The sequence below is a fragment of the Streptomyces sp. NPDC059785 genome (assembly GCF_042732375.1).
In the GTDB taxonomy this organism is placed as follows: domain Bacteria; phylum Actinomycetota; class Actinomycetes; order Streptomycetales; family Streptomycetaceae; genus Streptomyces.
In genome coordinates this window covers 57,672-112,979 of sequence record NZ_JBHWHV010000028.1, presented here as the reverse complement: position 1 = coordinate 112,979, position 55,308 = coordinate 57,672, and the positions used below count along the sequence as shown (strand labels likewise).

The 55,308-nt window shown below is 72.1% G+C and carries 54 protein-coding genes and 1 tRNA gene (1 of these 55 cut by a window edge); 31 read left to right on the top strand and 24 right to left on the bottom strand.

The window, feature by feature from the left end:
• Window positions 1-71 precede the first annotated feature (71 nt).
• Window positions 72-653: a TMEM165/GDT1 family protein gene (locus ACFV6E_RS22115; RefSeq protein WP_385463837.1), complete on the bottom strand. Its 582-nt coding sequence runs from the start codon at window positions 651-653 to the stop codon at window positions 72-74.
• 627 nt (window positions 654-1,280) lie between these two features.
• On the opposite strand from ACFV6E_RS22115, the gene ACFV6E_RS22110 reads away from it, so the two are divergent.
• The 4 genes from ACFV6E_RS22110 (at window position 1,281) to ACFV6E_RS22095 (ending at window position 6,665) form a co-directional block, all read left to right on the top strand.
• Complete coding sequence (locus ACFV6E_RS22110; RefSeq protein ID WP_385163812.1) at window positions 1,281-1,925, top strand: HNH endonuclease family protein; 645 nt, start codon at window positions 1,281-1,283, stop codon at window positions 1,923-1,925.
• 127 nt (window positions 1,926-2,052) lie between these two features.
• Window positions 2,053-3,792: an alkaline phosphatase D family protein gene (locus tag ACFV6E_RS22105; protein WP_385463835.1), complete on the top strand. Its 1,740-nt coding sequence runs from the start codon at window positions 2,053-2,055 to the stop codon at window positions 3,790-3,792.
• A gap of 266 nt (window positions 3,793-4,058) precedes the next feature.
• Window positions 4,059-6,122 (top strand): FAD/NAD(P)-binding protein, encoded by a 2,064-nt coding sequence (locus ACFV6E_RS22100; RefSeq protein ID WP_385463832.1) that lies wholly within the window; start codon window positions 4,059-4,061, stop codon window positions 6,120-6,122.
• A gap of 84 nt (window positions 6,123-6,206) precedes the next feature.
• Complete coding sequence (locus tag ACFV6E_RS22095) at window positions 6,207-6,665, top strand: DoxX family protein (RefSeq protein ID WP_385463829.1); 459 nt, start codon at window positions 6,207-6,209, stop codon at window positions 6,663-6,665.
• 116 nt (window positions 6,666-6,781) lie between these two features.
• Here ACFV6E_RS22095 and ACFV6E_RS22090 read toward each other — a convergent pair whose 3' ends face one another.
• The gene (locus ACFV6E_RS22090) at window positions 6,782-7,417 is read right to left on the bottom strand and encodes a superoxide dismutase family protein (protein WP_385463826.1); all 636 of its coding nucleotides are present in this window, start codon (window positions 7,415-7,417) and stop codon (window positions 6,782-6,784) included.
• Window positions 7,418-7,662: 245 nt separating this feature from the next.
• Between ACFV6E_RS22090 and ACFV6E_RS22085 the strand changes: the two genes are divergently transcribed.
• Window positions 7,663-8,289, top strand: coding sequence for a DedA family protein (locus tag ACFV6E_RS22085; RefSeq protein ID WP_385163826.1), 627 nt, complete (start codon window positions 7,663-7,665; stop codon window positions 8,287-8,289).
• Window positions 8,290-8,425: 136 nt separating this feature from the next.
• On the opposite strand, the gene ACFV6E_RS22080 is transcribed toward ACFV6E_RS22085, so the two are convergent.
• Window positions 8,426-8,704, bottom strand: coding sequence for a DUF2277 domain-containing protein (locus ACFV6E_RS22080; RefSeq protein WP_385163829.1), 279 nt, complete (start codon window positions 8,702-8,704; stop codon window positions 8,426-8,428).
• Between the two features lie 99 nt (window positions 8,705-8,803).
• Here ACFV6E_RS22080 and ACFV6E_RS22075 point away from each other — a divergent pair, with 99 nt between their 5' ends.
• The 3 genes from ACFV6E_RS22075 (at window position 8,804) to ACFV6E_RS22065 (ending at window position 11,054) form a co-directional block, all read left to right on the top strand.
• Complete coding sequence (locus tag ACFV6E_RS22075) at window positions 8,804-9,631, top strand: MBL fold metallo-hydrolase (RefSeq protein WP_385163832.1); 828 nt, start codon at window positions 8,804-8,806, stop codon at window positions 9,629-9,631.
• Complete coding sequence (locus tag ACFV6E_RS22070; RefSeq protein WP_385463823.1) at window positions 9,628-10,572, top strand: ketopantoate reductase family protein; 945 nt, start codon at window positions 9,628-9,630, stop codon at window positions 10,570-10,572. Before ACFV6E_RS22075 ends, ACFV6E_RS22070 begins: the two co-directional genes overlap by 4 nt.
• A gap of 134 nt (window positions 10,573-10,706) precedes the next feature.
• Complete coding sequence (locus tag ACFV6E_RS22065) at window positions 10,707-11,054, top strand: hypothetical protein (RefSeq protein ID WP_385163838.1); 348 nt, start codon at window positions 10,707-10,709, stop codon at window positions 11,052-11,054.
• A gap of 193 nt (window positions 11,055-11,247) precedes the next feature.
• Here the strand turns inward: ACFV6E_RS22065 and ACFV6E_RS22060 are convergent, their stop codons facing one another.
• Both ACFV6E_RS22060 and ACFV6E_RS22055 read right to left on the bottom strand, forming a co-directional pair.
• Window positions 11,248-11,670 carry a GNAT family N-acetyltransferase gene (locus ACFV6E_RS22060; protein WP_385463820.1) on the bottom strand — a complete coding sequence of 141 codons (423 nt, stop codon included), beginning with the start codon at window positions 11,668-11,670 and terminating at the stop codon, window positions 11,248-11,250.
• A 172-nt stretch (window positions 11,671-11,842) separates the two neighbouring features.
• Window positions 11,843-11,917, bottom strand: a tRNA-Val gene (locus ACFV6E_RS22055).
• A gap of 243 nt (window positions 11,918-12,160) precedes the next feature.
• On the opposite strand from ACFV6E_RS22055, the gene ACFV6E_RS22050 reads away from it, so the two are divergent.
• From ACFV6E_RS22050 to ACFV6E_RS22035, 4 genes are all read left to right on the top strand, one after another.
• Entirely contained in the window at window positions 12,161-12,970 is an 810-nt protein-coding gene (locus ACFV6E_RS22050; protein ID WP_385463817.1) for a DUF4097 family beta strand repeat-containing protein, read from the top strand.
• Window positions 12,971-13,089: 119 nt separating this feature from the next.
• The gene (locus ACFV6E_RS22045) at window positions 13,090-14,499 is read left to right on the top strand and encodes a hypothetical protein (protein ID WP_385463814.1); all 1,410 of its coding nucleotides are present in this window, start codon (window positions 13,090-13,092) and stop codon (window positions 14,497-14,499) included.
• Window positions 14,500-14,619: 120 nt separating this feature from the next.
• The gene (locus ACFV6E_RS22040; protein ID WP_385163849.1) at window positions 14,620-15,282 is read left to right on the top strand and encodes a DUF4383 domain-containing protein; all 663 of its coding nucleotides are present in this window, start codon (window positions 14,620-14,622) and stop codon (window positions 15,280-15,282) included.
• Window positions 15,283-15,291: 9 nt separating this feature from the next.
• Complete coding sequence (locus tag ACFV6E_RS22035) at window positions 15,292-15,513, top strand: zinc ribbon domain-containing protein (protein ID WP_385463811.1); 222 nt, start codon at window positions 15,292-15,294, stop codon at window positions 15,511-15,513.
• Between the two features lie 14 nt (window positions 15,514-15,527).
• Here ACFV6E_RS22035 and ACFV6E_RS22030 read toward each other — a convergent pair whose 3' ends face one another.
• The 3 genes from ACFV6E_RS22030 to ACFV6E_RS22020 all read right to left on the bottom strand — a co-directional run bounded on the left by ACFV6E_RS22030 (window position 15,528) and on the right by ACFV6E_RS22020 (window position 20,810).
• Window positions 15,528-16,352, bottom strand: coding sequence for an HAD family hydrolase (locus ACFV6E_RS22030; RefSeq protein ID WP_385463808.1), 825 nt, complete (start codon window positions 16,350-16,352; stop codon window positions 15,528-15,530).
• Window positions 16,349-18,979: a phosphoribosyltransferase gene (locus tag ACFV6E_RS22025; protein WP_385463805.1), complete on the bottom strand. Its 2,631-nt coding sequence runs from the start codon at window positions 18,977-18,979 to the stop codon at window positions 16,349-16,351. The genes ACFV6E_RS22030 and ACFV6E_RS22025 overlap by 4 nt, the downstream gene beginning before the upstream one ends.
• Before the next feature lie 655 nt (window positions 18,980-19,634).
• Entirely contained in the window at window positions 19,635-20,810 is a 1,176-nt protein-coding gene (locus ACFV6E_RS22020; protein WP_385163859.1) for an HpcH/HpaI aldolase/citrate lyase family protein, read from the bottom strand.
• A gap of 188 nt (window positions 20,811-20,998) precedes the next feature.
• On the opposite strand from ACFV6E_RS22020, the gene ACFV6E_RS22015 reads away from it, so the two are divergent.
• Window positions 20,999-21,892: a TerD family protein gene (locus ACFV6E_RS22015; protein ID WP_385163862.1), complete on the top strand. Its 894-nt coding sequence runs from the start codon at window positions 20,999-21,001 to the stop codon at window positions 21,890-21,892.
• 55 nt (window positions 21,893-21,947) lie between these two features.
• Here the strand turns inward: ACFV6E_RS22015 and ACFV6E_RS22010 are convergent, their stop codons facing one another.
• From ACFV6E_RS22010 to ACFV6E_RS21985, 6 genes are all read right to left on the bottom strand, one after another.
• Window positions 21,948-22,685 (bottom strand): Tellurium resistance, encoded by a 738-nt coding sequence (locus ACFV6E_RS22010; protein ID WP_385163864.1) that lies wholly within the window; start codon window positions 22,683-22,685, stop codon window positions 21,948-21,950.
• 210 nt (window positions 22,686-22,895) lie between these two features.
• Window positions 22,896-24,038, bottom strand: a complete 1,143-nt coding sequence (locus ACFV6E_RS22005; protein ID WP_385463803.1) for a DUF475 domain-containing protein — start codon at window positions 24,036-24,038, stop codon at window positions 22,896-22,898.
• A 160-nt stretch (window positions 24,039-24,198) separates the two neighbouring features.
• On the bottom strand, window positions 24,199-24,774 hold the full coding sequence (locus ACFV6E_RS22000) for a TerD family protein (RefSeq protein WP_385163869.1): 576 nt from the start codon (window positions 24,772-24,774) through the stop codon (window positions 24,199-24,201).
• Window positions 24,775-24,931: 157 nt separating this feature from the next.
• On the bottom strand, window positions 24,932-25,507 hold the full coding sequence (locus tag ACFV6E_RS21995) for a calcium homeostasis/redox stress adaptation protein (protein ID WP_385163872.1): 576 nt from the start codon (window positions 25,505-25,507) through the stop codon (window positions 24,932-24,934).
• A 113-nt stretch (window positions 25,508-25,620) separates the two neighbouring features.
• Entirely contained in the window at window positions 25,621-26,079 is a 459-nt protein-coding gene (locus tag ACFV6E_RS21990) for a peroxiredoxin (protein WP_385163875.1), read from the bottom strand.
• Window positions 26,080-26,264: 185 nt separating this feature from the next.
• Window positions 26,265-26,702, bottom strand: a complete 438-nt coding sequence (locus ACFV6E_RS21985; RefSeq protein WP_385163878.1) for a DUF3052 domain-containing protein — start codon at window positions 26,700-26,702, stop codon at window positions 26,265-26,267.
• Between the two features lie 499 nt (window positions 26,703-27,201).
• Between ACFV6E_RS21985 and aceE the strand changes: the two genes are divergently transcribed.
• Window positions 27,202-29,949 carry a pyruvate dehydrogenase (acetyl-transferring), homodimeric type gene (aceE, locus tag ACFV6E_RS21980; protein ID WP_385163881.1) on the top strand — a complete coding sequence of 916 codons (2,748 nt, stop codon included), beginning with the start codon at window positions 27,202-27,204 and terminating at the stop codon, window positions 29,947-29,949.
• A gap of 172 nt (window positions 29,950-30,121) precedes the next feature.
• On the opposite strand, the gene ACFV6E_RS21975 is transcribed toward aceE, so the two are convergent.
• Window positions 30,122-30,430, bottom strand: a complete 309-nt coding sequence (locus ACFV6E_RS21975) for a small hydrophobic protein (protein WP_385163883.1) — start codon at window positions 30,428-30,430, stop codon at window positions 30,122-30,124.
• 77 nt (window positions 30,431-30,507) lie between these two features.
• Window positions 30,508-32,127 (bottom strand): MFS transporter, encoded by a 1,620-nt coding sequence (locus ACFV6E_RS21970; protein ID WP_385163886.1) that lies wholly within the window; start codon window positions 32,125-32,127, stop codon window positions 30,508-30,510.
• 119 nt (window positions 32,128-32,246) lie between these two features.
• Here ACFV6E_RS21970 and ACFV6E_RS21965 point away from each other — a divergent pair, with 119 nt between their 5' ends.
• The 3 genes from ACFV6E_RS21965 to ACFV6E_RS21955 all read left to right on the top strand — a co-directional run bounded on the left by ACFV6E_RS21965 (window position 32,247) and on the right by ACFV6E_RS21955 (window position 35,307).
• A complete protein-coding gene (locus ACFV6E_RS21965) occupies window positions 32,247-32,918 on the top strand; it encodes a TetR family transcriptional regulator (protein WP_385163889.1) in 672 nt (223 codons plus the stop codon).
• A gap of 253 nt (window positions 32,919-33,171) precedes the next feature.
• Window positions 33,172-34,380 carry an alpha/beta hydrolase gene (locus tag ACFV6E_RS21960; protein ID WP_385163891.1) on the top strand — a complete coding sequence of 403 codons (1,209 nt, stop codon included), beginning with the start codon at window positions 33,172-33,174 and terminating at the stop codon, window positions 34,378-34,380.
• 66 nt (window positions 34,381-34,446) lie between these two features.
• Entirely contained in the window at window positions 34,447-35,307 is an 861-nt protein-coding gene (locus ACFV6E_RS21955; protein ID WP_385463846.1) for a DUF4429 domain-containing protein, read from the top strand.
• 58 nt (window positions 35,308-35,365) lie between these two features.
• On the opposite strand, the gene ACFV6E_RS21950 is transcribed toward ACFV6E_RS21955, so the two are convergent.
• Together ACFV6E_RS21950 and ACFV6E_RS21945 are read right to left on the bottom strand one after the other, a co-directional pair.
• A complete protein-coding gene (locus ACFV6E_RS21950) occupies window positions 35,366-36,382 on the bottom strand; it encodes an aldo/keto reductase (RefSeq protein WP_385163895.1) in 1,017 nt (338 codons plus the stop codon).
• Window positions 36,379-36,861 carry a MerR family transcriptional regulator gene (locus ACFV6E_RS21945; RefSeq protein WP_385463800.1) on the bottom strand — a complete coding sequence of 161 codons (483 nt, stop codon included), beginning with the start codon at window positions 36,859-36,861 and terminating at the stop codon, window positions 36,379-36,381. Before ACFV6E_RS21945 ends, ACFV6E_RS21950 begins: the two co-directional genes overlap by 4 nt.
• A 96-nt stretch (window positions 36,862-36,957) precedes the next feature.
• Here ACFV6E_RS21945 and ACFV6E_RS21940 point away from each other — a divergent pair, with 96 nt between their 5' ends.
• On the top strand, window positions 36,958-37,428 hold the full coding sequence (locus ACFV6E_RS21940; RefSeq protein ID WP_385163901.1) for a GNAT family N-acetyltransferase: 471 nt from the start codon (window positions 36,958-36,960) through the stop codon (window positions 37,426-37,428).
• A 51-nt stretch (window positions 37,429-37,479) separates the two neighbouring features.
• Window positions 37,480-38,301, top strand: a complete 822-nt coding sequence (locus ACFV6E_RS21935; RefSeq protein WP_385463797.1) for a serine hydrolase domain-containing protein — start codon at window positions 37,480-37,482, stop codon at window positions 38,299-38,301.
• 55 nt (window positions 38,302-38,356) lie between these two features.
• On the opposite strand, the gene ACFV6E_RS21930 is transcribed toward ACFV6E_RS21935, so the two are convergent.
• Window positions 38,357-39,013, bottom strand: a complete 657-nt coding sequence (locus tag ACFV6E_RS21930) for a pirin family protein (RefSeq protein ID WP_385163907.1) — start codon at window positions 39,011-39,013, stop codon at window positions 38,357-38,359.
• An 82-nt stretch (window positions 39,014-39,095) separates the two neighbouring features.
• Between ACFV6E_RS21930 and ACFV6E_RS21925 the strand changes: the two genes are divergently transcribed.
• The 5 genes from ACFV6E_RS21925 to ACFV6E_RS21905 all read left to right on the top strand — a co-directional run bounded on the left by ACFV6E_RS21925 (window position 39,096) and on the right by ACFV6E_RS21905 (window position 44,053).
• Window positions 39,096-40,301: a PucR family transcriptional regulator gene (locus tag ACFV6E_RS21925; RefSeq protein ID WP_385163910.1), complete on the top strand. Its 1,206-nt coding sequence runs from the start codon at window positions 39,096-39,098 to the stop codon at window positions 40,299-40,301.
• Window positions 40,302-40,390: 89 nt separating this feature from the next.
• Window positions 40,391-41,308: an ACP S-malonyltransferase gene (locus tag ACFV6E_RS21920; RefSeq protein WP_385463794.1), complete on the top strand. Its 918-nt coding sequence runs from the start codon at window positions 40,391-40,393 to the stop codon at window positions 41,306-41,308.
• Window positions 41,309-41,322: 14 nt separating this feature from the next.
• On the top strand, window positions 41,323-42,354 hold the full coding sequence (locus tag ACFV6E_RS21915; RefSeq protein ID WP_385163916.1) for a ketoacyl-ACP synthase III: 1,032 nt from the start codon (window positions 41,323-41,325) through the stop codon (window positions 42,352-42,354).
• Window positions 42,355-42,426: 72 nt separating this feature from the next.
• A complete protein-coding gene (locus ACFV6E_RS21910) occupies window positions 42,427-42,675 on the top strand; it encodes an acyl carrier protein (protein ID WP_028800941.1) in 249 nt (82 codons plus the stop codon).
• Between the two features lie 106 nt (window positions 42,676-42,781).
• Complete coding sequence (locus ACFV6E_RS21905; protein WP_385463791.1) at window positions 42,782-44,053, top strand: beta-ketoacyl-[acyl-carrier-protein] synthase family protein; 1,272 nt, start codon at window positions 42,782-42,784, stop codon at window positions 44,051-44,053.
• A 92-nt stretch (window positions 44,054-44,145) separates the two neighbouring features.
• Here ACFV6E_RS21905 and ACFV6E_RS21900 read toward each other — a convergent pair whose 3' ends face one another.
• Window positions 44,146-44,640 (bottom strand): DUF3145 domain-containing protein, encoded by a 495-nt coding sequence (locus tag ACFV6E_RS21900; protein ID WP_385163925.1) that lies wholly within the window; start codon window positions 44,638-44,640, stop codon window positions 44,146-44,148.
• Between the two features lie 203 nt (window positions 44,641-44,843).
• On the opposite strand from ACFV6E_RS21900, the gene ACFV6E_RS21895 reads away from it, so the two are divergent.
• Window positions 44,844-45,734 (top strand): SGNH/GDSL hydrolase family protein, encoded by an 891-nt coding sequence (locus ACFV6E_RS21895; RefSeq protein ID WP_385463788.1) that lies wholly within the window; start codon window positions 44,844-44,846, stop codon window positions 45,732-45,734.
• 48 nt (window positions 45,735-45,782) lie between these two features.
• Window positions 45,783-46,766, top strand: coding sequence for an aldose epimerase family protein (locus ACFV6E_RS21890; protein WP_385463785.1), 984 nt, complete (start codon window positions 45,783-45,785; stop codon window positions 46,764-46,766).
• A gap of 108 nt (window positions 46,767-46,874) precedes the next feature.
• On the opposite strand, the gene ACFV6E_RS21885 is transcribed toward ACFV6E_RS21890, so the two are convergent.
• Complete coding sequence (locus tag ACFV6E_RS21885; RefSeq protein WP_385463782.1) at window positions 46,875-49,337, bottom strand: glycoside hydrolase family 3 protein; 2,463 nt, start codon at window positions 49,335-49,337, stop codon at window positions 46,875-46,877.
• Between the two features lie 102 nt (window positions 49,338-49,439).
• Here ACFV6E_RS21885 and ACFV6E_RS21880 point away from each other — a divergent pair, with 102 nt between their 5' ends.
• On the top strand, window positions 49,440-50,018 hold the full coding sequence (locus tag ACFV6E_RS21880; RefSeq protein WP_385463780.1) for a TetR/AcrR family transcriptional regulator: 579 nt from the start codon (window positions 49,440-49,442) through the stop codon (window positions 50,016-50,018).
• Here the strand turns inward: ACFV6E_RS21880 and ACFV6E_RS21875 are convergent.
• Window positions 49,993-50,511: an ATP-binding protein gene (locus ACFV6E_RS21875; RefSeq protein WP_385163968.1), complete on the bottom strand. Its 519-nt coding sequence runs from the start codon at window positions 50,509-50,511 to the stop codon at window positions 49,993-49,995. The genes ACFV6E_RS21880 and ACFV6E_RS21875 overlap by 26 nt on opposite strands.
• A gap of 142 nt (window positions 50,512-50,653) precedes the next feature.
• On the opposite strand from ACFV6E_RS21875, the gene ACFV6E_RS21870 reads away from it, so the two are divergent.
• From ACFV6E_RS21870 to ACFV6E_RS21855, 4 genes are all read left to right on the top strand, one after another.
• Window positions 50,654-51,568, top strand: a complete 915-nt coding sequence (locus tag ACFV6E_RS21870) for a Scr1 family TA system antitoxin-like transcriptional regulator (RefSeq protein WP_385163972.1) — start codon at window positions 50,654-50,656, stop codon at window positions 51,566-51,568.
• Window positions 51,525-51,662, top strand: coding sequence for a DUF397 domain-containing protein (locus ACFV6E_RS21865; protein WP_385463778.1), 138 nt, complete (start codon window positions 51,525-51,527; stop codon window positions 51,660-51,662). Before ACFV6E_RS21870 ends, ACFV6E_RS21865 begins: the two co-directional genes overlap by 44 nt.
• 174 nt (window positions 51,663-51,836) lie before the next feature.
• Window positions 51,837-52,211, top strand: coding sequence for a DUF433 domain-containing protein (locus ACFV6E_RS21860; protein ID WP_385463775.1), 375 nt, complete (start codon window positions 51,837-51,839; stop codon window positions 52,209-52,211).
• Window positions 52,212-52,468: 257 nt separating this feature from the next.
• Entirely contained in the window at window positions 52,469-53,734 is a 1,266-nt protein-coding gene (locus ACFV6E_RS21855) for a pyroglutamyl peptidase (protein ID WP_385463772.1), read from the top strand.
• On the opposite strand, the gene ACFV6E_RS21850 is transcribed toward ACFV6E_RS21855, so the two are convergent.
• Both ACFV6E_RS21850 and ACFV6E_RS21845 read right to left on the bottom strand, forming a co-directional pair.
• Entirely contained in the window at window positions 53,731-54,564 is an 834-nt protein-coding gene (locus tag ACFV6E_RS21850; RefSeq protein ID WP_385163944.1) for an EI24 domain-containing protein, read from the bottom strand. The two genes, ACFV6E_RS21855 and ACFV6E_RS21850, sit on opposite strands and share 4 nt — an antisense overlap.
• A gap of 40 nt (window positions 54,565-54,604) precedes the next feature.
• Window positions 54,605-55,308, bottom strand: partial view of a hypothetical protein gene (locus tag ACFV6E_RS21845; protein ID WP_385163947.1) — the 3' portion only. The gene runs 160 nt beyond the window's last position; the window shows 704 of its 864 coding nt (coding positions 161-864); its start codon lies off the right edge, out of view; the stop codon is at window positions 54,605-54,607.

Here is a 55,308-nt window from a genome sequence, read left to right as displayed (position 1 = left end):
GCCGATACTTCCGGTGCCCACGGCACCCACAGCACCCACAGCCGTCCGGCCGGCGCTCCCGGTGCCGGGATTCACCCCGCCACCGCCTCGTACAGGCTCCACACGCCCAGCGCCAGCATCAGCAGCGCGGCGATCTTGGTGATGAGTGCGAGCGGCACCCGCTTCATCAGCGCCTTGCCGCCGACGATGCCGAGCCCGGCGACCGCCCACAGCGCGAGGACGGCGCCCAGCGCGACGGAGAACGGGTCGTCGTAACGGGCGGCGAGGTTGGCCGTCATGATCTGGGTGAGATCGCCGAACTCGGCGACCAGGATGAGCATGAAGCCCGCACCCGAGACCTTCCAGAAGCTCTGGTTCCCGGGCTTGCGGATCTCCTCCTCGTCCTCGTCCTTCTTCATCAGCAGCACCGCGGCGCCGCCGAGGAAGAGGACACCCGTGATCGCGTGCACGATCTGCTGCGGCAGCAGGGTCAGGACGCTGCCCGCCGCGACGGCGAGCGCCACGTGGACGGCGAAGGCGGCGGCGACACCGGCGAAGACGTACGAGGCGCGGTAGCGCGTGCCGAGCACGAGTCCGGCGAGCGCGGTCTTGTCCGGCAGCTCGGCAAGGAAGACGACGCCGAAGACGAGCGCCGTCACACTGATGCTGATCATGTTCCTCAATCGGTCGGGGCCGCCCCGCCCGAGAGTGCGATTACTGCGTTCGCTGTTCGCTGCGCTGCGACACCTCGGCGGAGCAGCACACGTGGTCACCCGTACGTGACGCACGGGTCTGCCCGTACGAGATGCACGGGCTCGCCCGTACGCGGTGTACGGGCGGTGCACTGCTGCCGAAGGTCTCGCTGGCCGACCTCTGACCGAGGTCCGCCTCCGGGCGCCGGCTCAGACGAGCTGAGCAGTATGTCGACGGTCCGGCGAAGAGCTACTCCCCTTCTGCGCGGTCCATCGTACGCGACGCCCGCGAGGGGCCCGTAGAGCCGCAGGGCCGGGCCGTAGGGCCGTAGGGCCGGGCCGTAGGGCCGTAGGGCCGGGCCGTAGGGCCGTAGGTCCCACCGGCCCCGCCACCCCCGCCGGTCCGCGACCCCCGTCCGTCTCGCCGGTCCGCGACCCCGGTCCCGCCGGTCCGCGCCCCGTCACCCACAAGGCTCCCGTCCCGTCGCACCCCTTGATTTGTCATGCGCGCGTCATTAACTTCTCACCGGACGCACATCCCCTGGAAACACGCCGCCGCAAGCATGTGCCCCGCTCGCCCCAACGGCCCCCCACCTCAAGGGAGTTCGCATGCCAAAGGTCTACGCGCGTCGACGGCTGAGCATACTCGCCGCCCTCACCGGCCTGATAGCCATGGCCGGCATCTTCAACGGCCCGACCGCCTCCGCCGCGCTGCCGACCCCGGTCAGCGCCGCAACCGCCCGCACCTACCTGGCCTCCCTCACCGTGGCGACCGAGAACCGCACCGGCTACGACCGAGACCTGTTCCCGCACTGGATCACCATCAGCGGGACCTGCAACACCCGCGAGACGGTCCTGAAGCGGGACGGCACGAACGTCGTGACCAGCTCGGCCTGCGCCGCCACCAGCGGCACCTGGTACTCGGTCTACGACGGCGCCACCTGGACCGCCGCCTCCGACCTCGACATCGACCACCTCGTCCCGCTGGCCGAGGCCTGGGACTCCGGCGCGAGCGGGTGGACCACCGCGCAGCGCCAGGCGTTCGCCAACGACCTCACCCGGCCGCAGCTCATCGCCGTCACGGACAACGTGAACCAGTCCAAGAGCGACCAGGACCCCGCCGAGTGGATGCCCCCGCTCAGCTCCTACGCCTGCACGTACGTCCGTGCCTGGGTGCAGGTCAAGTACTACTACGACCTCTCGGTCGACAGCGCGGAGAAGTCCAAGCTGTCCTCGGTGCTCAGCGGCTGCTGACCGCCCCACGGCACGAACCGGCAGGTAGCACCAGGTAACACCAGGTAACACCAGGTAGTTCGCCGGAACCTCGCCAACGGCCTCCGTCGTTCCGTACCGTACGGGGCGACGGAGGAGGGTGATCGCCGTGGCGGTGCTGCGTCTGGGACCGGTGCTCAGGTATGTCGACGGCTCGTCCGCGACCGTATGGGTCGAGACGAGCCGTCCGTGCACCGTCGAGGTGCGGTGCGCCGGGACTACGGAGAGTGCCGGGAGTACGGAGGGTGCCGGGAGTACGGAGGGTGCCGGGAGTACGGAGGGTGCCGGAAGCGCGGAAGGCGCCGCCGATGAGGCAGGCGCCGGGGGTGAGGCCCGTACCTTTCAGATCGCCGGGCACCACTACGCCATGGTTCCGGTCACCGGGCTGACCCCGGGCACGGCCTCCGCGTACGAGGTGCTGCTCGACGGCACGCACGTCTGGCCGCTGCCGGACTCGCCCTTCCCGCCCCCGGAGATCCGCACCCCGGACGGGGGCGCCGTCCGGATCGCCTTCGGCTCCTGCCGCTGGGCCGCCCCGCCCAAGGACGAGAAGGACCCGGTGGGCCCGGACGCCCTGGACACCCTCGCGGCCCGCCTCGCCGCCGCCCCCGCCGCCGAGCGCCCCGACGTGCTGCTGCTCCTCGGCGACCAGGTGTACGCGGACGAGACCTCCGAGAACACCCGCCGCTGGATCGCCGCCCGCCGCGGCCTCGACGAGCTCCCGGGCAACCAGGTAGCGGACTACGAGGAGTACACCCACCTCTACCGCGAGTCGTGGCTCGACCCCGAGATCCGCTGGCTGCTCTCCACGGTCCCGAGCTGCATGATCTTCGACGACCACGACATCATCGACGACTGGAACACCAGCGCCTCCTGGCTCGCCGACATCCGCGCCACGCCCTGGTGGCGCGAGCGCCTGCTCGGCGGCCTGATGTCGTACTGGGTCCACCAGCACCTCGGCAACCTCTCCCCGGCCGAGCTCGCCGCCGACCCCCTCTACGCCGCCGTCCGCGAGACCCCCGACGGCACCGACGTACTGCGCGCCTACGCCGCCCAGTCCGACGCCGACCCCGCCTCGGTCCGCTGGAGCTACCGCCGCGACTTCGGCCGGGTCCGGGTGGTCATGGTCGACAGCCGCGCGGCCCGCGTCCTCGACGAGGACAAGCGCTCGATGCTCGACCCCGGCGAGGCCGAGTGGCTGCGCGAGCAGGTGCGCGACGACCCCGGGTCCTACGACCACCTGCTCATCGGCACCTCGCTGCCCTGGCTGCTGCCCCATCTCGTGCACGACGCCGAGACCTGGGACGCCGGGCTGTGCCGGGGCGAGCGGGGACCGCGCTGGGCCCGCTTCGGGGAGAAGCTGCGCCGGGGCGCCGACCTGGAGCACTGGGCGGCGTTCCCGGAGTCGTTCGAGGCGCTGGGGCGGCTGATCGCCGAGGCGGGGTCGGGACCGCAGGCACCCGCGACGGTGTGCGTACTGTCCGGCGACGTGCACCACGCGTACGTCGCCGAGGCCGCCTGGCCCGACGGCACCGGCCCCGACGCCCGCGTCCTCCAGCTCACCTGCTCGCCCGTCCACAACTCCATCCCGCTGTCGATGCGGATCGGCTTCCGCTTCGGCTGGAGCGGGACGGGGCGCGCCATCGGGCGCCGGCTGGTGCGGCACGGGCGGCTCGCCCACCCCTCGGTGGAGTGGCGCAGGACGGGCGGCCCGTGGTTCGGCAACCAGCTGATGACGCTGACGCTGCGCGGCCGCGAAGCGGTCCTCCGCCTCGATCAGGCCCGTGCGGCACGGGGCGCCGGAGCCCGGCTGACGACGGTGCGGGAGTCCGTACTCACCCCCGAGTAGGACAATCGCCCTGCGCAGACGGGCAGTTGAGGGCGCGGCGATGGGTGGTTGAGGGCGTGTTGGGGGTGTGTCGGAGGGCTTGTCCGTGATGCGCGTGAGCCGCCCCACACCGGTGCGGAGGTTTCGCAGACGGGACCGGGGCGGGTGCCGCGCGACGGCATGATGAGCCGGACCGTCCGCTTCCAGCGGGCGGTCCGCCGCCCAGCGCCCGCGGCGCGCCGCCCCGCGCCTGCCGCCCGGCGCCCCTCTGCCCGGGAGTCACCCACTTGTCCTCAAGCCCAGCCGACCGCGTTCCCGCCGCCGTCGCCCTGATCGGCGCCGGTCCCCGCGGCACCAGCGTCCTGGAGCGCCTGTGCGCCTCCGCCACCGGACTGCTGCCGCCGGGGACGCACCTCACGGTCCATGTGATCGACCCGTCGCCGCCGGGGCCCGGCCGCGTCTGGCGGACCGCGCAGCCGTCCGAGCTGCTGATGAACACGGTGGCCTCGCAGGTGACCCTCTTCACCGACGAGAGCGTGGACTGTGCGGGTCCGGTACGCCCGGGGCCCAGCCTGCACACGTGGGCGGCCTCCGCCGAGGGCGGCGGGACCGGCCCTGACGACTATCCGACCCGGGCGCAGTACGGCCGCTATCTGGAGTGGGTCTTCGGCGAGGTGGTGCGCTCGACACCGGCGTCGTTACGCGTCGAGGTGCACGCGGCTCGGGCGGTCCGGCTGGAGGACGGAACCGGCGGGCCGGGTGAGCCGGACCGGCCCGGTGGGCCGGGCGGGCCGAGTGAGGCGAGTGGGCCGAGTGAGGCGAGTGGGCCGGGCGGGCCGAGTGAGCCGGGCGGGCCGGGTGGGCCGGGTGGGCCGGGCCGGCTTCAGTCCGTGACGCTGTCCAACGGCCGCGTCCTGACCGGCCTGTCCGCCGTCGTGCTCGCCCAGGGGCATCTGCCCGCGGTCGCCGACCCCGCGTGGCAGCCCCTCACCGCGTACGCCGCCCGGCACGGCCTGCGGCACGTCCCGCCCGCCAACCCGGCCGACGTCGACCTCTCTTCCGTCGCTCCCGGCGAGCCGGTCCTGCTGCGCGGTCTCGGCCTCAACTTCTTCGACCACCTGGCACTGCTGACGACGGCCCGCGGCGGCCGTTTCGTCCGTACCGGCCGGGGCCTGCGCTATCTGCCCTCGGGCCGCGAGCCGCGCCTGTACGCCGGCTCCCGGCGGGGCGTCCCGTACCAGGCGCGCGGCGACAACGCGAAGGGCCCGTACGGGCGTCACGTCCCGCGCGTCCTCACCGACGGGGTGATCGCCCGCTTCCGCGAGCGCGCGGACGCGGGGGACGCGCCCGACTTCCTGCGCGAGATATGGCCGCTGATCGCGAAGGAGGTCGAGACGGTCTACTACACGGGGCTGTGCGGCCGAAACGCGGACCCGGCGGACGTACGGGAGCGGTTTCTCGCCGCTGCGCACGCGAGCCCCGAAGAAGCCGCCCTGCTGGACGAGTTGGGCGTGCCGCGGGCCGAGCGCTGGTGCTGGGACCGGATCGCGCGCCCGTACGCGGGGCAGTCCTTCGGCGGGCCCGGCGACTGGCGCGACTGGCTCCTGCGCCACCTGCGCGAGGACGCCGCGCAGGCCGCCCTCGGCAATGTGGCGGGCCCGCTGAAGGCCGCCCTCGACGTCCTGCGCGACCTGCGCAACGAGCTGCGGCGGATCGTGGACCACGGCGGCCTGACCGGTGTCTCGCGCCGCGACCACCTCGACCGCTGGTACACGCCGCTCAACGCCTTTCTGTCCATCGGCCCGCCCCGGCGGCGCATAGAGGAGACCGCCGCGCTGATCGAGGCGGGCGTCCTCGGCATCGTGGGCCCGCGCATGCAGGTGCGTACCGAGGACGGGGTCGAGGGCGGGGTCGGGGTCGGGGCCTGGATCGCGCACTCCCCCGACGTACCCGGCTCCGCCGTACGCGCGACGACGCTGATCGAGGCGCGGCTGCCGGAACCGGACCTGCGCAGGACCGCCGACGAACTCCTCGCCGGGCTGCTGCGCACGGGCCAGTGCCGCCCCCACGCCGTCGACGGTTACGAAACCGGAGGGCTGGACGTGACACCGCGCCCCTATCGTCTGGTCGACCGCGCGGGCCGGGCCCACCCCCGGCGGTTCGCGTTCGGGGTGCCGACGGAGGGCGTGCACTGGGTGACGGCGGCCGGTGCCAGACCAGGCGTGGATTCGGTCACGCTTTCGGACGCCGACGCGGTGGCGCGGGCGGTTCTACGTGCGACATCGCCCGTCACGACCCCGCAAGCGGAAGCGGAACGGTGGCTTAATGTTGAACTTGCAAGCATAGATTAGGTCCACCTAACCTTGGTCACTCACTTCGTTCCCCCCGAGACCGGTCCGTCACAGGACCGGTCCCAGACCGAAGGAGTCCCCCACATGACCGGCCGCCTCAACAGCGCCCAGCCCTATGCTCTCGGCCTGTTCCGCATCGTCGTCGGCCTGCTCTTCGCCTGCCACGGCGCCGCCTCGCTCTTCGACGTGCTCGGCGGCGCGGCGGGCGGCGGCAGCGTCCCGACCGGCTCCTGGCCCGGCTGGTACGCGGCGGTGATCCAGCTCGTCGGCGGTGTCCTGGTCCTGGCGGGCCTCGGCACCCGGGCCGCGGCGTTCGTCTCGTCGGGCTCCATGGCGTACGCGTACTTCGACGTGCACCAGCCCAACGCCCTGTGGCCGCTGGAGAACGGCGGCGAACTCTCCGCCCTCTTCTGCTGGTCGATGCTGCTGCTCGTCTTCACCGGCTCGGGCGCGTTCGGCCTCGACCGGCTCTTCGCGGCCCGCACGGCCCCGGCCGCCGGGGCCGAGCCCGCCTCCTCGGAGCAGGCGCGCGTCACGGCCTGACCGGCTGAGCATCGACGAACGGTGCCCGCCCCCACGGCGTGGGCGGGCACCGTTCGTCGTGCGCCGCCGGCGGCCGACCGGCCCGTCAGCCCGTACGGTCAGCCCGTACGGGTCGGTCAGCCCGTGCGGTCGCCTCTGTGCTTGCCGAACGGGACCGTGAAGCAGGCCACGCGCGCTCCGCTCGTGCCGGGCTCGTCGTGCAGCACGACGGAGCGGGCCCCGCCGGGCCTGAAGCCCCAGTCGTGCCGGGCCCCGGTCCCGGCCGCGCCCCGCCGGTCGGCGGTGAAGTCGAGCCAGACCTCGTTGTGCGGGTTGGCGTAGTCGGGATTCTTGGACGGCTGGACCGGATCCACGCGGTGCTGGTAGTGCCCGCCCGCGTCGTCCGGGTCCGCGCCGCACGGCTTCTGGTGCACGTGGGCGCCGTAGGTGTGCCCGGGCCATAGACCCGACACCCGCAGCCGTACGGCCGTACCTTCCCCGTCGTGGTGCCGGCCGACCGCGATCCGGGCGGACACCGGCACGAGGCCCTTGTCGTACGTCACCGCGGCCGGCGCGTGCTGGGCGTGGTGGCCGCCGCCCGCCGGGGCGAAGCGTCCCGTGCTCTCGGTCCAGTAGCCGTCGGTCGCCGCGGGGGCGTGTGCGGCGCCCGGGACCCCGCCCGCCGGACCGTGCGCGGCGGCCGGGACCGCTCCGCCGCCCGTCGCCAGTACCGCCGCCGCAGCCAGGGCGCCGGTGAGTATGCCTGCCGCCATCGTCAGTCCTGCTTTCGCTCTCGTGCCCTCACATCTCGCTTACGTCTCGTTCGTACGGCAAGTCCGTGGCGTGCGCCGTGTCGGCGGGGCAGCCGGGTGAACATCCTGTGGCGAACACCTGAGCCCCCAGTGGAACTCCTGTCGCGGTCCGGGCGTACGCTGTATGGCTGTTACCGGCCGCCCTGCCGCTCCTCCCGACTTCGCGGCGTGGTCGTGCCGACGGGGGAGTCCAGGGGAGTTTTTCGGTGCTTGAGAGTGTGGGGACGCTGACCGGCAGTCCATGGATCTACGCCGTGGTGGCCCTGTCCGTCCTGCTCGACGTCTTCCTGCCGGTGCTGCCGAGCGGCGTGCTGGTCATCACCGCGGCCACCGCGGCGGCGGCCGGTACGGCGACGGGGGCGGCGGCAGGGGCGGCCGTCCCGCGGAACGTGCCCGACATCCTCGCGCTCACCCTCTGCGCGGCCACCGCGTCCGTCCTGGGCGACCTGGTGGCGTACCGGCTGGCCTGGAGCGGCGGCGAGCGCCTGGACCGCGCCATCGCCCGGTCCCGCCGGCTGACCCGGGCGCAGGAACGTCTCGGCGCGGCCCTCTCCCGAGGGGGCGGCGCCCTCGTCGTGGTCGCCCGCTTCGCCCCGGCCGGCCGCTCGGTCGTCTCCCTGGGCGCGGGCGCGGCGCGCCGCCGGGTCCGGGAGTTCCTCCCCTGGTCGATCCTCGCGGGCGTCGCCTGGGCCGCGTACAGCGTCGCCCTCGGCTACTTCGGCGGCCAGTGGCTGGGCGCGACGTGGCTGGCCACGGGGGTGTCCTTCGCGGCCCTGTTCGGGGCGGGCGCGGGGGCGGCGTTCCTGATGCGGCGACCGGCGGTGCAGGACTGAGGACGGCGGCGGGCGCGGCGGTGCATGACTGAGGGCGCCGGGCGCGGCGGTGCAGGAGTGAGGACGGCGGGCGCGGCGGTGCAGGAGTGAGGACGGCGGGCGCGGGGGTCCGGACCGCGGTCCGGGGCTTGACCCGTCACGCCTGGCCGCGTACGCCTCCCGCCCCGCCTGGTACGCCTCCCGCCCCGCCTCGTACGCCTCCCGCTGCGCCCCGGACCTCCAGCCCCTCCAGGAGTTCCGCGGTCGCGGCGGCGATCGTCTCGACGGCGCGGTCGAAGACCTCGCGGTTGTGGGCGGCCGGGGCGCGGAAGCCGGAGACCTTGCGGACGTACTGGAGCGCGGCGGCGCGGATCTCGTCCTCGGTGGCCTCCTCCGGGAGCGCGGGCGGGCGGAGGGTCTTGATGCTGCGGCACATGCGTCCAGTGTCGCGCGCGCCAGGCGGCCGGGCGGCACCGTTGCAGCGATACGTGCCGGAACGGGAATAGCCCCGCGCCCGCGCCGGATTGTGCAGTGCATGACGGTGCAGAGCACGACCACAGTGGAGATCACCTACGTCGGCGGCCCCACGGCCGTCCTCGCGCTCGGGGGCGTCCGGCTGCTGACCGACCCGACGTTCGACGCCCCCGGCGAGTACCCCATCGGCTCGCGGGCGCTGGTCAAGACGACGGGCCCGGCGCTCGCGGCGGCGGACATCGGGGCCGTCGACGCCGTACTGCTCTCGCACGACCAGCACCCGGACAACCTCGACACGTCCGGGCGCGCGTATCTGGCCGAGGTGCCCCTGACCCTGTCGACCGCATCGGCGCACGACCGCGTCGGCGGGTCCGTACGGACCCTGCCGTCCTGGCAGCACGTCGAACTGCCGCGCCCCGGCGGCGGGTTGCTGGGCGTCACCGCCGTGCCCGCGCAGCACGGACCGGACGGTTCGGAGCCGTTCGTGGGCGAGGTGACCGGCTTCGTCCTGTCCGGCGAGGGCCTGCCCAAGGTGTACGTGAGCGGGGACAACGCCTCGCTGGACGTGGTGCGGGAGATCGCGGAGCGGGAGGGGCCGTTCGACGTGGCGGTGCTGTTCGCGGGCGCGGCCCGTACGCCGCTGGTGCCGGACGCCACGCTCACCCTGACCAGCGAGGCCGCCGCGCGGGCGGCGGAGATCCTGGGCGCGCGGCACGTCGTACCGCTGCACTTCGAACACTGGGGCCACTTCACGCAGGACGGCGCCACGCTGACGGCGGCCTTCGCGGCGGCCGGGCTCACCGACCGCCTGCACCTGCTGAAGCCGGGGGCGTCGGTACGCCTGGAGGGCGGCGAGGACGGCAGGACCGAGGGGGGTGACCGGGCATGACGGGTGAGCGGCCGGCGGAACGGCGGCTCACCGTGGCCGTGCTGGGTCCGGGCGGCGTCGGCGGGCTGCTGGCGGGGCTGCTCGCGCGAGCCGGGCACCGGGTGATCTGCCTGGCCGGGGAGGACACCGTACGGGTCCTGCGCGCGGAAGGCGTACGGGTGCGCAGCGCCGAGTTCGGCGACTTCACCGCGCCGGTCGAGGCGGACGGGGAACTGCGCGGAGAGACGTATGCCGATACCGGTCTCGACGCCTGCTTGATCGCCGTGAAGCACACGGCGCTGGAGGCGGCCCTGGACCGCGTACCGCCAAGGGCCCTGGGGGACGGTCTGGTGGTGCCGTTCCTGAACGGCGTCGAGCACCCGGCGCTCCTGCGCGCCCGCTACGGCTCCGCCCGGGTGGCGCCGGCCGTCATACGCGTCGAGTCGACCCGCGTCGCGCCGGGGGTGATCGAGCACGGCAGCCCGTTCGCGGAGACCGAGCTGACCGGCGCGACGGTGCCGCGCGAACGGCTCGACGCGCTGGCCGCGGCGCTCACGGCGGCGGGGCCCGAGACGGAGGTACGGGAGGACGAGGCGGCGACGCTGTGGGCGAAGATGTCGTTCCTCGCGCCGTTCGCCCTGCTGACGACGCGTTACGGGGTGCCGCTCGGCGACATCCGCACGCGCCACCGCGAGGAGCTGACGGCCCTGGTCGAGGAGACGGCGGCGGTCAGCCGGGCGAGCGGCGGACCGGCCGACCCCGGGCACGCCCTCGCCCGGTACGACGCATTCCCGCCCGGCACCAAGTCCTCGATGCAGCGGGACGCGGAGGCGGGCCGCCCGCTGGAACTGGACGCGATCGGACACGGCCTGCTGCGCGCGGCGGACCGGCACGGGGTCCCGGTACCGGTGGCGAAGGAACTGGTGGGACACCTGAGCGGGACGGGGGGAACGGGGGCGTGAACCGGGCGGCGGAACGCAAAGCGGAACCTGGTGTGCGGCAGCCGTCGACGTGCCGACCACCCCTCGGGACGAAGGCGCGAGGAAGTGGCCGAAGGAACTCGCATCTAAAAATCGAACAGGCGTAGCATTGCCGCGTGGCTGCGACCTACGACTTCCCGAGTGACCTCCTGGCCGGCCAGGAGGAGCTGCATCAGGTCCGGGCGGAGCTCCTGGCCCTGTTCAAGCGGCTCCCCTGGTCGGTGGAGCCCCTGGACGGCTTCAGCGACGGCAACGGCTGGCGCAAGGTGGAACGCCCCGCGTCCCCGGGCTGGACCCCCGACGAGCAGGCCGAAGTGGAGAAGCTCCGCCGCCGCGAGCGCGAACTCGCCGTCTTCGTGACCTGCCACCGCTTCTGGGACGAAATAACGACCCCGGAGAAGGTCGACGCCAGAAGCGCCCTGAAACACACGAACGAGACCGGCCCCCCGCCTCCGGCTCCCTGAACGACCGCCCCTTCGGCACCCTGAACAACCGGAGCCTGGAGAACCGGAACCCGGAACCCGGAACCCGGAGCCCGAGGAGCCGAAGCCTGAAAACCGGAGCCCGGAGAACCGGAACGCACGCACAAGTGGCCGGACCCGCCGCACCCCCGCCCGCGGGCCCGCCACCGTGCCGCACGGACGTCGCCCCCGAGGCTCAGGCCTCGGGGGCGACGTAACACACCGCGTCGCACACGGCGTCGGCGCTGAAACCGTTCCCGTAGTGATGCGGGGCGCGCCCGATCTCCCGCCAGCCGAGCCGCTCGTAGAGCCGCATGGCGGCCGCGTCCTTGGTCATGACGTCCAGAACGAGCCGCAGCCCCCGCTCGCGGCCGAAGCTCATGGCAACCCGGGTGAGCCGCTCACCGAGGGCCTGCCGCCGCGCCCCTTCGACCACGAACAGCCGCGCCAGCACGCCGACTTGCCCCTCCCGCTCGCCGCTCTGCCGCATCCACAGGGACACCGCGTCCTCACCACGGGGCCGCATGACCGCCACGTGCCCCACTATCTCCCCGTCGAGCTCCCCCACCCACGAGGCGATCACGTCATCGGAACGCAACCACGCCTCAGGCCGGGCCACCCCCTCGACCGGATACCCATCAGTCCCATGCACCGCGACCAACGCCGCCACGGCACCCCCGAGATCCCCGTCCCCAAAACCCCGAACAACGACAGACGTCACGCACGACTCCTCTTCAGCGCAGCCAGCACGACAAAGACCCCCGGCCGTGATCGGCTGGGGGCCTTTCTCCTGGTGGGCGCGGACGGTTTCGAACCGCCGACATCCGCCTTGTAAGGGCGGCGCTCTACCGCTGAGCTACGCGCCCAGGACGAGTCGACAGCCTACATTGCCCGAGGGTGTGTCCTGCAAACCCGTATGCGGGGGACTCGGCGGGGGTTATCCCCACCCTTGATCCGGTAGTGGACCGGATCCTGCTCCGGGGCGTGGGTTCGTACGGTCGGAGAGCGTCGAAAGGGTGCCGTCGTCCGTAAGGCACCGAGGAGGCGTCGACCGGGTGTGCGTCGGCGGGAGCCGGCAGCCACCGCCGTTCACCTCAGGGGGCAAACTTATGGCTCGCAGCGTTCGACATGTACGTACTCGGCACGCCCGGCACGCTCGGTGGGGTCGACCCGTGGCCGGCTTCGCTGTCGCTGCCGGTCTCGTCGTCACCGTCTCGGCCTGCGGTGCCGACGCCGGGGACGACACCAAGCCGGACCACCGTTCCTTCGCCCTCCAGGGCCGCACCCTCACCGTCGACTCCGACGACTCCGCGCTCGAGCTGGTCACAGCCGACTCGAGCGATGCGAAGAAGGTCCAGGTCACCCGGTGGTTCCAGGGGAGCGTGGCCATCGGGGCCGACCCCGAGGTCTCCTGGAAGATGCGGGACGACCGGCTCGTACTGCGGATGAAGTGCACCGGGGTCATCGCCGACTGCTCCGCCAAGTACCGGATCGTGGTGCCCCGCGACATCGCCGTCACCGTGCGGGACGGTGACGGACGAGTCACCGCCCGCGGCTTCGAGCAGGCCCTCGACATCCGTACCTCCGACGGCGCCGTCCACGTGACCGACTCCTCGGGTCCGCTGACCCTGCACAGCGCCGACGGCCAGGTCACCGCCCGCGGCATCGACTCCCGCGAGGTGCGCGCCACCACCCAGGACGGCGCCGTCCGGCTCGCCCTCGGCTCAGTACCCGACCTGGTGGAGTCCTCCTCCCAGGACGGCTCCGTGACCGTCGAACTGCCCAAGGCCCAGTACCGGGTGAAGACCAGGACCAGCGACGGCGCCGTGCACGTCTCCGTGCCCCGCGACGACTCCAGCCCCCACGTCGTCTCCGTCCGCACCAGTGACGGGTCGGTCACACTGCGAACAGCGAACTGAACGGCCCGTGTGTTCGTCCTCTACGGGTGGGAGAATGACACCGGGAAGGGCGAATGACAGCACGGGAGAGGAATGTGACGGCGACACCCTCGCGGCCGAACACGCCAGACACGCCGTACATGCCGGACACTCCGTCCACGCCGGTCACGCCGTTCGCGTCACCGGCGTCCCGGGCTTCCCGGGCCCCTTCAGCGACTTTCCGCGCCGCACGTGACGCCGTAAGCCTCCTGGCTCTTCCGCTCGTCGCCGCTCTCGTGCTGCCCGCCGCCTTCGCCGGCGGCGGCACCCGGCGGTGGTTCGGCGGACGTGCCGAGAGCCAGCGGGCCGCGGCGCAGGAGGCCAAGGACGCCGCCGCTGCCGCCTTCTACGAGCTCGACACCGCCCAGCGCGACCTGCGGATCTCGATAGAGACCATCACCGCCGTCGACGACTCCCCCGCCGCCCGCCGGACCGTCGCCGACTTCGAGGCGCTGGGCCGGCGCATCGACGAGGTCAGCCGTCAGTACATCGACGCCGTCGACGCCCACGACCTCGACCGGGACGACCTCGAGGCGTCCGCGGCCGGCCGCGCCCGCTCCGAACTGGCCGCCGCCAAGGACGAACTGGGCCGGGTCAAGCAGGAACTCGACCGCTTCACCCGCGGCCTCGAACCGCTCCTCGGCAAGGCCGAGACCCAGCTCGCCCGGCTCGCCCCCGCGGTCGAGCGCGCCCGGCAGGCCCTCCTCGCCGCTTCGAACGCCCTCGACGCCGTCCGGGGCTCGGGCCTCAGGGCCGACGACCTCGCCGCCCGCCTCGCCGCCCTCGGCCCCGAGCTGACCAAGCTCAACCAGGGCGCGGGACAGCACGGCGTACCGGAGACCCTGCAACGGGCCGAGCGCGTCTCCCGCGAGGCCGAGGCGGTACGGGCGGAGGCCGACCGGCTGCCCGAGCGCGCCGCCGAGATCGACCACCGGCTCGTCTCGCTGCGCACCCGCGCGCAGGCCCTGACCACGCGCTCCGAGCAGGTCGAGCCGGTACTGAGCGAGCTGCGCCGCCGGTACGCCGCCGCCTGCTGGCAGGACCTCCAGCACGTCCCCGAGCAGGCCGCGGAGAGCGTACGGCAGGCCGAGGCGAAACTCCGGGAGGCGCGGGCCGCCCGTGCGGAACAGCGCTGGCCGGACGCGACCGCCCTGCTGTCCACGGTCCGCGCGCTGCTCAACAACACCGACGAGGCCGTCTCCGCGGCGGGCGACCGGCTGCACCGGCTGAACGCCGTCGCCAAGGACCCGCAGCACGAGATCGACCGCACCCGCTTCGCGATCCGCGACGCCCAGCGCCTCGCCATGGCCGGGCGCAGCACGCCCGATCCCCGGCACGCCCGCCCGCTCGACGAGTCGGTCGCCCGCCTCGACCGCGCCGTCGCCGCGCTGGAGGGCCACCACCCCGACTACTGGGCCTTCCTCACGGAGACGGAGGCCGTACGGGAGTCGGTGGCGAGGGTCGTCGCGCGGATCCGGGAGGAGCGGGGGGCGGGAGCGGGCAGCGCCTGAGGGGTGGAGGGGGACAGAGAGCCACATGTCCGGACCCGACTCCGGACCCGGCCCACCCCGGCCCCTGTTGCCCGGCCCACTCCCCGGGCGGATCCTGGGAAGGACGTACGGGAGGCGGTCATGGCCACACACGTGCTTCATCACAGGTCCAGGCGGCGCATCCGGTTCGACGAGCATCTGCCGGTCGACCACCACCTCAGCCAGTTCTACCGGGTCGGCGCCGGTCTCATGGGGCTCGTTCTGCTCGCCTTCGGCATCCTCGGCCTGATCGACAAGGTCGGCTTCTTCGACACCCGCGGGGACACGGTCGCGGGGCTCAGCACCAACGGTTCGCTGAGCATCCTGTCGATCGTCGTCGGGCTGCTGCTCTTCGCGGGCATGGTGATCGGCGGCAACGTCGCCTCGACGGTCAACATGGTCGCCGGCGTCCTCTTCATCCTCAGCGGCTTCGCGAACCTCGCGCTGCTGGACACCGACTACAACTTCCTCGCCTTCCGCATCCAGAACGTGCTGTTCAGTTTCGTCGTGGGCGTCCTGCTGATGTTCTTCGGCATGTACGGCAGGGTCGGCTCCGCCCTGCCGCACGACAATCCGTACTGGCGGTGCCGGCATCCCGAACAGGCCGCGGCGGAGGACCGGGCGCGGCTCAGGGCGCGGGCCCTGCGCGACGACCCCTTCGCGGCCGTCCGGACGTCCCTGCCCATGCCCCCGCCGATGCCCCTCCCCGGTTCCGCGCCCGCGTCCGGACCGACGTCCCTCCCGGCGAAGGACGACGGCCGTTAACCTGTGCGCATGCCTCGCTACGAGTACCGCTGCCGTACCTGCGGCGACACCTTCGAACTGAGCCGTCCGATGGCGGAGTCCGCCGTGCCCGCGGCCTGCCCCGCCGGTCACGACGACACGGTGAAGCTCCTGTCGGCCGTCGCGGTCGGCGGCTCCGCCCCGGCCCCGGCCGCGGCCCCTCGCGGAGGCGGGGGCGGTGGCGGCTGCTGCGGCGGTGGCTGCTGCGGCTGACTACCTCACACGCCTCAGCCGCACGCCCCCAGGAACTCCTCCAGGATCCGCTCCCCCGCCAGTACCCCGCCCTCCGGCAGGGCCGTGACCGTCGGGGCGGTCCAGCCGGCCTCGGCGAGCTCGCCGTGGCCGGGGCGCCAGCCGCGGTCGGCCGCGAGCAGCAGGTCCGCGTCGAGGAGCGAGTCCCCGGCCGCGAGGGTGAGTCCGGCGCCGGTGCGCCGGGCGACCTCGCGCACGGCCGCGCTCTTGGTCAGCGGCTTCGGCACCGCGTAGACCTTGCGGCCCTGGAGGGAGACGGTCCAGCCGCGGTTCTCGGCCCAGACGGCGAGTTCCTTCAGCCAGTGCGCGGGGAGCAGGTCGCGTTCGACGACGAGGTACGCGAACAGGTCCTCGGCGACGCGCCGCTTGCGCAGCCAGGCCGGATCGGCGGTCGCGGCCAGATGGTCCTGGACCTCCGCGAGCGGGGCGCACTCGGACGCCAGCCGCTCGGTCACCCCGGCGTGCCAGTCGGGGTCGGAAACGCCGTCGACCAGCAGGTGGCCGCCGTTCGCGCAGATCGCGTACGCGGGCGGCGGGCCCGGGAGGCTGATGCGCCCGTACTGCTCGCGGGTGCGGGTCGTGGTGGGGACGAAGCACGCGGCCTCGCCGAGCCGGGCGAGCAGTCCGGCGGCGGTCTCGGTCAGGTACGACAGCGGCTTGCCCTCGTACACCTCCACGCACAGCAGCCGCGGGGCCCCGGCGTCCGGCACGGTGAGCGCGAGGGCCGCGGCCGAGTAGATGAGCGTGCGGTCGAGGTCGCTGGCGACGACCGTCACCGAGGCTCCGCTGCTCGCCGTCACGCCGTCACCGCCCTGCCGTCGGCGCCCGTCGCGCCGCGCGTGTACTTGGGGTGGATCAACCCCACGCAGGTGTACGGGAGTTCGGCGACCTCCTCGACGGGGACGCCGCGCTGCTCGGCGAGCAGGCGTACGTGGTCCAGGTCGCTGCCCGCCCCGGCCCGCGCGAGGATCTTCCAGGGGACGCGGCGCAGCAGTACGCGCGTGGTCTCGCCGACGCCGGGCTTGACGAGGTTCACGTCGTGGATGCCGTACTCCTCACTGATGCGTTCCACCGCCGCCCAGCCCTTCCAGGTGGGGGCGCGGTCGACGGAGAGCAGTTCCTTGGCTTGGGTGTCGACGGCGTCCGCGACGTCGTCGAAGCGGGCGGAGACGGCGTCCAGGAAGTCCACGGAGACGTCGGCGCCGGCGAGTTCGCGGTAGAACTTCGCGCCGTGGAAGTCGTCCGGGCCGACGAGGTCGGCGCGGAGCACCGTACGGGAGATCAGGCCGGAGACAGTGGAGTTGAGGCAGGCGGAGGGGATGAGGTAGTCCTCGCGGGTGCCGTACGTGCGGACGCAGGAACCGGGGTCGGCGAGCACCGCGATCTCCGGGTCGAAGCCGGTGACGCCCTCGGCCTCCTCGAACTCGCTTATCGTGGCGGCCAGTTCGCGGGTGATGGCGCCCTTGCCCGTCCAGCCGTCGACGAAGACGACGTCGGCGGGGTCGTGCCGGCCGGCCAGCCAGCGCAGCGCGTTGGCGTCGATGCCGCGGCCGCGCACGATGGAGACGGCGTAGTGGGGCAGGTCGAGGCCGCGGCGGTGCCGGGCCCAGCGGCGCATCAGGACGCCGACGGGGGTGCCGGCGCGGGCGAGGGAGACCAGGACGGGCCGCGGTGCGCGCTCGGCGAGCACCAGCTCGGTGACCGTGCCGACGGCCTGGGCGAGGCGGGCGGCGGAGGCGTCGAGGGCGGCGCGGAAGAGCCGCTGGTACTGGTCGCTGGGCTGGTACTCGACGGGCAGCGACTCCGCGTAGTGCGCGCCGCCGCTCTGGATGGCCTCCTCGCGCTCCTCGGTCGGCGCCTCCAGCGATACGTCCGAGAGGTCCTGGAGCAGCCAGCCGACGTCGTCCGGCGCGTACGAGGAGAAGGCGGGGCCGCGGAGGGGCTCGGCGAGCATGAGGGGCCTTTCGGTGGCGTTCGGTTCCGGCTGTTCCGGGGCGGCCGTGGACGCGTCCCCTGGTACGGCGGGCGCGGCGGGCGGTACGTACGAGGGGACGACGGCGAGCAGGACGTCCGGGACGTGGGCGGCGAGTTGGGCGAGCAGTCCGTCGGGGGCGTGCAGGGCGGCGGTGTCGCCCGTGGAGTCGACGACGGCGATCACGGCGTCGAAGCCGGCACCCGCGACGTTGTAGGCGTAGCGCTCGCCGGGGCCGTCGCCCGGGTCGTCGTGGGCGGGGAAGACGAGGCGGCTGCGGATGGCGTAGCCGGGGTCGTCCAGGGCGAGGACGGGCGAGCGGGTGGTGGTGGAGTAGCGCACCTCGGCGTCCACGACCCGCTCCAGCTCCTGGGCCAGCCGCAGCGGGGCGTACATCAGCTCTTCGAAGCCGAGCACGAGGATGCGGTCACGCCGGGCACCGTCGCTCGGAACCTCGGCAGCCCCGGCCGCCGCGCCTTCCGTACTCTCCGCGCCTTCCGCACCCTCCGCGCCTTCCGTCCCGCCCAGTCCCGCCCCGCCGGGCAGCGCGGCGGCCAGTTGCGCGGCCATCTCGGGCAGCGCGGTGTCCAGGCGTACGCGGTGTTCGGGGGTGAAGCCGTGGCGGCCGCCGTCGGGGAGGCCGGGCGGCCAGGCGAGATCGACGCGGCTTACGCGCCCGGCGGCACCGGAGTCGCCCGCGCCGGACGCGCCGGACGCGCCGGACGCGCCGGACGCCCCCGTCTCGTACTCCGTCACCAGTGCCTGGCCCTTCTCCAGCACCCCGTCCGGCAGCCGTACCGTCCCGGAGGCCGCCGTGACCAGGTCGACGCGGGCGCCGATCTCCCGGGCGAAGGCGTCCAGGCGGCCGAGGTCGGCGGCGGAGCGCATGTCGACCAGGGCCACGATGACGTACCGGTCGCGGGGGTAGCGCTCGTGCAGGGCGCGGACGGTGTTGAGGACCGTGTTGCCGGTGGAGAACTCGTCGTCCACGAGGACGAGCGGGCCGGAGCCGGCCAGCAGCCGCGGGTTCTCCGGGAGCAGCAGGTGGGAGGTCGCGTGGGAGTGGGACTCCTCGAAGCCGCCGGCCCGGGCGACGCCGGGGACGGGGCGGCGGGTGGAGTGCAGGTAGGGGGCGAGGCCGAGGCCGTCGGCGACCGAGTGGCCGAGGCCGGTGGCGGTCTCGGCGTAGCCGAGGACGACGGCGGCGCGCGCCTCGGCGTCGCCGAGCAGTTCGCGCACCCGCCGGCCGAGCGCGAACCCGTGCCCGTGGACCACGGCCGGGGACTGCGGTACGTGCTTGCCGAGTACGTTGGACACGAGCAGGTGGGCCCGCTTGGGGTTGCGCCGCAGGGCGAGCCCGAGCAGATCGCGCAGCTTGTCATCACCGACGAGCTCGACCCCGAGCCGCTCAGCGACCCAGGCCCCCGACCACGCGGTCCCCGAAGGCCCAGTCACCGCCCCCGACACACCGGCCCCCTCCGCAACCGGCCCTTGAGCCCCCGCCCGCTCCACACCCGCCCCCGGCCCACCGGGCCCCTGCGCCCCCGCCGGCTCCAAACCCGGCCCCGGTGTACCGAACCGCTCCGCACCCGACCCCGGCGCGCCCGCCCGCTCCACACCCGACCCCGGCCCACCGGGCCCTTGAGCCCCCGCCGGCTCCAAACCCGGCCCCGGTGTACCGAACCGCTCCACACCCGACCCCGGCGCACCGGGCCCCTGCGTGCCCGCCAGCTCCGGACCCGGCCCCGGTGTACCGAACCGCTCCGCACCCGACCCCGGCGCGCCCGACGGCTCCGAACCCGCCCCCGGCGTACCGGACCACTCGGCACTCATCCCCCGCTCACCCGCCCCCTCGGTCCCCGGCCCCGGCCCCGGCGCACAGGACCGCTCCGCACCCGACCCCGGCGCACCGGGCCCCTGCACCCCCGCCGGCTCCGAACCCGGCACCGGCGCGCCCGCCCCTTCCCCATCCGCCGCCCCCGGCGTCCCCACCCGCTCCATACCCGTCCACTCCACGTGGTTCATCGGCGTTCTTCGGTTCCTTGCTGGTCCGGGGACCGGTCGTCCGGCGGGGCCGGGAGGGGCGGTGGGGGCGAGGGAGGCGGGCGGTTCAGGCGGCCGGCAGGCCCGCGGCGAGGAGGTCCACGAAGCCGATCTCCTCGTGTGCGACGCCGAAGACCTCGGCGCGCTGGAGGGTGCGTTCGGCCCAGGCGCGGTGCGGCTTCACCTCGTTCATCTTGTTGGTGTACGCGGACCGCAGGACACCACCGCCGTTCCGCTCGGGCCGCAGGATGTCCTGGGCGTCGCTGAACTCCTCGTGGCTGACCACGGAGAGCGCGTGCACGGGCTGGACGTGCGAGGGGTGGATGCAGGTCTTGCCGAGCAGGCCGTTGGCGCGGTCGAGCAGGATCTCCCGCAGCAGTCCGTCCATGTCGTGCTCGATCAGCGCGGTGCGCAGTTCCTCGGCCTCGGGCGTGAAGGGGCTGCGGCGGAGCTGGGGCTTGAACATCCGCTCCTGGACCCGGAAGTACTCCCAGACCGGCCCGGTCACCGTGAAGCCGGTGCCGTCGGAGCGGCCCAGCACGTTCACCACGTCGGCGATCACGGAGGCGACGATCTGGACGTCGTACGCCGTCATGTCGGGGGTCCGGCGCAGGCCGTAGGCGGAGCAGAAGTCGGTGACGCCGAGGCGCAGCGCGAGCACCCGCTCCCGGTACTTGTCGACGGTGCGGTAGATCCCGTCGAGGGTCTCGCGGCGGCTCTCCAGGTAGAGCAGGTCGGGCGACTCCAGGACGGGCATCGCGAACAGGCGCCGGCCGCCGGCGGCCTCGGCGGCCGTGAGCGCCTCCAGGAAGGGGACGCCGCGCTCCTCGGTGAACTTCGGCAGCACGAATCCGGACAGCAGCCGGACGGCGGGTCCGAGCCGCCGTACGAGGTCGGGTATCTGCTCGGGGGCGCGGACGCGGACGAAGAGCAGCGGCAGCCCCTCCTCCGTGCCGGCGCCCCGCCCCGCGAGGTCGGTGAACTGCCGGACGAGGTTCTCCTCGGCCTCGGGCACGTCGGCGTCGTCGATGGAGTCCTCCAGGCACAGCACCATGGAGACCACGCCGCGGCCCGCCTGTTTGACGATGTCGTCGGCGAGCTGCGGCCGGGTCGCCGGGCTGTAGAGCGTGGCGCCGAGGGCCGCGGCGAGGACGCGGGCCGGCGAGTCGCCGGTGAAGTAGCCGGGCTCCTGGTGGAAGAGGCGTTGCCGCTCCTCAGGGGCGATGTGCCCGAAATGACGCATAAGACTCCCCGTAGCGGCTGGTCGGCCGGATTCGATGTGGCCGGTAATAGTACGTAGGGACGTATGTCGTCAGTTCCCACCGGGCGTGAAGTTCTGGTGTCCCGGCTGTGTCCGGGGGCTCCCGGCCGGGGTCCGGCGGCGGGTACCCCGCATTGTCGTGACCAGGTCCGAGAAGGCAGGATGACGGTATGACGCACGCGATGCTGAAGGGGTCGAACGTCCCGCTGGACGCCACGGCGGTACGGGCCGTGCTGCGCTGGGCGCCCGGACAGGGTGTCCCGGACGTCGACGCCTCGGCGCTGCTCCTCGGCTCCGACGGCCGGGTGCGTTCCGACGAGGACTTCGTCTTCTACAACCAGCCCCGGCACCCCTCCGCCAAGGTGTGGCGGCTGGGCAAGAAGCGGGTCGCCGAGGGCCTGACCGACACGATCCAGACGGACCTGGCGGGCGTCGAACCCGCCGTCGGCCGGATCCTGCTGGTCGCCTCGGCGGACGGGGTCACCTTCGACCGCGTACGCGACCTGCGCATCCTGCTGTACGACGCGACGGTCGCGGACGCGGAACCGCTGGCGTACTTCGACATCAAGCCGGAGACCGGCGCGGAGACGGCGCTGATCTGCGGGGAGCTGTACCGCCGCGGCGACTCCTGGAAGTTCCGGGCGCTCGGCGAGGGCTACTCGAACGGCCTCCAGGGCCTGGCGACCGACTTCGGCATCTCGGTGGACGAGTCGGAGCCGCAGGCCGCGCCCGAGGGCACGTGGTCGGCGCCGCCGGCCGCGACGGACGGGCGGTCGGCGCCCGCCGCTCCGCCCGAGACCTCGGTGCCGCTGCCGCCCGAGCGGCCGGCGCCGGTGCCGCAGCAGACCGCGGCGCCCGCCTACGGCTATCCCCCGGAGCCCGCGGCGGCGCCCGCGTACGGGTATCCGCAGACTTCGGGCGCGCCGTCGACGCAGCCTGCCTACGGCTATCCGCAGCCGCAGACGGCCGCCGCAGAGCCGCCCGCGTACGGCTATCCGCAGGCGGTGGGGCCGGACCCGGATTTCCGGCTGCCGCCGCAGGGCCCGCAGTTCATCGGCCGCTGAGGAACGCCGGGGCGCGCTCCTCGGGTACGCGTCGCCCGAGACCGCGCCCGGTCCGTCAGCGGTCGACCTTCGACTTGTAGCCGCGGCCCCACTGCAAACCCCAGCCGTAGAGCCGGTCCAGTTCGGCCTGGAAGCCGTAGACGAACTTGACCTCGCGGCGCACGGTCAGCTCGCCCTTGTTGTTCTCGATCATCACGATCGCGCAGGACCGCGCCTGCGGATGGCGCTCGTCCAGGCTGATCTCGATGCGCGGGCCGTTGCTCGGGTACATGGTGACGATCGCGTGCGTGCGGTCGAAGGCCGGGGTCTGGTCGTAGATGTAGACGAAGACGAGCAGCCGCTTGATGCTGTCGCGGTTGTCGAGATTGACGAAGATCGTCTCGCCCGAGCCCGAGCCGAAGCGGTCGTCGCCGCTGAGCTTGACGTACGGGGGGCTGTTCAGTTCGCCGAAGAAGTTGCCCAGCGGCTGGACGACGCCCTTGGAGCCGTCCGCGAGCTCGTACATGCAGCCGAGGTCCAGGTCGACGTTGACCATGCTCTGGGTGTGCGCCTGGACGGCCTCGGGGCGCAGCGCCTGGAAGGGGTGGCGCAGCAGGCCGCCGCGCTCGGGCCCGCCGATGTCGGAGGTGCGCATCCGCCAGGAGAGGTTGATGCGCAGGTTGCCGGTGGCCGCGCCCTGTTTGGTGAGCGAGATCTGCCGGTGCCGTTTGGTCAGTTCGATGGAGTTGGTGGCCGCACTGCCCGAGTCGAAGTCCGTCGAGCGTCCATGCCACAGCCCGTCCCAGAAGCCCATTTCCGCCCCCACAATGCCTGGTTCGTACGTCGTGCCCGCGGCGTCCCCCCGCCGGACGCACGCCGTACGGTCGGGTCCGTCCGGGCGTCCGCGGTCCGTCCGGGCGGAACATGCCGTGCGGGACGGCCCGAGGTCTCGTCCTCGACGGCCGCCCCGCTCAGAGCGTTCCTCACCGGGCGGGGCGTCAATCCCCGCATCCGGACAGGTGGATCACACTCCGGAGGAGACCTCGGTCTTCTCCGGGGCCGAGCCGCCCTCTTCCGCGGCGATCCGCTGGTTGCGGCGGACGGAGGACCAGAAGGACCAGGCGATCAGGACCACGCCGACGAGACCGGTGATCACCTCGTTGATCTCGTACTGGATGGTGACCAGGAGGATGACGGCGAGGGCGCCGATCGCGTAGTGGGCGCCGTGCTCCAGGTAGACGTAGTCGTCCAGGGTGCCCTGGCGCACCAGGTAGACGGTGAGCGACCGCACGTACATGGCGCCGATGCCCAGGCCCAGCGCCATCAGCACGATGTCGTTGGTGATGGCGAAGGCGCCGATGACGCCGTCGAAGGAGAACGAGGCGTCCAGGACTTCGAGGTAGAGGAACATGAAGAAGGCGGCCTGGCCGGCCAGCAGCACCGCGGACTTCTTCTTCCCCGTGCGCTCGGCCTCCTCGGCCTCCTCCTGCTCGCGCTCCTCCTCCTCTTCGAGCTTGTCCTCGAAGTAGCCCGAAAGCCCGCCCACGATCATGTACGTGATCAGGCCCGCGATGCCCGCGATGAGCACCGTGGAGCCCTTGTCCACGTGCGCGCCGCCGTGCTGGTGGGCGTGGGTGGCCACGGTCATCGCGGCGATCAGCAGGGCGATCAGGGCGATGCACACCGAGAGCATGTCGACCTTGCCGAGCTTGGCCAGCGGCCGCTCCAGCCAGGCCAGCCACTTGATGTCCCGGTCCTCGAAGATGAAGTCCAGGAAGATCATCAGCAGGAACATGCCGCCGAACGCGGCGATCGCCGGGTGCGCGTCGGTGACCAGCTGCTGGTACTTGTCCTTCTCGGTCAGCGCGAGGTTGACCGCGTCGATGGGGTTCAGCTTGGCGGTCACCGCCACGATCACGACGGGGAAGACCAGTCGCATGCCGAAGACGGCGATCAGCACACCGACGGTGAGGAAGATCTTCTGCCAGAAGGCATTCATCTTCTTCAGGATCCCGGCGTTGACCACCGCGTTGTCGAAGGACAGCGAGATCTCGAGGACGGACAGGATCGCCACGATCCCGAAGCCGGTCCACCCCCCGTAGAGCACCGCTGCGGCCAGACCGATCGCGGTGACCGCGAACGACCAGCCGAAGGTTTTCAGAAGCACTGGCTACCCAATCGTGTGATGGGGGCTCCCCCAGGCGTTGCCTGGGGGGAGCGCGTTCCCCCGCGCCGTACTCGGCTTTACCTAACGTTGACCACGAAGTGTAGAGCGAAGTCCCATCGACCGGCGCGGGCGGGCCCCGGCAAGAGCCCCTCGACGGGCCTTAAGACACGTTTACCCCGAAATCAAGGGCGATGCCCCGCAGTCCGGAGGCGTAGCCCTGGCCGACCGCGCGGAACTTCCACTCGCCGCCGTAGCGGTAGACCTCGCCGAAGATCATCGCGGTCTCCGTGGAGGCGTCCTCGCTCAGGTCGTAGCGGGCGAGCTCCTGGCCGTCGGCCTGGTTCACCACCCGGATGAAGGCGTTGCTGACCTGGCCGAAGGTCTGGCCGCGGTTGTCCGCGTCGTGGATCGAGACCGGGAAGACGATCTTGTCGACGGTGGCGGGCACCTTGGAGAGGTCGATCAGGATCGACTCGTCGTCGCCCTCGCCCTCACCGGTCAGGTTGTCGCCGGTGTGCTCCACCGAACCGTCGGGGCTCTTGAGCTGGTTGTAGAAGATGAACCACTCGTCGCCGAGCACCCGCCCCGCGTTACACAGCAGGGCGCTGGCGTCGAGGTCGAAGTCGGCTCCGGTGGTGGAGCGTGCGTCCCAGCCGAGCCCGATCATCACGTTGGTGAGGTTGGGTGCGGCCTTGGAGAGGGAGACATTGCCTCCCTTGGCGAGCGTGACGCCCATGATGCTGGTCCTCCCCGTCGGTGGAACTTCAGTCTTTCCAGCGGTCCGGCGCCGTCGTCGCGCGCGTCCGGTGCCGCCGTCCTGCGCGTCCGGCGCCGCACTCGATGGGTGCGGCGCCGGACGGATGAGCCCAGAGGCCGGCCGAGCCGGTCGTAACTCAGACGTTCACGCCGAAGTCCTGCGCGATGCCGCGCAGGCCCGAGGCGTAACCCTGGCCGATGGCGCGGAACTTCCACTCCGCGCCGTGCCGGTACAGCTCACCGAAGACCATCGCGGTCTCGGTGGAGGCGTCCTCGGAGAGGTCGTAGCGGGCGATCTCCGCCTCGCCTGCCTGGTTCACGACGCGGATGAACGCGTTGCGCACCTGGCCGAAGGACTGCTGGCGGTTCTCGGCGTCGTAGATGGAGACCGGGAACACGATCTTCTCCACGTCGGCCGGGACGCCGGCGAGGTTGATCTTGATCTGCTCGTCGTCGCCCTCGCCCTCACCGGTGATGTTGTCGCCGGTGTGCTCGACCGAGCCGTCCGGGCTCTTCAGGTTGTTGAAGAACACGAAGTTCGAGTCGCTGCTGACCTTGCCGCTCGAGTTCAGCAGGATGGCGCTGGCGTCCAGGTCGAAGTCGGTGCCGGTGGTGGTGCGGACGTCCCAGCCCAGACCGACGATGACCGCGGTCAGGCCCGGGGCCTCCTTCGACAGTGAAACGTTGCCGCCCTTGCTGAGGCTGACTCCCACGAGTCCTCCCTATGGTGTCCAGGGGCGGGGAGCCCCGTCGTGCGTTGGTATGGGATCAACGTGTCGATCCTAGTGACGGGTTCCCGCCCCCTGCATGCCTTGCGACCGAAGAATCACAGGGTGTCGAGCGCCTTCACGTACTCGTTCAGGTCACGGGCGTCCGGGAGGCCGTTGACGACGGTCCAGCGCACGACGCCCTCCTTGTCGATCACGAAGGTGCCGCGCAGGGCGCAGCCCTTGTCCTCGTCGAAGACGCCGTAGGCGCGGGAGGTCTCGCCGTGCGGCCAGAAGTCGGAGAGCAGCGGGTACTCCAGGCCCTCCTGCTCGGCGAAGACGCGCAGGGTGTGGATGGAGTCGTTCGAGACGGCGAGGAGCTGGGTGTCGCGGTCGGTGAACTGCGGAAGGTTGTCGCGCAGCGAGCACAGCTCACCCGTGCAGACACCGGTGAAGGCGAACGGGTAGAAGAGCAGCACCACGTTCTTCTCGCCGCGGAAGTCGGACAGCCGCACCGTGGCGCCGTGGTTGTCCTTGAGCTCGAAGTCCGGGGCCTTGCTACCGGCCTCGATCGCCATAGTCACACGCTTCCCTTCCGGGGACTGTTCGGGTGACCACCAGCCTACGCACTGACCAGCGCGCTTTCCCGGGCGCCCCGGAGCACCGGCGAGGCCCCCGCCGTCGGCTGACCGGCGAGGGCCTCACGGGAACCGGCCGGGCGGCACACTGCCGCCCGGCACGGGGAAAAAGCGGGGAGCGGGGCTCAGCGCTTGGGCTTGGCCGCCTTCGGCGTGGCCAGCCGGCTGCCGCTCCAGTCCTTGCCCACGCTGACGGTCTTGGTCTGGGACAGACCCGCGGTCGTCGCGGCTTCGGCGATGTCGCTCGCCTCCACGTAGCCGTCACGGCCGGTCTTCGGCGTCAGCAGCAGGATCGTGCCGCCCTCTTCGATGTACGTGGTGGCGTCCACCAGCGCATCCGTCAGGTCGCCGTCGTCGTCGCGGAACCACAGCACCACGGCATCGGCGACGTCGTCGTAGTCCTCGTCCACGAGCTCGGTGCCGATGACTTCCTCAATGGCCTTGCGGAGCTCCTGGTCGACGTCGTCGTCGTAGCCGATCTCCTGGACCACCTGCTCGGGCTGGAACCCCAGCCTCGCGGCAGGGTTCGTCCGCTCCTCCGCGTGGTCCGCGGTCGCGCTCACGGGTTGCCTCCTGATCATGTTTCGGTTGGGGGTTCCCTCCGGCTCCGGCAGGAGCTGGGGGGAAGTCTTCAGCCACGCGCCTGCGCGAAGCATTGGCCGTAGTCCACACGGGCGGGGCGGATCGCGCAAGTACCCGGCCGTCCAGACCGCCGAAACGGTGACGATCCTGGCCGTGTCGACGCAACTCCAGGCATGCAATCACAGACCAGAGTGACGCACACCACACCTTTCTGCCCGGTATGCGGGATTCGCAACCACCCGAGCTTACGGGAGTCGAATGACTTTACGGGATGCGTCACGGGCCGGGCGTATCGTTGCGAATTGGCCGGACGCGCCCGAACGGGCCGGACGAACGTGTTGGTTACCTCTCGGTAGAGATGACGATTGCGTTCCGACCGGTACACGATGGGAACGGTGCAGACACCTGGAATGGCTTGGGATTCCGTGGGGTCCCGTGGGATTCCGGGGACAAACAGCCCTCTGACAGCGAAGGAACAGCGTGGCTTCCGCATCCGATCGCAACCCGATCATCATTGGCGGCCTGCCGAGTCAGGTACCTGACTTCGACCCGGAAGAGACCCAGGAGTGGCTCGACTCCCTCGACGCCGCCGTCGACGAGCGCGGCCGGGAGCGGGCCCGCTATCTGATGCTCAGGCTGATCGAGCGGGCCCGCGAGAAGCGCGTGGCCGTGCCCGAGATGCGCAGCACGGACTACGTGAACACCATCGCCACCAAGGACGAGCCGTTCTTCCCGGGCAACGAGGAGATCGAGCGCAAGATCCTCAACGCGACCCGGTGGAACGCGGCCGTGATGGTGTCCAGGGCGCAGCGCCCCGGCATCGGCGTGGGCGGGCACATCGCCACCTTCGCGTCCTCCGCCTCGCTCTACGACGTGGGCTTCAACCACTTCTTCCGGGGCAAGGACGAGGGCGACGGCGGCGACCAGGTCTTCTTCCAGGGGCACGCCTCGCCGGGCATCTACGCCCGCGCCTATCTGCTCGACCGGCTCTCCGAGAACCAGCTCGACGGGTTCCGCCAGGAGAAGTCCAAGGCGCCCGACGGGCTGTCCTCGTATCCGCACCCGCGGTCGATGCCGGACTTCTGGGAGTTCCCGACCGTCTCCATGGGCCTCGGCCCGCTGGGCGCGATCTTCCAGGCGCGGATGAACCGCTACATGGAGGCCCGCGGCATCACGGACACCTCCAAGTCGCACGTGTGGGCGTTCCTCGGCGACGGCGAGATGGACGAGCCGGAGTCGCTGGGCCAGCTCTCGATCGCGGCGCGCGAGGGCCTGGACAACCTGACCTTCGTCGTCAACTGCAATCTCCAGCGGCTCGACGGCCCGGTGCGCGGCAACGGTAAGATCATCCAGGAGCTGGAGTCGCAGTTCCGGGGCGCCGGCTGGAACGTGATCAAGCTGGTCTGGGACCGCACCTGGGACCCGCTGCTCGCCCAGGACCGGGACGGCGTGCTGGTCAACCGGCTCAACACGACGCCCGACGGACAGTTCCAGACGTACGCCACGGAGACCGGCGCCTACATCCGGGAGCACTTCTTCGGGCACGACCACCGGCTGCGCAAGATGGTCGAGTCCATGACCGACGACCAGATCCTGCACCTGGGGCGCGGCGGCCACGACCACAAGAAGATCTTCGCGGCGTTCTCGGCGGCCAAGGCGCACAAGGGCCAGCCGACGGTGATCCTGGCGCAGACGGTCAAGGGCTGGACGCTCGGCCCGAACTTCGAGGGCCGCAACGCCACGCACCAGATGAAGAAGCTCACGGTCGCCGACCTGAAGGGCTTCCGCGACCGTCTCCACCTGCCGATCTCGGACCAGGAGCTGGAGTCCGGCGCGCCGCCGTACTACCACCCGGGCCGCGACTCGGAGGAGATCCAGTACATGCACGACCGCCGCAAGGAGTGCGGCGGGTACGTGCCGACGCGCGTCGTGCGCGCGAAGCCGCTCGCGCTGCCCGACGACAAGGCGTACGCGAGTGTGAAGAAGGGCTCCGGCCAGCAGTCCATCGCCACCACCATGGCGTTTGTGCGGCTACTCAAGGACCTCATGCGGGACAAGGAGATCGGCAAGCGCTTCGTACTGATCGCGCCGGACGAGTACCGCACCTTCGGCATGGACTCGTTCTTCCCGAGTGCGAAGATCTACAACCCGCTCGGCCAGCAGTACGAGGCCGTGGACCGTGAGCTGCTGCTCGCGTACAAGGAGTCGCCGACCGGGCAGATGCTGCACGACGGCATCTCCGAGGCGGGCTGCACGGCCTCCCTGATCGCCGCCGGCTCGGCGTACGCGACCCACGGCGAGCCGCTGATCCCGGTCTACGTCTTCTACTCGATGTTCGGTTTCCAGCGCACCGGCGACCAGTTCTGGCAGATGTCCGACCAGCTCGCCCGCGGTTTCGTCCTGGGCGCGACCGCGGGGCGTACGACCCTGACCGGTGAGGGGCTCCAGCACGCGGACGGCCACTCGCAGCTGCTCGCCTCGACCAACCCGGGCTGTGTCGCCTACGACCCGGCGTTCGGTTTCGAGATCGCGCACATCGTGCAGGACGGCCTGCGCCGGATGTACGGCTCGTCCGACGAGCACCCGCACGGCGAGGACGTCTTCTACTACCTCACCGTCTACAACGAGCCCATCCGGCACCCGGCCGAGCCGGAGAACGTCGACGTCGACGGCATCCTCAAGGGCATCCACCGCTTCAGCGAGGGCACGTCCGGCTCGGTCCCCGCGCAGATCATGGCGTCCGGGGTGGCCGTGCCGTGGGCCGTCGAGGCGCAGCGGATCCTCGCCGAGCAGTGGGACGTCCGCGCGGACGTCTGGTCGGCGACGTCCTGGAACGAGCTGCGCCGCGAGGCGGTCGACGTGGAGCGGCACAACCTGCTCCACCCCGACGAGGAGCAGCGCGTGCCGTACGTGACGCGCAAGCTCGCCGGGGCCGAGGGTCCCTTCGTGGCGGTCTCCGACTGGATGCGCTCGGTCCCCGACCAGATCGCGCGCTGGGTGCCCGGCACGTACCAGTCGCTCGGCGCGGACGGCTTCGGCTTCGCCGACACACGCGGGGCGGCCCGGCGCTTCTTCCACATCGACGCGGAGTCGATCGTGGTCGCGGTGCTGACCGAGCTGGCCCGTGAGGGGAAGGTGGACCGGTCGGTGCTGAAGCAGGCGATCGACCGGTATCAGCTGCTCGATGTGGCTGCGGCGGATCCTGGGCCGGAGGGCGGCGACGCGTAGGCGCTCCGCTTGGTTACCGGTTACTGGTGAACGCCGGGTGCGTGTACTGGGCGTCCAGTGCACGTACCCGGCGTTCTCTGCGTTGTCTTTCGGCTGCGGCGCCGTTGGGGCTGGGCGCGCAGTTCCCCGCGCCCCTAGCGGGGCGCCCCCTGCGGGGCGCTCCCCGCCCCGCTCAGAGCATGCCGTTGCCGAACGGGCCCGTTCCTGCCAGCCAGATCAGGGCCAGGAGGGTGTCTATCGCGCCGAGTACTACGGCGATCAGGGCCGGTACGTTGCGGGTGCCGGACCAGGTGCGGCCCATGGCGAGCCAGCCGCAGACGACCGCCACCGGGCCGAGGATGATGCCCAGGGTGAAGAAACCGGCGACCGCGCAGATGACTCCGACAATGCCCAGCGTCGCGCGATCCGGCCCGGTCCGGGACCCCATCCGGCTCCGTGATCGGGGGTACCTGCGCGTGCCGTGTCCGAAGCCCGCCATCATCAACTCCTGAACTCGCTTGGCTCATCGGTCAGTTCGGGTTCGGTATGCAGGTACCCCGGTTTTTTTCGTACAGACCTCTAGATGTGGCCCACGCCCGCGCCCGCGTCCGCGTTCTCGCCGCGCTTGGTGAACATCGCGACCACCACCGCCACCACGGCGACCCCGGCGGCCACCAGGCACGCCAGGCTCATGCCGGAGATGAACGTGTCGTTGGTGACCTCGGTGATCTTCGCGATGATCTCGGCGGGCATGCCCTTCTGCACCGGCGGGACACCGACCTGCACGGCCTCCGCCGCCTGGTCGAGCTGGGCCGGGGTCAGCTCGGGGAGCTTGGCGTCGGCCCAGTTGCCCGCGAGGTCGCTGTCGACCTTGGAGGCCATCACCGCGCCGAGGACCGCCGTACCGAGGCTGCCGCCGATCTGCATGGCCGCCTGCTGGAGACCGCCGGCCACACCGGAGAGCTCCAAGGGGGCGTTGCCGACGATGACCTCGGTGGCGCCGACCATCACCGGTGCCAGGCCGAGGCCGAGCAGGGCGAACCAGAGCGACATGACGCCGCTGCCCGAACCGGCGTCCAGCGTGGACATCCCGAACATCGCGGCGGCGGTGAGGATCATGCCGCCGGCCAGCGGGACCCGGGGGCCGAGCTTGGTGATCATCGCGCCCGCGAGCGGGGAGCCGACGATCATCATGCCGGTGAGCGGCAGCAGGTGCAGACCGGCGTCGACCGGGCTCAGGTCGTGCACGTTCTGCAAGTAGAAGGTGACGAAGAACAGGCCGCCCATGAAGGCGATGGCCATCAGCACCATCAGGATCACACCGGCGGACAGCGCCACGGAGCGGAACATCGCCAGCGGGATGAGCGGCTCGGCGACCCTGGTCTCCCAGAGGGCGAACAGGACGAAGCCGACGACGGAGACGAGTATGAAGGTCCAGGTCTTGCCGTCACCCCAGCCCCACTCAGGGGCCTTGATGAGCGCCCAGACCAGGCAGAACATCGCGGCCGACAGCAGTGCGATGCCGAGGACGTCGAAGGAGCGCGGGGCGTTCTCGGCCCGGTGGTCGAGCAGGATCCACAGGCCCAGGAGGACCGCGAGGACACCGACGGGCACGTTGATGAAGAACACCGACTGCCAGTTGACGTGTTCGACCAGCACCCCGCCGAGGATCGGGCCGCCCGCGGTGGAGGCGCCGATGACCATGCCCCAGATGCCGATCGCCATGTTCAGCTTCTCGGCCGGGAAGGTGGCCCGCAGCAGGCCGAGCGCGGCCGGCATCAGCAGCGCGCCGAAGAGGCCCTGGAACACCCGGAAGGTGACGACGAGACCGATGGTGCCGGACAGGCCGATGGCCCCCGAGGAGGCGGCGAAGCCGACCACGCCGATGAGGAAGGTCTGCCGGTGGCCGAAGCGGTCACCGAGCTTGCCCGCGGTGATCAGCGAGACCGCGAGGGCGAGGAAGTACGCGTTGGTGATCCACTGCAGCTCGGACAGGCTGGCGTGCAGGTCGTCGCCGATGGCTGGGTTGGCGATGGCCACGATGGTGCCGTCCAGGGCGACCATCATCACGCCGACCGCGACGGTGATGAGGGTGAACCACGGATGGCCGCGCAGCCCCTTGCCCTGCGCCGGGCCGGATGCGGCGGCCGGGGCCTTGTCGGCCGGGCCGTTCGCGTCGACGGTGGTCTGACTAGTCATACGTTCGAGATTAGTGACAGCCGCTGACAATTGACAAACCAATTCACAAGTCGGTAACTGTCACGTCGCCGGGCCGTGCACGGTCGCGGCGGCAGGTGCGAGAACGAAGGACCCCACCCATGGACACAGCGTCGCGAACGGAGACGGCGGCCGGGACGGCGGCGCGGCCGGGACTGCGCGAGCGCAAGAAGCGCCGCACCCGGGACGCGCTGCTGCGCGCCGCCCTCGAACTGTTCACGACCCAGGGGTACGAGCGGACGACCGTCGACGAGATCGCCGAGGCCGTCGACGTGTCGCAGCGTACGTTCTTCCGCTACTTCGCGGGCAAGGAACAGGCCGCCTTCGCGGTGCAGGACATGACCGAGGCGCATTTCATCCAGGCGCTGCGCGAACGCCCGCCGCACGAGCCGCCGTTGGAGGCGCTGCGCCGGGCGGTGCTCGAAGGCTGGGAGACCATCGGCGAGGCGATCGAGCAGGTCGTGCCGATCGAACTGCACATGCGGACCTTTCATTTGATCGAGTCGACGCCCGCGCTGTTCGCCGCGTTCCTGCGCCGCTCGGCGGAGGCGGAGGACGAACTGGCCCGGGTGATCGCGGAGCGCGAGGGTCTTGACGTGGACACGGACCCGCGGCCGCGGGTGGCGGTGGCCGCGTTCGGCGGGGTGATGCGGGTGACGGGCCGGATGTGGGGCGCGGGCGAGGACATCAGCGTCGCGGCGATCCGCCGGCTGACCGCCGCCCATCTCGATCTCCTGGGCCCGGTCCTGGCGGAGAAGTGGCGCACGGAGTGACGCCGCGCCGGTGACCACGGCCATCAGCACGCCCGCCGCGTCGCTCCCCTCGTACTTCCCTCGCACTTCCCTCGTGCGAGTGAGGATCACCTCACGGAACGTCACCATGCCCGAGATAAGGGGCGGTTTATGGGTACAGTGCGTGACTTCCCGCTCAAGCCGGACCCTCTATGACCCAATTACCCCACGAGAAACGTGATCCGTGTCACTCGGTTAACGCGAGACCGTCCCGTTCTCCTAGTGTGTCCTCCCAGTGACTTCCTTCGACACCACCCCCCAACTCAACGTCTGGCGCGCACTGCTCGCGCTGGCCGTGGTGTTCGTCATGCTGGCCACCACCGGCTGGACCGCCCTGCACAGCCACCGCGGGCAGACGCCGCTCGAAGCGTCGCTCGCCAAGTGGGAGCACGGGCGGCTGAGCGGACACCGGCTGCCCGACCCCGACTCCGCGCCGAGCCGGCTGGCCCGCTTCTTCGCCACCCTCGACGCCCACCAGCGCACCCGTCTCGTGCAGCGCTATCCGCTCGCGGTCGGCAACATGAACGGTGCGCCCGTCTCCCTGCGCTACCGGGCGAACCGCGTCGCCCTCGCCCAGCAGCGCACCGTCGAGCTCACGCGCATGCGCGACAACCGCGTCTCCTCCGCCGGGAAGCAGCAGGCGGAGCGGCGCAAGAAGCGCTACGAGGCGCTGCTGCGGCCCCGGCGCCAGATCCTGGCCTTCGACCCCGAGGGCTCGGGCCGGGTCGCCGAGGTCATCGGCGATCTGGGCAGGGCCGAGCGGGTCTCGGTCGTGGTGCCCGGCGTCGACACCGACCTGCTCACCTTCCAGCGCACCGCCCGCAAGTACTCGGCGCCCGTCGGCATGGCGCGCGCCCTGTACCGGGCCGAGCGCGCGGCGAGCCCGTCGACCCGTACCGCCGTGATCGCCTGGGCCGACTACACGGCGCCCAGCGGACTCGGCATGGACGCGGCCACCGCGATGCGCGCCGAAGAGGGTGCGGTCCGGCTGAACGCGCTGGTGCGCGCGCTGCCGGGCCGGTCGGCCGTCGCCCTGTACTGCCACAGCTACGGCTCGGTGGTCTGCGGTGTCGCGGCGCACACGCTGCCGCGGCGGGTCGTGGACATCGCCGTCGCCGGCAGTCCCGGCATGCGGGCCGAGAGCGCCGCCCGGCTGCGCACCACGGCCCGCGTCTGGGCGATGCGGGACGCCGACGACTGGATCCAGGACGTACCGCACCTGGAGGTCGGCGGGCTCGGGCACGGCGCGGACCCGGTCGCCGCCGGTTTCGGTGCCCGGGTGCTGTCGGCGGACGGCGCGAAGGGCCACGCCGGGTACTTCGAGCCGGGCACCGACAGCCTGCGCAACTTCGCCGAGATCGGCATTGGCGCGTACCGGTCGGTCGTGTGTGCGCACAAGGACGACACGTGCCGGGCGGGTTTGTCCGGCACCCTGACTGCCTGACGCGCGTAGAAAACGAAGAACTGCGGTCTGCACGAGGAGGCGACGGAGGGACGCGTGCCGCATACGATGAGCCGCATGGGTGACGTACTGGCCGGATTTCATGCCGCCTGGGAGTTCGAGTCCGACTCCGTGCTCATCCGCTTCGAGCGGGGGATCCGCACGCCGAAGCTGTTCCAGGCGCTCGGTGAACGCCGGGTGCCCCTGGCGGCGATCGCGGCGGTGACACTGACCCCGGGGAAGCGGGGGACGGTCGTCCTGCGCGCGGTGCCGCGGCCCGGCGCCGATCCGCTGATGGACGCGGCCGCGGGACAGCTCAAGGAGTCGAGCGACCCCTACCGGCTGGTGCTGCCCGCCGAACGCGAGACGCTCGCCGAGTACTACGCGGACGAGCTGCGCTCCCTGCTCACCCACGACGACTCCCCCACCGAGCGCCATCTCGTGGACCCGCCCGCGGCCCCGCTCCAGTTCAAGGCGTACGACGCGAAGGCGTCCTTCGACGGCAGGCAGGTGTCGTTCCGCTGGTTCTGGACCGGCGCGTCCTCCGCCAAGTGGAAGGCCGGCGACCAGAGTTTCCCGGTCGCCGGTCTCAGCGGGGTCGAGTGGCGCTCCCCCGAGGTCTTCGAGGGCCATCTGCGGCTGCTGCACCGGGACAACGGCGCCCAGCCCCCGCAGGCCGACCAGGACCCGGCGGCCGTCGTCTTCGGGCTCGGCTACGGCCCGGTCCACGAGTCGCTGCCGTTCGCGGCGTCGGTGCTGGCCGCCGTGCGGGCCGCCGGGCCCAAGGCCGCGGTCACCGCCGCCGCGCCCCGCCGCGACCCGGCCGACATCGCCGACCGCATCCGCCACCTCGGCGAACTGCACCTGGCCGGGCTGGTGACGGACGAGGAGTTCTCGACGAAGAAGGCCGAGCTGCTGGCGGAGCTGTAGGACAGACGCCGAGGGGCCTGTCCTACTCGTGGCCGGCACGGACCTCGAGGGGCCTGTCCTACTCGCGGCCGGCCGACGAGAAGCTCATGTCCGGGTACCGGTCGCCCGCCACCTTCGCGGCGATCGGCTCCAGGAGCGCCAGTTCCTCGTCGCTGAGCACGATCCGCGTCGCGGCGGTGTTCTCCTCCACGCGGGTGCGCTTGCGAGTGCCCGGGATCGGGACCACCGTCAGGCCGTGCACCGCGGCCCGCTGCTGCACCCAGGCGAGGGCGACCTGGCCGAGCGAGACGCCGTGGGCGTCGGCGACGGTCCGCACCGGTTCCAGGAGCGCCGCGTTGGCGGCGGCGTTGTCGCCCGTGAAGCGCGGCTGCTGGCGCCGGTAGTCGTCCTCGGTGAAGTCCTTGTTCGCGTCGCTGAAGGAGCCGGTGAGGAAGCCGCGGCCGAGCGGCGAGTACGGGACCAGGCCCACCCCGAGCTCCCGGGCGGCCGGCACCACACCGGCCTCGATGTCCCGGCTGAACAGCGACCACTCCGACTGCACGGCCGCGATCGGGTGCACGTCCTGCGCCGCCCGCAGCTCGCCGCCGGTGACCTCGCTCAGCCCGAGGTGCTTGACCTTGCCCGCGCGCACCAGCTCGGCCATGACGCCGACGGTCTCCTCGATCGGGACGTTCACGTCGCGCCGGTGCATGTAGTAGAGGTCGATCGCCTCGACGTCGAGCCGCTTCAGGCTCGCCTCGACGGCCTGGCGGATGTAGGGGGCGTCGTTGCGGATGATCCGCCGGGTCGGCTCGTCCGGCGGGATCGACAGGGCGAACTTGGTGGCGATGACCACCTCGTCGCGGTGCGCCTTGAAGAACGGCGACAGGAACTCCTCGTTGGCGCCGTTGCCGTAGGCGTCCGCGGTGTCGTACAGGGTGACGCCGAGTTCGAGGGAGCGCTCCAGGGTGGCCCGCGCCTCGCCGGCGTCCGTGGGGCCGTACGCGAAGCTCATGCCCATGCAGCCCAGGCCCTGTACGCCGACCTGAGGGCCGTCGGTGCCGAGCTGCGCCGTCGCGATCGTGCTGTCCGTCATCGGGAACCCTCCGACGCCAGGGCCCGCCCGGCGTCCGCGTAGAAATTGATCTTGTAGTCGAGCACGGCGAGCGTGTCCTGGAGTTCGGCGATCCGGGCGCGGACGTCCCGCCGGGTCGCCTCCAGCAGCTCGAACCGTTCGCCGTAGGTCTTGTCGCCCTCGCGCACCAGCTCGGCGTAGCGCACCATGTCGGCGACCGGCATGCCGGTGAGCCGCAGCTTGCCGACGAAGGCGAGCCAGTCGAGGTCGCGGTTGCTGTAGCGGCGCTGCCCGGTGTGCGAGCGGTCGATGTGGGGCATCAGCCCGATCCGCTCGTACCAGCGCAGGGTGTGCGCCGTCAGACCGGTGAGCGCGACGACCTCGCTGATCGTGTAGCTGTCCTGGCCCTCGGGGCGCGGATGGGGCCGGGGCGCCGAGGCGCAGACGTCCGTCCTGGTGCCGGTCTCGGCGGCCGTGGCCGTGGTCTCCATCACCGTCATGACCACCACGCTAGAACCTTCGAGTGCACTCCAGGCAAGCGACTCCGGGCGAAAACCGGGCGACGTCACGCGGTCGCCATGATTACGGTGCGGCCCATGGATCCCGTACGCCGTGCCGTGCCCGAAGACGCCCTGGAAGTGCTGCGGCTGCGTCAGGTGATGATCGATTCGGTCGCCGCCGCCGACAGCTCCACGGACTGGCACACCGCCTCCCTGCCGACCGTACGCGCCAGGCTGGCCGAGCCGGGCGGCGGCTTCGCCGCGTTCGTCGTCGAGCACCCCGGGCGTCCCGGCGCGCTCGCGGCGCTGGCCGCGGGCACGGTCGAGTACCGGATAGGACGCGCGGGCAATCCGCACGGCGCGGTCGGCCACGTCTTCAGCGTCGCCACCGACCCGGACGCGCGGCGCCGCGGATACGCGCGGGCCTGCGTGGAGGCGCTGCTCGACTGGTTCCGCGAGCGGGGCGTCCCGCAGGTCGACCTGAACGCGTCGGCCGAGGCCGAGCCGCTGTACGCCTCGCTCGGCTTCGTCCGCAAGCCGGACCCGTCGATGCGGCTGACGTTCTGAGACCGGGCCCGCCGTACGGTCGTGCCGGACCCGCCGCTTAGGCTCGGGAGCATGTCACTGCGAAGTCTTGCGCTGATCGGGAACTGGCCCGTCCCCACGGCCGCGGCGGCCGTCGTCCGGGCGGACGGCACGGTGGCGGGGGCGCACGGCCCCGGCGGCCACCGCTTCCCGCTCGCCTCGGTCACCAAGCCGCTCGCCGCGTACGCCGCCCTCGTCGCGTACGAGGAGGGGGCGATCGAGTTCGACGAGCCGGCCGGCCCCCCGGGCTCGACGGTGCGGCACCTGCTCGCGCACACCTCGGGGCTCGCCTTCGACGAGCACCGGGTGACGTCCGCGCCCGGGGAGCGGCGGCTGTACTCCAACGCCGGGTTCGAGGTGCTCGGCGACCACATCGCGAAGGCGACCGAGATCCCGTTCCCCGAGTACGCGCGGCAGGCCGTGCTGGAGCCGCTCGGCATGACGGCCACGACGCTCGACGGGTCGCCCGCGAAGGACGGCGTGTCCACGGTCGACGACCTGGTGCGGTTCGCGGCCGAGCTCCAGGCGCCGCGGCTGCTCGACCCGCGGACGGTCGCCGGGGCCATGACGGTGCAGTACTCCGGCACCAAGGGCGTACTGCCCGGCTACGGCCACCAGAACCCGAACGACTGGGGCCTCGGCTTCGAGATCCGCGACTCCAAGTCCCCGCACTGGACGGGCACTTCGTCCTCACCACGCACCTTCGGCCACTTCGGCCAGTCGGGCACGTTCCTGTGGGTCGACCCGGACGCGCGCGCGGCCTGCGTCGCCCTCACCGACCGCGCCTTCGGCCCGTGGGCCCAGGAGGTCTGGCCCGCCCTGACGGACGCGGTGCTCGCCGAACTGGCCGGCTGAGCGGGTACGGGCCGGGGCGCGGCGAGCCTGGCGCGAAACGGCCGGGACACCGGCCTCATACGGACATTTCCCACAGCAGCAGCTCCGCCGGTGAACCCGCCACCGCCGTCAGGTCCTTGGCGGCGGTGATACGGGCCGCGTCGCCCGTCTCCAGTTCCTCGCCGTCGAGGCGGACCTCGCCGCGGACGACGTGCAGGTAGACGAAGGGGACGTCCGGGACGGCCGTGCGCTCGCCCTCCGCCAGTCTGCGCACGTGCAGCATGGCGCCGGCCTCGGGGACCGCGTACGGCGTGGAGTCGGCGATGCCGCGGACGACCTCGTAGGCGGGCTCGCCGCCCGGCTCCAGCGGGGCCAGCCACATCTGCACGAACCGCAGCGGCTCCTCGCCCTCGTTGCGCTCCACGTGCCGCACCCCGCCGCCCGCGCTGAGCCGCTGGAGATCGCCGGGGCGCACCCGCGACTCGTACCCGGTGGAGTCGCGGTGCGTCAGCTCGCCCTCGAGCACCCAGGTCACGATCTCGGTGTGGCTGTGCGGGTGTTCGTCGAAGCCCGCGCCGGGCGCGAGCCGCTCCTCGTTGCAGGCGATGACCGCGCCGAAGCGCAGGTTGTCCGGGTCGTAGTGCGGGCCGAAGGAGAAGGCGTGCAGGGACTCGATCCCGGCTGCCGGGTCCCCTCCGTGGTAGCGCTCGCCGGCGCGCCGTACGTCCATCACACCGACACCGTAGCCCGGCCGGGGCGTGGCTCCGGGGACCCGGCGCGGCACACTCCCGTCCGGATAAGGCAGTCTTGTCCCCGTGCCTGAACCCGTATCCAGCAACACCGAGCCCCCGGCGCACGGACTCCACCGCCACTTGGCGACCCTGAAGCGGCTGGAGAAGTCGTCCGGGAGCCTCGCCGCGCAGGCCATCGCGCGCATGGACGAGACGCTGCCGTGGTACCGGGCCATGCCCCCCGAGAACCGGTCCTGGATCGGTCTCGTCGCCCAGGCCGGTATCGCCGCCTTCACCGAATGGTTCCGGCACCCCGACGCCCCGCAGGCCATCTCCACCGATGTCTTCGGCACCGCACCGCGCGAACTGACCAGGGCGATCACCCTGCGGCAGACCGTGGAGATGGTGCGCACGACCATCGAGGTCATGGAGAGCGCCATCGACGAGGTCGCGGCGCCCGGCGACGAATCCGTTCTGCGCGAGGCCCTGCTCGTCTACGCCCGCGAGATCGCCTTCGCCACCGCCCAGGTCTACGCGCAGGCGGCCGAGGCACGCGGTGCCTGGGACGCCCGCCTGGAGTCCCTGGTGGTGAACGCCGTCCTGTCCGGCGAGGCCGACGAGGGGGCCGTGTCCCGGGCCGCCGCGCTCGGCTGGAACTCGCCGGACAACGTGTGCGTGGTGCTCGGCACCGCGCCGGACGGTGACAGCGAGCTGACGGTGGAGGCGATCCGGCGGGCCGCCCGGCACGCCAAGCTCCAGGTCCTCACCGGGGTGCTCGGCGACCGCCTGGTGGTGATCGCGGGCGGCAACGACAATCCGCTCGGGGTCGCCAAGGCACTGATCGGGCCGTACGCGGCGGGGCCCGTCGTGGCCGGTCCGATCGTGCCCGATCTGCTCGCGGCGACCCGGTCCGCGCAGGCCGCCGCGGCCGGCCTGAAGGCGTGTTTCGCCTGGCAGGACGCGCCGCGGCCGGTACTGGCGGACGATCTGCTGCCGGAGCGCGCGATCGCCGGGGACCCCTCGGCGCGCGAGCAGCTGGTGGAGGAGATCTACAGACCGCTGGAGGAGGCCGGCTCCGCGCTCCTGGAGACCCTGAGCGTCTATCTGGAGCAGGCGAGCAGCCTGGAGGGCGCGGCCCGGATGCTCTTCGTGCATCCGAACACCGTGCGCTACCGGCTGCGACGTGTGACTGACGTCACCGGCTGGTCGCCCTCGGACGTGCGCTCCGCGTTCACCCTGCGGATCGCGCTGATCCTGGGGCGTCTGGCCGATGGAGATCCGCAGAGCTAGCCGTTTGTCGGGGATCTACAATTCCCCCTCCTGTTCTTCGTCCCTGTCCCCACGGGCGGCTTCGGCCGTCCACAAGAGAGAGTGTGAGAGTGCTCGTACTCGTCGCTCCCGGCCAGGGCGCCCAGACGCCCGGCTTCCTGACTCCTTGGCTCGGCCTCCCCGGCGCCGCCGACCGCGTCGCCGCGTGGTCGGACGCCATCGGTCTCGACCTCGCCCACTACGGCACCGAGGCCGACGCGGACGCGATCCGTGACACGGCCGTGGCCCAGCCGCTGCTCGTCGCCGCCGGACTGCTGTCCGCGTCGGCGCTCGGCGACGTGGCACCCGGTGCCGTCGCGGGTCACAGCGTCGGTGAGATCACCGCCGCCGCGTTCGCCGGTGTCCTCGACGACACCGCCGCCCTGACGCTCGTGCGGGGGCGGGGCCTGGCCATGGCCGAGGCCGCCGCGGTCACCGAGACCGGTATGTCGGCGCTGCTCGGCGGCGCCCCCGAGACCACCGTGCCGCATCTGGAGAAGCTGGGCCTGACCCCGGCCAACGTCAACGGCGCGGGCCAGATCGTGGCCGCCGGCACCCTGGAGCAGCTGGCCGCGCTGGCGGAGGACAAGCCCGAGGGCGTGCGCAAGGTCGTCGCCCTGAAGGTCGCCGGCGCGTTCCACACGCACCACATGGCGCCCGCGGTGGACGCGCTCGCGAAGGCCGCCGAGGACCTGGCGCCCGCCGACCCCCGGGTCACCTACGTCTCGAACAAGGACGGGCAGGCCGTCGCCACCGGCGCGGACATCGTCCAGCGGCTGGTCGGCCAGGTCGCCAACCCGGTCCGCTGGGACCTGTGCATGGAGACCTTCAAGGAGCTGGGCGTGACCGCGCTGGTCGAGGTGTGCCCGGGCGGCACCCTCACCGGTCTCGCCAAGCGCGCCCTGCCCGGCGTCAAGACGCTGGCCCTGAAGACACCCGACGACCTCGACGCGGCTCGCGAGCTGATCGCCGAGCACAGCGCGGCCTAAGGAGTTCGGAGAGCATGTCGAAGATCAAGGCCAAGAAGGGCGCCCCGTTCGCGCGCATCCTGGGCGTGGGCGGCTACCGTCCCGTCCGCGTGGTGCCGAACGAGGTGATCCTGGAGCGGATCGATTCCTCGGACGAATGGATCCGTTCGCGTTCCGGCATCGAGACCCGGCACTGGGCCTCCGACGAGGAGACGGTCGCCGCGATGTCCGTCGAGGCGTCCGGCAAGGCCATCGCCGACGCGGGCATCTCCGCCGAGCAGATCGGCGCCGTGGTCGTCTCCACCGTCTCGCACTTCGCCCAGACCCCGGCCATCGCCACCGAGATCGCCGACAAGCTCGGCACCCAGAAGGCCGCGGCCTTCGACATCTCGGCCGGCTGCGCGGGCTTCGGCTACGGCCTGACCCTCGCCAAGGGCATGATCGTGGAGGGTTCCGCGGAGTACGTCCTCGTCATCGGCGTGGAGCGGCTCTCGGACCTGACCGACCTGGAGGACCGCGCGACGGCCTTCCTGTTCGGCGACGGTGCGGGCGCGGTTGTCGTCGGCCCCGCCGAGGAGCCGCACATCGGCCCGACCGTGTGGGGCTCCGAGGGCGACAAGGCCGCCACGATCAAGCAGACCGTCCCCTGGGACCGGTTCAGGATCGGGGACCTCTCCGAGCTGCCGGTGGACTCCAAGGGCGAGGTCAAGTTCCCCGCCATCACACAGGAGGGCCAGGCGGTCTTCCGCTGGGCCGTCTTCGAGATGGCGAAGGTCGCGCAGCAGGCCCTGGACGCGGCCGGGATCAGCCCGGAGGACCTGGACGTCTTCATCCCGCACCAGGCCAACGAGCGGATCATCGACTCGATGGTGAAGACCCTCAAGCTGCCCGCGCACGTCACGGTCGCCCGGGACGTACGCACCACCGGTAACACCTCGGCCGCCTCGATCCCGCTCGCGATGGAGCGGCTGCTGGCGACCGGCGAGGCCAAGAGCGGCGACACGGCGCTCGTCATCGGCTTCGGGGCGGGTCTCGTCTACGCCGCCACGGTCGTTACCCTCCCCTAGGCACACCGTCCGGATCATCTCCGGCCGGAGTACCGCCACACCCTCTGGATACACACCGAAGGAGCGCCTGACATGGCCGCCACTCAGGAAGAGATCGTCGAAGGTCTCGCCGAGATCGTGAACGAGATCGCCGGGATCCCCACCGAGGACGTCCAGCTGGACAAGTCCTTCACCGACGACCTGGACGTCGACTCGCTGTCCATGGTCGAGGTCGTCGTCGCCGCCGAGGAGCGCTTCGACGTCAAGATCCCCGACGACGACGTCAAGAACCTCAAGACCGTCGGCGACGCGACCGACTACATCCTCAAGCACCAGGCCTGATCTTCCGATCACCGTCCTGGGCTGACTGCCCCGCCACCCGGCGGTGGCGCCGTTCCCCGTGACAGCGGGGATGGTCCTCCTCGTAACCGTTGGAGAAAGATTCCCCGTGAGCCCGACCAATCGCACCGTGGTCGTCACCGGTATCGGCGCAACCACACCGCTGGGTGGCGACGCAGCCTCTACCTGGGAGGGCCTGGTCGCCGGACGTTCCGGTGTCCGCGCCCTCGACCAGGAGTGGGCCGCCGAGCAGGCGGTCCGTATCGCGGCGCCCGCCGCCGTGGACCCGGGCGAGGTCATCCCTCGCCCGCAGGCCCGCCGCCTGGACCGCTCGGCGCAGTTCGCGCTGATCGCGGCCAAGGAGGCGTGGGCCGACGCAGGCTTCACCGACAAGGCCGGCGAGGACGCGTCCGTCGACCCCGACCGGCTCGGCGCGGTCATCGCCTCCGGCATCGGCGGCGTGACGACCCTGCTCGACCAGTACGACGTGCTGAAGGAGAAGGGCGTACGCCGCGTCTCCCCGCACACCGTGCCGATGCTGATGCCGAACGGCCCGTCCGCCAACGTGGGCCTCGCCGTGGGCGCCCGCGCCGGTGTGCACACCCCGGTCTCCGCCTGCGCGTCGGGCGCCGAGGCCATCGGCTACGCGATCGAGATGATCCGTACGGGCCGTGCCGACGTCGTCGTCGCGGGCGGCACCGAGGCGGCCATCCACCCGCTGCCCATCGCCGCCTTCGGCAACATGATGGCGATGTCCAAGAACAACGACGACCCGCAGGGCGCCTCCCGCCCCTACGACGCGGCCCGTGACGGCTTCGTCCTCGGCGAGGGTTCCGGCGTCCTGGTCCTGGAGTCGGCCGAGCACGCCGCCGCGCGCGGCGCCCGCGTCTACGTCGAGGCGGTCGGCCAGGGCATCTCCGCCGACGGCCACGACATCGTGCAGCCGGAGCCCGAGGGCCGCGGCATCTCGGCGGCGCTGCACAACCTGCTCGCCAACACCGACCTTGAGCCGGCCGAGATCGTGCACGTGAACGCGCACGCCACCTCGACCCCGGCCGGCGACATCGCCGAACTGAAGGCGCTGCGCAAGGTCTTCGGCGACGACGCCGACCACATGGCGGTCTCCGCGACCAAGTCGATGACCGGGCACCTGCTCGGCGGCGCCGGCGGCGTCGAGTCGGTGGCGTCGGTGCTCGCCCTGTACCACCGCGTCGCCCCGCCGACGATCAACGTCGAGAACCTCGACCCGGAGGCCGCGGCCAACGCCGACGTCGTCCGCGACGAGGCGCGCAAGCTGCCCGTGGAGGGCCGTATCGCCGCGCTGAACGATTCGTTCGGCTTCGGCGGCCACAACGTGGTGCTGGCGTTCCGCACGGTCTGAGAACTGGCTGTACGCCGAAGGGCCCCCGCCTCCTGCGAGGCGGGGGCCCTTCGGCGTACGTGCGCGGGCCGCCGACGGCGTCTCAGGGGCCCTCAGACGACCTGGTGGAGCCAGCGGACGGGGGCGCCCTCCCCGGCGTACCTAAACGGCTCCAGCTCGTCGTCCCAGGGCTTGCCGAGGAGCTTGGCGAGCTCCGCCGCCAGGTCGCCCTCGCCGCGCTGGGCGCGGGCCAGGGCGGCGCGGAGCCGGTCCTCGGGGATCAGGATGTCGCCGTGGATGCCGGTGACGGCGTGGAAGATGCCCAGCTCCGGGGTGCAGCTGTAGCGCTCGCCCTCGGCGCCGGGGCTGGGCTCGGAGGTGACCTCGAAGCGCAGGAGCTGCCAGCCGCGCAGCGCGGAGGCGAGCTTGGACGCGATGCCCGGCTCGCCCCGCCAGGAGAATTCCGATCTCCAGGTGCCGGGGGCCGCCGGCTGCCGGATCCAGTCGAGGTTGACGCGCGTGCCGAGCACGCCCGCGACCGCCCACTCGACGTGCGGGCACAGCGCGCGCGGCGCGGAGTGCACGTAGAGAACTCCACGTGTCGTCACCGGGACCTCCGGGCAGAGCGGGACATCTTGTAACTTAGCGGAACGGCTGTGGCAGGGCAGCCACGGGGCTGAGGCTACCGTGCAGCGGCGCAAGGAGTGTGACGTACCGTCGGTTGCGGTGCGTACGAACGCCGAGGTTTCACCCAAGGGGACGCGGTGCTGACCCAGCGTGCACGAAGAACGAGGGGACCGAGGAGAACTGCATGCGGAAGCGAAGGCCCCGTTCACGGGCGGTGCTCGCCGTCGTGGCGGCGGCCGTGCTCGGCGTCGCGGGCTGCGACGCCGTCGGTGGTGACTCCGGACCGGCCGCGACCCGGCGGTCCTCGCCCAGCCCGACGCCCACGTGGGACCGCGCTCCTGACTCGCTGGCGGCGGTGGGCGACTCCATCACGCGCGGGTTCGACGCGTGCAGCGTGCTGTCCGACTGCCCCGAGGTGTCCTGGGCGACGGGCAGCGACCCGAAGGTGAAGAGCCTGGCGGTGCGGCTGCTGGGCACGGACGGGGCGGCCAAGCGGAGCTGGAACTACGCGGTGACCGGCGCCCGGATGGCGGACCTGCCGGGGCAGATGGCCAAGGCGGTGCCCCGGAAGCCGGAGCTGGTGGCGGTGATGGCGGGCGCCAACGACGCCTGTACGTCGAGCGTTTCCACCATGACGTCCGTCGCCCGTTTCCGTGCCTCGTTCGAGGAGGCGATGGACACGCTGCGGGCCTCGCTGCCCAAGGCGCAGGTCTACGTGTCGAGCGTGCCGGACCTGAAGCGGCTGTGGTCGCAGGGGCGCGGCAATCCGCTGGGCAAGCAGGTCTGGAAGCTGGGCATCTGTCCCTCGATGCTGGGCGACGCGGACGCCCTGGACGCGTCGGCGACGTCGCGCCGGGCCAAGGTGCAGAAGCGCGTGGTGGCGTACAACGAGGTGCTGCGGGAGGTGTGCGCGAAGGACGAGCGGTGCCGGTTCGACGGGGACGCGGTCTTCGACTACCGCTTCGGCACGAAGCAGTTGAGCCACTGGGACTGGTTCCACCCGAGTACGAACGGGCAGGCGCGGCTCGCGGAGATCGCGTACCGGACGGTGACCGCGAGGAAGCCGACGGCGTGAGCGGGCGCTGAGCTGCCCGGCGACGGGCGCTGCGCGTAGGGTTCGATCATGCGCAGCGAACTCTTCGGCTCCCTTTCCGACGGCACCCCCGTACACCGCTGGACCCTGGAGCGTGCCGGGACACGGGTGCGGATCCTGACGTACGGCGGGATCGTGCAGTCGGTGGAGGTCCCGGACCGGGAGGGGCGGGCCGCCAACGTGGTGCTGGGCCACGCGGACGTCGCGGGGTACGTGGACCACCCGGGGCCGTACTTCGGGGCGCTGGTGGGCCGTTACGCGAACCGGATCGCGGGCGCCCGCTTCGAGCTGGACGGCAAGGAGTACCGGCTCGCGGCGAACAACGGGCCCAACTCCCTGCACGGCGGCGAGCGCGGCTTCGACAAGCGCGTGTGGGAGGCTCAGGCGCTCGAACACGGCGTCCGGCTGTCCCGGGTGAGCCCGGACGGCGAAGAGGGCTTCCCGGGCCGTCTGGAGGTCTCCACGGCCTACACCCTGGACTCGGACGGCTCGCTGCGGATCTCCTACGAGGCCGTCACGGACGCCCCGACGCCGGTGAACCTGACGAACCACACGTACTGGAACCTGAACGGCTCGGGCAACGCGGGCGGGCACGAGCTGCGCCTGTCCGCCTCGCGGTACACGCCGGTGGACGACGAGCTGATCCCGGACGGCGGGCCCGCCGACGTGGAGGGCACGCGCTTCGACTTCCGCGCGGAGCGCAGGACCGGCGGCGGCTACGACCACAACTTCCTGTTCGACAAGGGCGTGAGCGAGGCACCCGAGGAGGCCGCCGAGCTGTACGACCCGGTGTCGGGGCGGGTGCTGACCATCGCGACCACCGAGCCCGGCATCCAGCTCTACACCTCCGACCACCTGCCCGCCGGGCTGCCCTGCGCCCCCGGCGACGGCATCGCCCTGGAGACGCAGCACTTCCCCGACTCCCCCAACCGGCCGGACTTCCCGGACACCGTGCTGCGTCCGGACCGGACGTACCGGTCGGAGACGGTGTACGGGTTCTCCGTACGGCGGTAGGCGGCTTCTCCGTACGGCGGCAGGCGGCCGGGAGAGCGTGAGCCCCGGCCCGGTCGTCAGGTCCGGGCCGGGGCTGTCTGTGGGGGCGCCCGCGGCGCCCCGCCGCGGCTACGCCTCCACGATCGTGCTCACCCGGCGGTCGGCGAGGGAACGGCCTGCCGCGATCTCGTACGAACCCTTCACGAAAGCCCACCCGCCGGCCGTCTCGTCCCAGATCTCGAAGGCGCGGCGCGGGATTTCGACGACGGCCTCGGCGCTGTCGCCGGGGCCCGCCTCGACGGCCGCGAACCCGGCCAGCCAGCGGGCGGGCCGCTCGGCGTCGGCCTCCACCGGGGCCAGGTAGACCTGGACGACCTCGCGCCCGGCCCGCTCGCCGGAGTTGCGCAGCCGGACGGTGACGGTGCTGCCCGCCGCCTCGACGGACTCGTACTCCCAGTCGGTGTAGCCGAGGCCGTGCCCGAAGGCGTACGCCGGGGTCCTGCCCGCCCTCTCCCAGGCCCGGTAACCGATGAAGACGCCCTCGGTGTACGGGAGTTCGCCGTTGGCCGGGGTGACCTGGACGACCGGGGCGTCGGCGAGGGAGCCCCAGGTGGTGGGCAGCCGGCCGCCGGGCTCGTGGGCGCCGGTGAGGACGTCGGCGAGGGCGGCGCCGCCCTCCTGGCCGGGGAACCAGCTCAGCAGGACGGCCGCGACGTCCTCGCGCCACGGCAGCTCCACCGGGGAGCCGGAGTTGACGACCACGACGGTGTTCGGGTTGGCCGCGGCGACGGCGCGCACCAGGTCGTCCTGGCGGCCGGGCAGCCGCAGGTCGGTGCGGTCGAAGCCCTCGGACTCGACGCGGTCGGTGGTGGCGACCACGACGACGGCGGTGTCGGCGGCGCGGGCGGCCTCGACGGCCTCGGCGATCAGCTCGTCGGCGTCGCGCTGCGGCTCCTGGTGGGCGAGCGCGAAGCCGACCACCTTCATGGGGATGTTCGCCGGGAACTCGACCACGTACCGCAGCGAGACCTCGTAGGTCTGCCCCGCCGTGAGCTCCACCCGGGCGTGCTCGACGGGGGCGCCGAAGAACGAGATGAACGGGTCGTCCTTCTCCGCGCCCTGCACGCCGTCGAAGTGGACGGCGTTGTCGACGGTGAGCGTGAAGGTGCCCAGGCCCTTGATGCCGAAGGTGTGCGCGCCGCTCTCGCGCGGGGTGAAGGTGCCGGTCAGCTCGACGCTGTGCAGGTTGTCGTGGGTGACGCCCTCGGGCAGGTCGTCGCCCATCCACTGGACCTGGCCGTTGGGCGAGGAGCCGGTGCCGACGACCGCGCCGGCGGCGTCGTAGCAGACGGCGTTGAGCGTGAACCCCTGGTCGGCGACGGCGAGTTCCTCGTTCGGGTCGGCGCCGAGCGCGTAGGTCAGCGCGCCCTCGGGGAGGGCGGCCGTCAGGCCGTCGAGGGGGGAGACGATGTGGGCCGGGAAGACGGTGGCGGAGCCGCCGCCGAGGACTCGGGCGTCGCGGGCGGCGGCGCCGGCGAGGGCGACGGTGCCGGGGCGCAGCGGCAGCGCGGGCGCACCGCCCCGCTCCTCGTTGCGGACCAGGACGAAGGAGCGGCGGGCGGTCTCGCGGGCCAGGGCCTCGCCGTCGACGTCCGCGGGCGGCTCGGTGACGACGGGCCCGGCGCCTTCGAGGATGCCGACGCGGGCGGCGAGGCGGAGCACGTTGCGCACGGCGGCGTCGACCGCCGACTCGGGCACGTCGCCGTCGCGCACGGCCTGGGCGAGCGCCGGTCCGTACACGGTCTGCGGCCCCGGCATGGCGACGTCGAGCCCGCCGGTGATCGCGTCGGCCGTGGACCGGGCGGCCATCCAGTCGGACACATTGAACCCGTCGAAGCCCCACTCGCCGCGCAGCACCTCGTTCACGAGGTAGCGGTGCTCGGTCATCGTCGTGCCGTTGACCGAGTTGTAGGCGGTCATGATGCCCCAGGGACGGGCGTTCTCGACGATCGCCTCGAAGGGGGCGAGGTACAGCTCGCGCAGGGCCCGCTCGGAAACGACGTTGTCCACGGTGAACCGGTCGGTCTCGGCGTCATTGGCGACGAAGTGCTTGACGGTGGTACCGACACCGCCGGACTGCACACCACTGACGTAACCGGTACCGATCCGCCCGGTCAGATACGGGTCCTCGCTGTACGCCTCGAAGTGCCGGCCGCCGAGCGGGGAGCGGTGCAGGTTCACGGTGGGCGCGAGCAGCACGTGGACGCCCTTGCGGCGAGCCTCCTGGGCGAGCAGCACGCCGGCGCGGCGGGCCAGCTCCGGGTCCCAGGTGGCGGCGAGCGCGGTCGGGGAGGGCAGCGCCACGGACGGGTCGTCGGCGGTCCAGTGCACGCCCCGGACGCCGATCGGCCCGTCGGACATGACCAGCGACTTCAGCCCGATCTCGGGCAGCGCGGGCAGCGACCACATGCCCTGCCCGGACAGCAGGCTCGCCTTGGCGTCGAGCCCGAGCCTGCCGAGCGCGGCCTCCACGGCCGCCTCGCGCGCCCGGTCTGCCGTATCCCCGGTCCTGTCCTGCGCTGCTTCCGCCACGGCGGTACCTCCTCGTCGAAGTCCTGAGACGCCCCCATCCTGCACCCGTTACCTGTAGATCGGTAGGTTTCGTTATGCGCCCGTTATTTTTATCGAACCCGTTTGCCGTACGGTGACGCCATGACGACCAGGGCCAGGAGCGAGGAGCGGCGCGCGGAGATCGTGCGGGCGGCTCTCGAGGTGATCGCCGAGCGCGGTTACCGGGGAGCGAGCCTGGCCACCGTGGCGGAACGGGTGGGCCTCACCCAGCAGGGCCTGCTGCACCACTTCCGCACCAAAGAAAGCCTGCTCGTCGCCGTCCTGGAGGACCGCGACAAGTGGGACGCGGTACCGGAGGGCAGCTGGCGCCTCGACCTGCTGGCCTCCCTCGTCGAGTACAACGCGATGCGGCCGGGCATCGTGCAGACCTTCGCGGCGCTGCTCGGCGAGAGCGTCACCGAGGGGCACCCGGCGCGCACCTTCTTCACCGGCCGCTACGGCGCCGTGCGCGCGAACATGGCGTCGGTGCTGCGCGCCGAGTACGGGGAGCGGCTGCCGAGCGGACTCACTCCCGAGCGCGCCGCCCCGCTCCTGGTCGCGGTGATGGACGGGCTCCAGTACCAGTGGCTCCTGGACCCGGACTCGGTGGACATGCCGGGGGCGTTCCAGGACTTTCTTACGTTGCTGGGCGAGAACCCGTGACGGCCACCTCCGCCCACACCGTCTTGCCGACGGGCTGACGGGGACTCCACCCCCATCGCTCGGCCAGGACGTCCACGAGGAACAGCCCCCGGCCCGACTCACCCTCAAGGGACACTGACGGAGGGCCAGCGGGCGGCCGCTTCGCGGAAGCGGCGTCCGCGACCTCGACACGGACGACACCCGTGACTCCGTCGAGGGCGAGCCGGAGGCCGAAGTCGCGTCCCGGGGCCCGGCCGTGCTGCACGGCGTTCGCCGCCAGTTCGCCGACGACGAGGGCGACCGCGCACGACGCGTCCGACATCGGCGGGTGGCCCCACTCCGCCATGTGCCGGACCGCGAGCCGCCGCGCGAGCTGCGCGCCTCGCGGTGACATGACGAACTGCGCCGCGAAGCACGGCAGTTGTTCGCGGGACACTTCGCGGGGCAGCCCGCTTCCCGATGCGGTCGTTCCTGTCGACACGGTTGGTCCGTCCTTCTCTGTCGAGCCGAGCATTCCGCGACGTACGCGAGTCGTCACGTTCCGTACTCAAGATTCGTCCGGTCGCCCTACGCTCGATAGATGACACAGCATTACTTTCCAGCCCGTAAGGAACGGACGTGACGCCTTGGCCAACGCAATCGACCCCAGCGCTTCGATGGCGGCGTTGTTCGGCGCGCGGGTGCGCAGACTCCGTACGGCGGCGGGACTGACCCAGGCCCAACTCGGCGACCGGACACACGTGGTGAGCACGCGGATCACCCAGATCGAGCGGGCGTCCGGAGCGAAGCCGACGCTGGAACTGGCGCGTGCGCTGGACGCCGTCCTGGGTGCGGACGACCTGCTGGTGGAGCTGTGGCCGTACGTGTACCGGGAGGCGTTCCCGGACTGGTCGCGCAAGTTCATGGCGTACTCGCAACGGGCGGTGGTCATCCGGGAGTACGCGGCACATGTGGTGCCGGGGCTGTTGCAGACGGAGGAGTATGCGCGGGCCGTCCTCAGCCTGGACGTCCTCCTGGACGGCGAAGTGCAGTTGGAGGAGCGCGTCACAGCCCGTATGGGACGACAGGAACGGCTGCGCTCGCCCGACCGGCCGGAACTGTGGGTAATCCTGGACGAGGCGGTGCTGAGGCGTCCGATCGGCGGCCACCCCGTGATGCGCGAGCAGTTGGCACGATTGCTCGACGCCGCGACGAAGCGGCGTATCACCTTGCAGGTGCTGCCGTTCGACCAAGGCGGGCACGAGGCGATGGGCGGCTCGCTGACGATTCTGACCCTGCCGGACGGCTCGGAAGTGGCCTACACGGAAGGCGCGGACTACGGCCAACTCATCGAGGAACCAGCCGACGTCAGCCGCTACGCGGTGATTTACGCTCGGCTGGGGGCGACAGCCCTGCCCCCGCTCATGTCGCTCGACATGATCCGGTCCGCGATGGAGGGCAACTACCGTGGCGCGAATCTCCCGTCCCGATCTGACCGGCGCCGCCTGGCGCAAGAGCAGCTACAGCAATCAAGCGGGCGGCAACTGCGTGGAGGTGGCCGACGGGTTCTCGGCCGTCGTCCCGGTCCGTGACAGCAAAGTCCCGCACGGCCCGGCACTCTGCTTCGAATCCGCCTCCTGGACCGCCTTCATAGGCGAGTTGAAGGCTGGGCACCACCGCCCCTGAGGCGGCCGGGCCCCGGCCACCGCCCGCGTTCCGGGCTCACCGGGCCCTTGTCCACGAGGGTCCGGCGGGCCACTGACCTCTCCAAAGAACCGGGAGAAAGAACGACAGGTTCAAGGACGGATTAGGGAAGCGGCAACCGCGGTACGGGAAGCCTTCGACACTCCCTACGGCCTCGTGTCCAAGCGGATCGCGACGGACGGCGTGGACATCTTCGTCGAGCACGGTTTCGGAGATCTCCGCAGAGCCCGGGACGGTCAGGCCCCCATCCACGAAGTCGTCTCCGATTACCTCCGATATCTGAACTGGGAGCCCGACGACGACTTCCCTTCCAGCCTGCGGCTCAGGCAGTACCCGGAGTCCGTCTCCGTGGTGATCGATCCGAGGTTCGGGCACGGAAGGCCCGTCGTGGCCGCCAACCGCGTCGCGGTCAACGCCATCACCGACCTGTGGGAGGCCGGGGAGAGCGTCGAGGACATCGCGTACGACTTCGACATGACGCCCGAGCAGGTCGACGAGCTGTGCCGGGCAGTGGTGCGCCTTGCCGCCTGAGTTCTTCCTGGACCGCAATCTCGGACGTCGAGTACGGGCGGATCAAGGCAAAGGACCTGGAGATCCGGCCGGTTCTGGAACGCGAGGCCGAGCTGTCGCGAAGGGCGGCCCGGCGGCCTAGGCGGTGCGGAGCGACAGCATTGAGCGTACGTGGCCCTGATCATCACAGACGTCACGCCCCATGGCGTGCGTCCCGTCCGTCACGCGATACTGCGGCCGTCCGCAGCACCCCACGGCGACGGAAGGGCCCCATCCCCTTGTCTCTCATACGTGTTCGCGCAGGCGTACTCGGTCTGGCGCTGCTGACTCTGTCGGCGGGGCTCACGGCCGGTCCCGCCACCGCCTCGGCCGCCTCCACCACCGGAACCGTCACCGTCGAGGAGCAGCGGCTCGACAAGGCCGTGCCCCAGGAGATCCTGCGGCGCTCCGGATTCGACACCGTGGCGCCGGAGTTCGGCCGGGCGCTCGCGTCCGCGCGGTCGTACGCGGCGGCCGAGCGGGTCGTCGAGCGAGACGGGTCGCGGCTGTGGCGGCGGGCCGTGGACCGGGCGCAGGGGCGGGGTCCTGCGGGCGGCGACCTGAGCCGGGACGACGACCGGCCGCTGTACTGGGCGCGGCTCGGGATGACCCGCGAGGTACGGCAGTGGGAGCCGCGCTTCGCGCTCCCGGAGGCCCGGCGGGCGGCGCTGCTGAACACGCTGGAGGAGTACTCGCGCGGGCAGCACGCCATCCGGTATCCGCACGACCGAAGCGTGAAGCGGACCCTGGTCACCGGGTTCGATCCGTTCACGCTCGACCGGGATGTGCGGATCTCCAATCCCTCGGGGGCCAGCGCCCTCGCCCTGGACGGGACGACGATCCAGACGGCGGACGGGCCGGCCCGCGTCGAGACGGTCGTCTTCCCGGTGCGCTGGGACGACTTCGCCGAGGGCACGGTGGAGCGGACGCTCAGGCCGCAGCTCGGGCGGGTGGATCTGTTCACCACCGTCAGTCAGGGGCGGACGGGCCGGTTCGACGTGGAGCGGACCAACGGGGCCTGGCGGGGCGGCTACCCCGACAACCGCAACGTCTCGCGCACGGAGACCGTCCCGGTCACCGACCCGGCCTCGCAGCCCCAGTGGACCACCACCACCCTGCCGTACGCCGCCATCGTGGCCGCCGGCACCGGCCGCTTCCCGGTGTACGACCACACGTCGGTGACCGAGATCCCGGCGGGCGGCACGGAGGCGGTGGTACGCGCCGACGGGCCCACGCCGGGTTCGACGGCCCGTGCCGGGGGCGGCGGCGACTATCTCTCCAACGAGATCGCCTACCGGGCGACGCTGCTGCGCGACCGGCTCGGGCTGCACGACAGCCTGCCCGGCGGGCATCTGCACACGCCGGTCCTGGAGTTCGGCGCGGGCAACACCGACCCGGCGACCGGGACCGTCACCGATCCGGGCTTCGTACAGAACCGGCTCGACATCATCGACCAGGTGCGGTCGGTGCTGCGGGTGGCGGCGGAAGCGACGGGAACCGACTAGGAGCGGTACGGGGTGCCGTCGGCGCTCGGGGCGGTGGCGACGGTGTCCCCGCCGGCCGCCCCGTCCTCGTCGTCCGGATCCCCCGTCTCCTCGCCCAGCAGGTCGCGGGCCATCAGCGTGGCGCCCGCGACCGCGCCCGGCATCAGGAAGACCGCGACGAACGGGACCAGGAAGGCGAGGCCGAGCGGGGTGCCGAAGCCCCAGACCAGCCTCTTGCGGGAGCGGAGCAGGGCGAGGCGGGCGCGCAGTTCGACGCCCCGGCGCTGGAGGGCCACCCCGGCCAGTTCCTCGGTGAGGAAGAAGCCGGTGACGAAGAAACCGATCACCGGCACGACCGTCTGGCCGACGAACGGCAGGAAGCCGCAGACGAAGAGCAGGATCCCCCAGACCGCGGCCCGGACGAGGATGCGGAGGCTGTCGCGGGCCGAGACCCACAGCTCCCGCCACAGCGGCAGCCCGGACTCGGGTGCGGTGCCGTCCGGGGAGACGTCCCGGTCGACCTTCTCGGAGAGCGAGTCGTAGAACGGCTGGCCGATGAGCAGGGTGACCGCCGTGAAGGTGAGCACGGCGAGGAGCAGGGCGAGCGCGAACAGCACGGCCGTCAGGAAGCCGCGGAAGAGGCCGAGCCAGGGGCTGGACCAGTCGTCCGCGAACGGGGTCGCCCAGGCCGTGACGGACTCGCCGTACGCGGCGAGCGCCACCAGGGCCGCCGCGTACAGCACCAGGGTGATCAGCCCGGGGAGGAGCCCGAATCCGTACTGCTTCCCGTGCCTGGCCACCCAGCGCTGTCCCTGCACCAAGTAGTTGAAACCCGCCCCGAGATCACTCATAGGCAGCACCCTACCGGGGGCCGCCCGCCTCGCCGTGCCGCTAACCGGCGGCGACCGTCACCACCATGCCGGGCTCCGCCGCGGGCGACACCGCCGCGGAGATCCGGACGGCCGCGGCGCGGGCCACCCGGCCCGTGCGGGAGGCCGTCGCCAGCAGCAGCGGCTGGAGGTTCTCCAGCCCGGAGACGACCAGTTCCTCACCCGCGATCAGCAGCGGGCGGACGGCCGTACTGGTGGCGGCGGCCGCCTCGGTGAGGTCGGCCAGCGGCGGGAGCGCCGCGCGGACGACGCCCGCCCCGGCCGCGGCGGCCCGCTCCGCGAGCGCCACTTGCAGGGGCAGCAGCGGGGCCAGCGCCGCCGTCAGCGCGTCGGCGACGCGCCGCAGTTCGGGCGACGACTCGCGCAGCACCTCCGCGGCGGCCCGCAGCACCGGGATCAGGACGAGCAGCGCCCCGGCCGCCAGACCGGCGGCGGCGGGCAGCAGCGGCGAGGTCGCCTCCACCAGCTCGTCCAGGACGACGGTGACCTCCTGCACCGCCGGTTCGACCGCGTCGAGGACCGGCAGCAGGCTGTCGCCGAGCGCGGCGAGGAGCGCCTGCGCGGGCTCGCTCACCGGGTGCACGGCCAGCGGGGCGCCGCTGGTGCCGAGCCGGGTCAGGGTGTCGACGATCCGGTAGAACGCCTCCTGCGCCTGCGGCGAGGCGCTCGCCTCGGCCAGTTCCGCCGTCGTCTCGCGCAGTACCC

What these genes read in the sequence shown, in the direction of transcription:
- ACFV6E_RS22115 (WP_385463837.1), bottom strand. Translation starts at nt 653, where the DNA reads ATGATCAGCATCAGTGTGACGGCGCTCGTCTTCGGCGTCGTCTTCCTT.
- ACFV6E_RS22110 (WP_385163812.1), top strand. Translation starts at nt 1,281, where the DNA reads ATGCCAAAGGTCTACGCGCGTCGACGGCTGAGCATACTCGCCGCCCTC.
- ACFV6E_RS22095 (WP_385463829.1), top strand. Translation starts at nt 6,207, where the DNA reads ATGACCGGCCGCCTCAACAGCGCCCAGCCCTATGCTCTCGGCCTGTTC.
- ACFV6E_RS22090 (WP_385463826.1), bottom strand. Translation starts at nt 7,417, where the DNA reads ATGGCGGCAGGCATACTCACCGGCGCCCTGGCTGCGGCGGCGGTACTG.
- ACFV6E_RS22080 (WP_385163829.1), bottom strand. Translation starts at nt 8,704, where the DNA reads ATGTGCCGCAGCATCAAGACCCTCCGCCCGCCCGCGCTCCCGGAGGAG.
- ACFV6E_RS22075 (WP_385163832.1), top strand. Translation starts at nt 8,804, where the DNA reads ATGACGGTGCAGAGCACGACCACAGTGGAGATCACCTACGTCGGCGGC.
- ACFV6E_RS22070 (WP_385463823.1), top strand. Translation starts at nt 9,628, where the DNA reads ATGACGGGTGAGCGGCCGGCGGAACGGCGGCTCACCGTGGCCGTGCTG.
- ACFV6E_RS22050 (WP_385463817.1), top strand. Translation starts at nt 12,161, where the DNA reads ATGGCTCGCAGCGTTCGACATGTACGTACTCGGCACGCCCGGCACGCT.
- ACFV6E_RS22045 (WP_385463814.1), top strand. Translation starts at nt 13,090, where the DNA reads ATGCCGGACACTCCGTCCACGCCGGTCACGCCGTTCGCGTCACCGGCG.
- ACFV6E_RS22040 (WP_385163849.1), top strand. Translation starts at nt 14,620, where the DNA reads ATGGCCACACACGTGCTTCATCACAGGTCCAGGCGGCGCATCCGGTTC.
- ACFV6E_RS22035 (WP_385463811.1), top strand. Translation starts at nt 15,292, where the DNA reads ATGCCTCGCTACGAGTACCGCTGCCGTACCTGCGGCGACACCTTCGAA.
- ACFV6E_RS22020 (WP_385163859.1), bottom strand. Translation starts at nt 20,810, where the DNA reads ATGCGTCATTTCGGGCACATCGCCCCTGAGGAGCGGCAACGCCTCTTC.
- ACFV6E_RS22015 (WP_385163862.1), top strand. Translation starts at nt 20,999, where the DNA reads ATGACGCACGCGATGCTGAAGGGGTCGAACGTCCCGCTGGACGCCACG.
- ACFV6E_RS22010 (WP_385163864.1), bottom strand. Translation starts at nt 22,685, where the DNA reads ATGGGCTTCTGGGACGGGCTGTGGCATGGACGCTCGACGGACTTCGAC.
- ACFV6E_RS22000 (WP_385163869.1), bottom strand. Translation starts at nt 24,774, where the DNA reads ATGGGCGTCACGCTCGCCAAGGGAGGCAATGTCTCCCTCTCCAAGGCC.
- ACFV6E_RS21990 (WP_385163875.1), bottom strand. Translation starts at nt 26,079, where the DNA reads ATGGCGATCGAGGCCGGTAGCAAGGCCCCGGACTTCGAGCTCAAGGAC.
- ACFV6E_RS21975 (WP_385163883.1), bottom strand. Translation starts at nt 30,430, where the DNA reads ATGATGGCGGGCTTCGGACACGGCACGCGCAGGTACCCCCGATCACGG.
- ACFV6E_RS21970 (WP_385163886.1), bottom strand. Translation starts at nt 32,127, where the DNA reads ATGACTAGTCAGACCACCGTCGACGCGAACGGCCCGGCCGACAAGGCC.
- ACFV6E_RS21965 (WP_385163889.1), top strand. Translation starts at nt 32,247, where the DNA reads ATGGACACAGCGTCGCGAACGGAGACGGCGGCCGGGACGGCGGCGCGG.
- ACFV6E_RS21955 (WP_385463846.1), top strand. Translation starts at nt 34,447, where the DNA reads ATGAGCCGCATGGGTGACGTACTGGCCGGATTTCATGCCGCCTGGGAG.
- ACFV6E_RS21950 (WP_385163895.1), bottom strand. Translation starts at nt 36,382, where the DNA reads ATGACGGACAGCACGATCGCGACGGCGCAGCTCGGCACCGACGGCCCT.
- ACFV6E_RS21945 (WP_385463800.1), bottom strand. Translation starts at nt 36,861, where the DNA reads ATGACGGTGATGGAGACCACGGCCACGGCCGCCGAGACCGGCACCAGG.
- ACFV6E_RS21940 (WP_385163901.1), top strand. Translation starts at nt 36,958, where the DNA reads ATGGATCCCGTACGCCGTGCCGTGCCCGAAGACGCCCTGGAAGTGCTG.
- ACFV6E_RS21935 (WP_385463797.1), top strand. Translation starts at nt 37,480, where the DNA reads ATGTCACTGCGAAGTCTTGCGCTGATCGGGAACTGGCCCGTCCCCACG.
- ACFV6E_RS21915 (WP_385163916.1), top strand. Translation starts at nt 41,323, where the DNA reads ATGTCGAAGATCAAGGCCAAGAAGGGCGCCCCGTTCGCGCGCATCCTG.
- ACFV6E_RS21910 (WP_028800941.1), top strand. Translation starts at nt 42,427, where the DNA reads ATGGCCGCCACTCAGGAAGAGATCGTCGAAGGTCTCGCCGAGATCGTG.
- ACFV6E_RS21895 (WP_385463788.1), top strand. Translation starts at nt 44,844, where the DNA reads ATGCGGAAGCGAAGGCCCCGTTCACGGGCGGTGCTCGCCGTCGTGGCG.
- ACFV6E_RS21890 (WP_385463785.1), top strand. Translation starts at nt 45,783, where the DNA reads ATGCGCAGCGAACTCTTCGGCTCCCTTTCCGACGGCACCCCCGTACAC.
- ACFV6E_RS21875 (WP_385163968.1), bottom strand. Translation starts at nt 50,511, where the DNA reads ATGCTCGGCTCGACAGAGAAGGACGGACCAACCGTGTCGACAGGAACG.
- ACFV6E_RS21870 (WP_385163972.1), top strand. Translation starts at nt 50,654, where the DNA reads ATGGCGGCGTTGTTCGGCGCGCGGGTGCGCAGACTCCGTACGGCGGCG.
- ACFV6E_RS21850 (WP_385163944.1), bottom strand. Translation starts at nt 54,564, where the DNA reads ATGAGTGATCTCGGGGCGGGTTTCAACTACTTGGTGCAGGGACAGCGC.